The organism is Calyptranema fuscum S582 (assembly GCF_055793305.1).
This window is the reverse complement of record NZ_JBSLYH010000012.1, coordinates 115,344-158,081: the sequence shown is the minus strand read 5'-3', so window position 1 is coordinate 158,081 and position 42,738 is coordinate 115,344. Positions and strand designations below refer to the sequence as shown.

The 42,738-nt window shown below is 48.7% G+C and carries 27 protein-coding genes and 1 pseudogene (1 of these 28 cut by a window edge); 12 read left to right on the top strand and 16 right to left on the bottom strand.

Annotation, left to right across the window (positions count from 1 at the left end; genetic code table 11):
- Window positions 1–246: 246 nt before the first annotated feature.
- From ntrB to ACR6Z4_RS10900, 5 genes are all read right to left on the bottom strand, one after another.
- Window positions 247–1,047, bottom strand: coding sequence for a nitrate ABC transporter permease (ntrB, locus tag ACR6Z4_RS10920; RefSeq protein ID WP_479717296.1), 801 nt, complete (start codon window positions 1,045–1,047; stop codon window positions 247–249).
- A 92-nt stretch (window positions 1,048–1,139) separates the two neighbouring features.
- A complete protein-coding gene (locus ACR6Z4_RS10915; RefSeq protein WP_479717290.1) occupies window positions 1,140–2,501 on the bottom strand; it encodes a CmpA/NrtA family ABC transporter substrate-binding protein in 1,362 nt (453 codons plus the stop codon).
- Between the two features lie 692 nt (window positions 2,502–3,193).
- The gene (locus ACR6Z4_RS10910) at window positions 3,194–4,261 is read right to left on the bottom strand and encodes a 1-acyl-sn-glycerol-3-phosphate acyltransferase (RefSeq protein ID WP_479717289.1); all 1,068 of its coding nucleotides are present in this window, start codon (window positions 4,259–4,261) and stop codon (window positions 3,194–3,196) included.
- Between the two features lie 320 nt (window positions 4,262–4,581).
- A complete protein-coding gene (locus ACR6Z4_RS10905) occupies window positions 4,582–5,187 on the bottom strand; it encodes a DUF4439 domain-containing protein (RefSeq protein ID WP_479717295.1) in 606 nt (201 codons plus the stop codon).
- Between the two features lie 259 nt (window positions 5,188–5,446).
- Window positions 5,447–6,106, bottom strand: a complete 660-nt coding sequence (locus tag ACR6Z4_RS10900; protein ID WP_479717288.1) for a PEP-CTERM sorting domain-containing protein — start codon at window positions 6,104–6,106, stop codon at window positions 5,447–5,449.
- A 1,502-nt stretch (window positions 6,107–7,608) separates the two neighbouring features.
- Between ACR6Z4_RS10900 and ACR6Z4_RS10895 the strand changes: the two genes are divergently transcribed.
- Complete coding sequence (locus ACR6Z4_RS10895) at window positions 7,609–11,121, top strand: DUF4347 domain-containing protein (RefSeq protein WP_479717287.1); 3,513 nt, start codon at window positions 7,609–7,611, stop codon at window positions 11,119–11,121.
- A 266-nt stretch (window positions 11,122–11,387) separates the two neighbouring features.
- Here ACR6Z4_RS10895 and ACR6Z4_RS10890 read toward each other — a convergent pair whose 3' ends face one another.
- Window positions 11,388–11,693 (bottom strand): YggT family protein, encoded by a 306-nt coding sequence (locus ACR6Z4_RS10890; protein WP_479717286.1) that lies wholly within the window; start codon window positions 11,691–11,693, stop codon window positions 11,388–11,390.
- 176 nt (window positions 11,694–11,869) lie between these two features.
- On the opposite strand from ACR6Z4_RS10890, the gene psbX reads away from it, so the two are divergent.
- From psbX to ACR6Z4_RS10870, 4 genes are all read left to right on the top strand, one after another.
- The gene (psbX, locus tag ACR6Z4_RS10885) at window positions 11,870–11,989 is read left to right on the top strand and encodes a photosystem II reaction center protein PsbX (protein ID WP_479717285.1); all 120 of its coding nucleotides are present in this window, start codon (window positions 11,870–11,872) and stop codon (window positions 11,987–11,989) included.
- Between the two features lie 232 nt (window positions 11,990–12,221).
- Window positions 12,222–13,196 carry a Ycf66 family protein gene (locus ACR6Z4_RS10880; protein ID WP_479717284.1) on the top strand — a complete coding sequence of 325 codons (975 nt, stop codon included), beginning with the start codon at window positions 12,222–12,224 and terminating at the stop codon, window positions 13,194–13,196.
- Between the two features lie 231 nt (window positions 13,197–13,427).
- Window positions 13,428–13,976 (top strand): DnaJ domain-containing protein, encoded by a 549-nt coding sequence (locus ACR6Z4_RS10875; protein WP_479717283.1) that lies wholly within the window; start codon window positions 13,428–13,430, stop codon window positions 13,974–13,976.
- A gap of 2 nt (window positions 13,977–13,978) precedes the next feature.
- Complete coding sequence (locus ACR6Z4_RS10870; protein WP_479717282.1) at window positions 13,979–15,013, top strand: hypothetical protein; 1,035 nt, start codon at window positions 13,979–13,981, stop codon at window positions 15,011–15,013.
- Window positions 15,014–15,133: 120 nt separating this feature from the next.
- Here ACR6Z4_RS10870 and nrdJ read toward each other — a convergent pair whose 3' ends face one another.
- A complete protein-coding gene (gene nrdJ / locus ACR6Z4_RS10865) occupies window positions 15,134–17,314 on the bottom strand; it encodes a ribonucleoside-triphosphate reductase, adenosylcobalamin-dependent (protein ID WP_479717281.1) in 2,181 nt (726 codons plus the stop codon).
- A gap of 501 nt (window positions 17,315–17,815) precedes the next feature.
- Here nrdJ and ACR6Z4_RS10860 point away from each other — a divergent pair.
- Complete coding sequence (locus ACR6Z4_RS10860; RefSeq protein ID WP_479717280.1) at window positions 17,816–18,952, top strand: tetratricopeptide repeat protein; 1,137 nt, start codon at window positions 17,816–17,818, stop codon at window positions 18,950–18,952.
- Window positions 18,953–19,022: 70 nt separating this feature from the next.
- Here ACR6Z4_RS10860 and ACR6Z4_RS10855 read toward each other — a convergent pair whose 3' ends face one another.
- Together ACR6Z4_RS10855 and ACR6Z4_RS10850 are read right to left on the bottom strand one after the other, a co-directional pair.
- A complete protein-coding gene (locus ACR6Z4_RS10855; protein WP_479717279.1) occupies window positions 19,023–21,218 on the bottom strand; it encodes a tetratricopeptide repeat protein in 2,196 nt (731 codons plus the stop codon).
- Between the two features lie 163 nt (window positions 21,219–21,381).
- Window positions 21,382–21,567, bottom strand: a pseudogene (locus tag ACR6Z4_RS10850) (response regulator transcription factor); the annotation flags it as partial.
- 1,770 nt (window positions 21,568–23,337) lie between these two features.
- Here ACR6Z4_RS10850 and ACR6Z4_RS10845 point away from each other — a divergent pair.
- Both ACR6Z4_RS10845 and ACR6Z4_RS10840 read left to right on the top strand, forming a co-directional pair.
- Complete coding sequence (locus ACR6Z4_RS10845; protein ID WP_479717278.1) at window positions 23,338–26,034, top strand: response regulator; 2,697 nt, start codon at window positions 23,338–23,340, stop codon at window positions 26,032–26,034.
- 102 nt (window positions 26,035–26,136) lie between these two features.
- Window positions 26,137–27,192: a M42 family metallopeptidase gene (locus ACR6Z4_RS10840; protein WP_479717277.1), complete on the top strand. Its 1,056-nt coding sequence runs from the start codon at window positions 26,137–26,139 to the stop codon at window positions 27,190–27,192.
- A gap of 112 nt (window positions 27,193–27,304) precedes the next feature.
- On the opposite strand, the gene ACR6Z4_RS10835 is transcribed toward ACR6Z4_RS10840, so the two are convergent.
- Both ACR6Z4_RS10835 and ACR6Z4_RS10830 read right to left on the bottom strand, forming a co-directional pair.
- On the bottom strand, window positions 27,305–28,480 hold the full coding sequence (locus ACR6Z4_RS10835; protein ID WP_479717294.1) for a DUF4912 domain-containing protein: 1,176 nt from the start codon (window positions 28,478–28,480) through the stop codon (window positions 27,305–27,307).
- A 980-nt stretch (window positions 28,481–29,460) separates the two neighbouring features.
- On the bottom strand, window positions 29,461–30,726 hold the full coding sequence (locus tag ACR6Z4_RS10830; RefSeq protein WP_479717276.1) for a DUF3747 domain-containing protein: 1,266 nt from the start codon (window positions 30,724–30,726) through the stop codon (window positions 29,461–29,463).
- A 688-nt stretch (window positions 30,727–31,414) separates the two neighbouring features.
- Between ACR6Z4_RS10830 and ACR6Z4_RS10825 the strand changes: the two genes are divergently transcribed.
- A complete protein-coding gene (locus ACR6Z4_RS10825; RefSeq protein ID WP_479717275.1) occupies window positions 31,415–32,332 on the top strand; it encodes an alpha/beta hydrolase in 918 nt (305 codons plus the stop codon).
- Here ACR6Z4_RS10825 and ACR6Z4_RS10820 read toward each other — a convergent pair.
- From ACR6Z4_RS10820 to ACR6Z4_RS10810, 3 genes are all read right to left on the bottom strand, one after another.
- On the bottom strand, window positions 32,281–32,574 hold the full coding sequence (locus ACR6Z4_RS10820; protein ID WP_479717293.1) for a hypothetical protein: 294 nt from the start codon (window positions 32,572–32,574) through the stop codon (window positions 32,281–32,283). The genes ACR6Z4_RS10825 and ACR6Z4_RS10820 overlap by 52 nt on opposite strands.
- Window positions 32,575–32,713: 139 nt before the next feature.
- On the bottom strand, window positions 32,714–33,310 hold the full coding sequence (locus ACR6Z4_RS10815; RefSeq protein WP_479717274.1) for a GDSL-type esterase/lipase family protein: 597 nt from the start codon (window positions 33,308–33,310) through the stop codon (window positions 32,714–32,716).
- Window positions 33,311–33,313: 3 nt separating this feature from the next.
- Entirely contained in the window at window positions 33,314–34,687 is a 1,374-nt protein-coding gene (locus ACR6Z4_RS10810; RefSeq protein WP_479717273.1) for an HlyD family type I secretion periplasmic adaptor subunit, read from the bottom strand.
- Between the two features lie 274 nt (window positions 34,688–34,961).
- Between ACR6Z4_RS10810 and ACR6Z4_RS10805 the strand changes: the two genes are divergently transcribed.
- Both ACR6Z4_RS10805 and ACR6Z4_RS10800 read left to right on the top strand, forming a co-directional pair.
- The gene (locus ACR6Z4_RS10805) at window positions 34,962–36,539 is read left to right on the top strand and encodes a dolichyl-phosphate-mannose--protein mannosyltransferase (protein ID WP_479717272.1); all 1,578 of its coding nucleotides are present in this window, start codon (window positions 34,962–34,964) and stop codon (window positions 36,537–36,539) included.
- Between the two features lies 1 nt (window position 36,540).
- Window positions 36,541–38,538 carry a hypothetical protein gene (locus ACR6Z4_RS10800; protein WP_479717271.1) on the top strand — a complete coding sequence of 666 codons (1,998 nt, stop codon included), beginning with the start codon at window positions 36,541–36,543 and terminating at the stop codon, window positions 38,536–38,538.
- Here ACR6Z4_RS10800 and ACR6Z4_RS10795 read toward each other — a convergent pair.
- Both ACR6Z4_RS10795 and ACR6Z4_RS10790 read right to left on the bottom strand, forming a co-directional pair.
- Window positions 38,535–40,325: a sensor domain-containing diguanylate cyclase gene (locus tag ACR6Z4_RS10795; protein WP_479717270.1), complete on the bottom strand. Its 1,791-nt coding sequence runs from the start codon at window positions 40,323–40,325 to the stop codon at window positions 38,535–38,537. The two genes, ACR6Z4_RS10800 and ACR6Z4_RS10795, sit on opposite strands and share 4 nt — an antisense overlap.
- Window positions 40,326–40,961: 636 nt before the next feature.
- On the bottom strand, window positions 40,962–42,167 hold the full coding sequence (locus tag ACR6Z4_RS10790) for an MFS transporter (RefSeq protein ID WP_479717269.1): 1,206 nt from the start codon (window positions 42,165–42,167) through the stop codon (window positions 40,962–40,964).
- Between the two features lie 436 nt (window positions 42,168–42,603).
- Between ACR6Z4_RS10790 and ACR6Z4_RS10785 the strand changes: the two genes are divergently transcribed.
- Window positions 42,604–42,738, top strand: the beginning of a protein-coding gene (locus ACR6Z4_RS10785; protein WP_479717268.1) for a TRAP transporter substrate-binding protein. The gene runs 996 nt beyond the window's last position; only the first 135 of its 1,131 coding nucleotides appear in the window; its start codon is at window positions 42,604–42,606; its stop codon lies beyond the right edge, outside the window.

Here is a 42,738-nt window from a genome sequence, read left to right as displayed (position 1 = left end):
GGAGATGGGATTTGCCGTGAGCGTAGCCGAACGGGAGATATTTTTTTTACAGAGGTTGTAGGGGCGAAGCATTCGGTAGTGAAACTCTGGAAATGAATCAGCAAGTCATTGTCCGAATGCTTCGCCGAATCGTGGATTCAATAAAATCGGCGACTTCAGCTTTGTACTGGGATGGGTACGGCATCTTAAACATCCGTGTAAGTTGCTGAATTTAAGCTTCAAGCCTGCCTGAACCTCTCATGTGTATTACCGCTGCTCGGTGGGAAGGACGAGACGTTGAATGTAGGAGATCAATTTGTCTAGGAGTAGGCCAACAGCCCCGATGTAGACGACTGCCAGAATGATGTCGCTGACGTAGTTTTGTTGATAGGCATCCCAGATAAAGAAGCCAATACCGACGATGCCAGACATAACGATTTCTGCGGCAATAATTGCTAACCATGCCAACCCGATCGCAATTCGGAGTCCGGTGAAGATGTAGGGCAGGGCAGAGGGCATGAGGATTTTGAAGAAGTACTTCCAGCGAGAAATCCGCAAGACTCTAGCGACGTTGATGTAGTCTTGGGGAACCTGGCGAACCCCCTCTGCGGTGTTAATCAGGATGGGCCACAGGGACGTAATGAAGATCACGAAAATGGCAGCGGGCTGGTTTTTTTGCAGCGCAACCAGAGCGATCGGAACCCAGGCGAGGGGTGCCACCATTCGTAAAAATTGGAAAATGGGATCCAGGGCACGGTTTAAGATCGCGTTAGTTCCCACAAGTACGCCAAGGGCAATACCCACAACAGCGGCAGCAGAATAGCCTTGGGCAACCCGTCCCAGACTGGCAAGGGTTTGCCAGAATAAGCCTTTATCTAACCCACCCAGGTCATAAAAGGGATAGAGCAAGAGGATGCGGGTGCGTTCTTCCGTCCAAACGCTGAGAGGACCCGGTAGGCGAGTGATACCCAAAGACGAAAGTAGTTGCCAGACTGCCAGAAAAGCAAGCACACCCATCAGGGGTAAAGCCATATTTTGTCCTTGCTTTTTCCAGAATTCCCGCATCATATCCGTCCAGTTGATGCTTGAGGATGGTCGTTTTGTAGAAGTAACCATGAGTAGCTCCTGTAATGGTGAATGATGTGAAGTAGGGAAAAAGATTAAATACGCTTGATAGTCAAGCTGTTCAAGTAGGCTTCTGGATTGGCAGGATCAAACTTGATGCCATCAAAGAAGGTTTCCACACCGCGTGAGGTATCCGTAGGGATATCGCTAAAGCCAGCTTCCTGGGCTGCTTCGCGCCAAATATCTTCGCGGTTAACACGATCAATCAATTGCTTAGCCGTATCAATATCTGCGATCGCACCATTATGAAAATTCCAGCGAATGGTTTCGGTTAAAAACCATAGGTCATGGCTCTTGTAAGGGTAGGAGACATTGCCAATATCATCTTTCCAATACAAGGGTCCTTCTTTGAAGCTATCAATAGCGGCTTTACCATCACCCATGGTGTACTTCCCAGCATAGGGTGCTTCTAATACTTCCTTGGGCACATTGAAGTAGTTGCGACCCGAAACAATGCTGATCAACTCCGTCCGGTTTTCCGGTTGGTCACACCATTGCTGTGCCTCCATCACAGCTTTAAGCATCGCTTTGGTGGCTTTAGGATGTTGATCGACCCAATCAGCCCGCATGGCTAAATATTCTTCGGGATGGAATTTCCAAATTTGTGCCGTTAGTGCTGCCATGAAACCAATATCATCGGTAACAATCCGATACGGCCAGGGGTCACCTGTGCTAAAAGCATCCATCGTGCCATTGCGCATCCCTTGCACTGTTTCAGCTGGCGGCACGGCTAACAAGTCAATATCACTATCGGGGTCAACTCCACCTGCCGCAAACCAATAGCGAATCCAAAAATCTTGATTCACATTGGGGAATGTATGCGCTGCTTTGAATTTACGTCCATTGCTGGCTTGAAAGTTTTTGATATAGTCAGCCGCACTGGAAATATCTAGCCCCAACCCTTTTCCGGCATGGGAACTGGCGATCGCTACCCCATTTCCCTGAGTGATTAACTGAGCCAGCACATACATGGGTACCTTGTTACCATTGGTGATAATCCCTTCGGTAATCAAGTGCGGCATCGGCATTTGCCACTGCCCCCCGTCAATGCCGCCCCCTTGCGAACCAATCGTGACATTATCTCTGGCAGATGCCCAGTTTGCTTGCTTTGAGACTTCAACCTCGGTTATCCCATATTTCGCAAAGAAGCCCTTTTCCTTGGCAACAATCAAAGGTGCTGCCTCCAGGATGGGAATAAAGCCCAATTTAGCAGCAGGGGTTTCTGGGGTTTCAGTAGAACCAACCGGGGCAGGTAAGGGGGTCTGGGTAGCCGCACTACCTCCAGTGGTTGCAGTCGGTGGATTGCCGACACATCCCTTGAGGAAAACGGCTCCAGCTGCCGAGGCACTGGCTGTTGCCAAAAACTTACGTCGAGTCAATCTAGAAAAATTGGACATAAAACCTCCCCGCAGCCTTTTTATCTGAAAAAAGGCTGACAATAAACGGCTAATTTGAGTAGTGAAAGATTTGGTTTATCGATCGGAAAACCTGACTTGAAATGGTTTCAATCGTCAGGCATATACCTTTCCGGGGTGGCTTCACTCGGATTGAGTGAAGTCACATTTGTAATCTCTGTAACCTTAAAAGTAAGCTTACCGTGTTTAAGAAAAAATGATGAATGTTTCAGAGCGAATTTGGAAATAATTATTAAATACAATCGATAAGGTTTTTTATAATTAATCACTACATACAAGGTGAAACCTATGTCAGCTCTTGCGTTTACGCGATACACCGTAAAAGCTTGGTATGACAGTGTCCCCAACATATTTCTATCGTATCCATTGAAGTAGTAATTGATATCGCGATCGCATCTATCAAAACAATAGAAATTTCCAATCCATTCGGTACTGTAGCCGTCGAGGGGTTGATGAGGACAAGGTTCTCGGCTGATTGACTGACAAAAGTGCCAGAAGGCGCATTCCAACGTAGGGGCAGGTTTTGCCGAAACGCTGACTGTAAGCCGATCTAGAATTTGCTAAACCTGCCCTTACAAAGATTCGATGTGAGTGCCGCGTACACTGAATCTCATAGCTGAATTAAACATGCCAACGTGACATGCTCCTTGTATAGAAGGCTGAGGTTGCCCAACTTAACGTTTGCCCATCAAATGATGCATGATGCTTTGTAAGCGCGATCGCAATGCTTGAGCTTGCCGATAGGTAGCGGTATGGTCAAATCCTGGTTTTCCTTGCACGTTATCCTCTTTCCAGGGTTTCTCGACAGGTTGGATGAAGTAGTGCAAACGAGTCCGATTTGCCCATATACCCATAGACGGAAACAGGATAAAAACCAAGCTTAATACCGATAAGGGAAACATTGGTAAGCCCAGCCATCGTGCTAGCTTTTTGAGATTGATTGTCCAGGGATGTAATAATTCATTCCCTATACAAATTACGGGCAAGATGGGAACTTGATAGCGATCGCTCAATCGCATAAAACTTGGGTCAAAGGTTTGCAGTTGATAACGTTTACCCCATCCTTTGGCTAAGCCACGCCATCCTTCAGGAGCGTATAACAAAATGGTTTGGCTATCTTGATCTTTAACCGCAGCTTCAAAACTAGGAGCATCCGCTCGAATCCCCCCTAATACTTGCGACCACCCTGCGGGTAACCACCATCGTAGCCAGGGATGATCAAAGAAAATAGTATGGGCAATGGGTCGGCTCAACCATCCTCTTGTCTGACTTAAGAGCATTCCTAGTCCCACAAGATCCCAGGGAAAACACATCCCCGCATGATTAGTTGCCACAATCAGGGGTGCAGTAGTGGGTAGCTGTTCCAGGTGCTGAAGCTCTGCCCGAAAGTAGTCGTTCATAATGGGGCTGAGTAATTCATCCCGGAAGGCTTTCTGGTAGGTCGGTTCCATCTGGGTAGGCAAGCGTTGAGGCGATCGGCAACCCAACCGCAGCCAGCGGCTTAACAGTGCTATGTAAAACCCACCCGGTACTAAAAACAACCCATATTCAAACCAGCGCCAACCTTCTGGATCCGCATGATAGTGTTGCCAATGCCGATTAAATAGGATCAACCATCCGGGCGGGTACCATAGACAAAACCAATCAAACCAGCTAAATCGATAGGGTCGAGCCACATCGGTTGAAGCAGGGCGATCGCTAACGGGATCTGAATGGTCAGAGTCATGGGATGAGAGATTCATGACACAGAAGGGGCAATTGAGGTTAATTCATCGGTAACCCCTAGCATATAGATTATGGAGGCGGATTGTGTCTGCCAAATAACCGATATTTTGGTGTAGGGGCAAAGCCTTTGCTAAACGCTATCCGTCACCGTTGAGAACTCTGAGTGCAAATGCTTTGCCCTTACAGATACGCATCCCTTTACGTTGGTAGGTGAATAGGACGTGTGCCCGCAGGTGCACGTCCTAAAAAGGGTATGTCGTTATGGCTATTTATTGATGTATGTGGCGATCAGGTAAAATCCAGCCGTAGATACCAGTTGTGGATGAAAAGACAACAGCTATACTTTCAAGATCCACTGTTCGCGGGTGTCAGCACTGAGAAATGAAGCAGGAACATAGTCGATCGCCACACCCAATGAAACAAAGGCTGCTCGAATTGCCGTTGCATGGGCTGATTCATCTGTGCCAATGCTAGCTCCGGCAGTAATCAATGCAGGAGTTTTGAGTCGAGCAATTTCGGTGGTATAAGCGATCGCCGCATCGGTTTCAAGCGCCAGCGCCAGTTTGGCGATATTCACATCCGAATCTAAGTTACCTTCACCCCGTTGAATGTAAGCCGATAGATCGTAGCTTGCCGCTGCGGTGACCGGAGTTGCACCCAAACTCTGTACCGCTGCCATTAAGGCATCGCGATGTGCCATGTGATCGGCTTGATTTCTCAAAGCTAAGGCTTTGACCGCTTGCCCGACATTGGTATCACTTAGCTGACTGGCAGCGGTGTTATATGCCCAAATTGCTTGATGTTCGTAATACAGCGCATTGTTGAGAATCGCCGCATCCGCTGCTCTATCAGAATCCATATCTGCTGCCGGAGTAGCTTGCCCTGGACGAGCGATCGCCGACAGCCCCAAAGCCGTTGACAAACCTGCGATCGCCCCACCCATAACCACATGACGCCGAGAAACAGACCGAGCAGACAAAAAACGAGAGCCATATTGTAAACTCCTGGTTCAATTAAGTGAACTACAGGGGTATACGCTAAAGGGTTAGCGATTGGATGTATTCGCTACTGATCTGACGTAAAAATGGCACTGTCGTATTCTGGGGCGGCGCTGATGTGCTCGATGAAATTGAGTGTGGGTGCTGCGCTTCGCGCAGCACCCACACTCAATTTCATCGCTGGATTAAGCAAAACTGAGAGATCTAGACCAACGCTCTCTTCCTCTTAGAGCGTTCTTTTTGGAACAGTGCACCAAACCCAAGAGCCACACCCGATCCCAACAGGGTTAAGGGTTCAGGCACATTTTGGCTCTCCGTCACAAAACTGTCGCTTTGACCTTGAGGGAGGCTTTGGACATGAATTCCGACCTTCAAACTCCCTGCGTTCAAAGCACTGATGACCTGGTTGTAGTTTCCAGCAAAGGACACACCTAGCGTTTCACCACCATTCACCCCATTGCTGGCAGCTCCAGATTTCGCGGCTGAGAAAGTATTGACAAACCCCTCTACCTTATTGCCCTGCGGAAAGTTGCCATTGCTGTGACTAAAAGCAACCGTTCCCACATTACCTGTATTTAAATTCATGCTAGACAACAATCCAGCCTGATCGCTAAACGAAATACCGCCAATGAAGTGGCTGGCTGTGGTTGTTTTGTTGAGGAACTTAAACACAATATTGCCACTGCTTTCAGTGACATCTAACTCAAAATCATTGATGAATGGATCGCCCGACAGCTCACTTCCACTATTAGTGGGGAAGATGTTATCAAATCCAAACGTAATAGCGGCGGCAGGTTTTACGGTCGTAGTCAGGATCAAACCAGTCGCAGCTAACAGAGATGACAAAAATGCTACTTTCTTCATGCCCAAAAACACCCGTGGATTCTTTAAGGTTGTAACGATCGTGATTTTTTTGATCGAATTTGGATCAAACTTTCGCAATCCAGCGTGAGATCACTATCAAACTAGACATTCAAACCGCATGAATGTGAATACTTCGGAAAAGTTGTTGTTGAAAAACTGGATGTACGTAGCTCTATTTGTTAACTGTAGCAAAACTGACAAGTGCTTGGGTGTACAACACCGTAACTTCATTCTTGGAAAGTTAAATTAGATACAATCTTTACTGATGAATTGATAAACTTACGTACACCTACAAATTTCAACGCAGTGAAACTGTGTAATCGGGATGACTACTGACCGCACAATGGATGAATTTTACTTCTCCTTACGCTTAACGTTTTGGGATTGCGTTATAGAGAATTGTGGTATTTACTCAACAATTTTTTGTTACGCGGGCAATGTCAGCTCAACAAAAAATTGATCTTAATTAAGACATTGATGTCCTTCAGTATTTTCTCTGTCCATCTATTAAAGAGAGGCTCTGAGCGCCTCCCCAGGTTTGTCACATTTTTTAATTAGCTTGGAAAATGTGGGGATATAAACACAATAGTCTGACAGTTCTATACTGTCGGTGTCGCAGGTTATTAATAACGCCACCGCTCAGAAGCTTGATTGACTACGAAAATTCTTGCTGAAAGGCTACGTTCTGACAGAATTTGATAGCTCCGACACCAAATCCGCCAATGTCAATACTTTATTGAAGTTGAGTAGAATCAGAGAACCTGGAGGACACAGCCTTTCCAGGGTCTTCGTCGGTTGGTCTTTAGCTTTATTTCCCACTGATATAATATCCATCCGACATCAGGTTCGAAGATTTTACCTATCTCCATGGCACGCAATATAGGTTTTGGAAGCGGGCTTTATCCATGTCCGGATCCTTAAAATCAATAAATAATGTTGCTATAACAATAGCTTTGATGTCTATTTTTTACGATTTATGGTTATTTATTATGAAGATCTTAAATCAGGCATTCAAAAAGCAAGGTGAGGTATGAGAATTCTGTTATCAAGACAAGTGCTTGATTTGTTTCAGTTTAGGAATACTAAATAGTTGTGATTACTCTTAAACCAAATTTAATTAATCAGATGGAGTTTTGCACTGTGAGAATGCTCCATTTCCTAAATTGGGTAACCGTTTGATCCTTTGCTATTGTTTGGTTTTCTACTAAAGTCAATAGGTTACTTTTGCTGTAGACGGCATCAGCCGCTATTCAATCATCGTGTGTTCCTCTCATCACTGAGGCATCGGTCTTCAGTATTCTTAAATTGTCCAATTATTATCGTGATCTTCATCAATCCAACTCATGTGGGGAACTTAAGTTTTTCGCAGGGAAAACTTAAGTTCCCCACATGAACACGGTGCATCCACTAGAGAGTATGAGTCGTTGTCGGCTTTCGCTTAGTTTCAATCAGTCCAATTCTTACCTCGTTTTTCGCTGTTTCAAGGTTAGGTGTAAATGTTTATGACAGACTTGTATGCATCTACCGTTGTGGTGATCGATCCGACGGTTAGTGACTATCTAGAATTAGTTCAAGGACTTAACTTGGACGCCGATGTGCTTGTCCTTAACCCTGAGCGAGATGGGGTTGAACAAATTACGGAGATACTTGCCAACCGTCCTAACACTGGGCATCTCCATATCGTTTCCCATGGCAGTCCGGGTGAAATCTATATCGGTTCAACCCGTCTTGGTTTAAATACCTTAAGCCTCTACACCAATCAGCTACAAAATTGGTCAAAAAAACTAGCTCAAAATGCTGAGATTTTGCTCTATGGATGCACAGTTGCTGCCGAACGGATAGGGCAGCGTTTTGTAGAGCAATTGGCACATCTGACCGGAGCAGCGATCGCCGCTTCTAGTACCTTAACGGGGAACGGTGCCCTCGGAGGTAACTGGGATTTAGATGTTACAACCGCAACCATTCAAGCGTTGCCGCTTCTGCGACCAGAGACGATGGCAGCGTATCGCCACGTCCTCGCTGTTTTAGATTGGAGCACGGTTGACTGGACGCAAACGGCTGGAGCCTTTCCCCGAACTCAAACGTTCACCATTGGCACCGTCAATATCACCATTACCGTGACGGCAGATCCAGGGGTTACGGTCAGCACCTTAGACGATGACAATTTCTTTGCAGGGGGGTATGACTTTGCCTCTAAGCCCGAATCGTTGCGGATGCAGATTGACCCTACAACCGCAGGCACCGGGGTTACGGCTACTGTTACCTTTACAGATTCCGTCAGTGGGCTACCTGTAACGGTCAGCAATGCCAGCTTTGAAATGTTTGATGTAGACGATTCCAGTCCGGGGTGGAATGACCAGGTTGTCATTACCGGGACAAACTCCATTACATCGGGGTCTGTTTCACCGACCTTTACCCCATCTGGCAATCCGTCTTACACGATTTTAGGGAATACACTGACGGGAAATGGTAACTCCCCCAACGGCGACGTTGTTGGGACTGTGCCAAACTCAGGGCGAGGAACCGCCAGGGTGACATTCACTAATGACATTACCGGATTTACCCTGATCTTCCGCGATGGTCCAACAGCACAAGCGAACCCTGGTAGCCACGGGGTCGCATTTCTCAGCAATATTACCTTTGATAACACCCCACCGACCACGGCTGATGCGACGGTGTCCCTAAACCCCAGCACCAGCGTTACCCTGCCTGTATTGCCAACCGTGAATGGGTTGGGTGGAAGTGATGCCGATGGTTCCATCACGTTTTACAAAATTATTTCACTTCCCAGTGCTGCCGATGGCGTCCTTTATTTGGGTTCGGTAGCCGTCGGTAACGAAATTACGGCTGGACAGGTTATTTCTGAGGCTAACCTGTCAAATCTGGTGTTTAATGCCACGGCTGGTTTTGATGGTGGCAGTTTTACCTATGCGGCAATTGATAACGATAGCGGGATTGATCCGTCTCCTGCCATCGTTACCCTCAACTCCAACACGGCACCCAACACACCACCAACCACCAGCGATGGGGCTGTCACAATCACTGCCGGGACAACCACCAATCTGACGATTCCGGCTGGGGCAGATACCGATGGAACGGTGACGGGGTACCGAATTGAGACGTTGCCTGCGGCAGCGGACGGAGCATTATATCTCTCTGATCCGGCGAGTGGGGGTACGTTAATTGTTGCCGGACAGATTCTTTCGGTTACCGAGATCAGTCAGGTCTTTTTCCAGGCTACCGCAGGGTTTAACGGCGGCAGCTTTACCTATGCAGCCCTCGATAATAATGGGGCGATCGATGCAACGCCTGCAACGTTCAACCTGAATTCTACGGCTGACACCACAGCTCCTGTCGTCACGGTTAACTTTTTGACCACTGCCGACAAAAATCCACAACTGACAGGTACGGTGGATGACACAACGGCAACCGTCCAGGTGACAGTTAACGGAAAAACGTACACGGCAACGAATAATGGAAACGGCACCTGGACGTTAGCGAATGATACGATCAGCCCGCTGCTGCCTGTCAATACGTATAGTGTGACGGCGATCGCCACCGATACAGCCGGTAATAAGGGCACGGATGGCACCACCAACGAACTGAAAATCATCAGTGGCACGACTCCCGATACCACTCCTCCGGTGATCACGGTCAATCGGCTGGTGACGACAGACCGGACCCCTCAATTGACAGGCACCGTCGATGATGTCACGGCAACCGTCAGAATTACCGTTAACGGTAAGGTATATCGAGCCAATAATAACGGAGACGGCACCTGGACATTGTTAAATAACACCATCACGCCAGGGTTGCCGATCAATACCTACAGTGTTACGGGTAGGGCAATTGATACCTCTGGCAACGTCGGGGTTGATAGCACTCGTGACGAGTTGGTGATTAGGGGCATCGTCACCCCCACAGATGACGATTGCAATTGTTCTGATGAGCCAGGATTGGTGTTGAACGGCAATGCGAAACCCAATGTCCTGAAAGGATCGGGTGGTGCAGATCGATTAGCCGGTCGCCAGGGCAATGATGTCTTACGAGGCTTGGGCTGTGAAGATTCCTTGAGCGGGGGGCGGGGTAACGATCGCCTGTATGGCTACGGTTGTAATGATCTGCTGCGCGGCAACGAAGGCGATGATGTCTTGAGCGGGGGTAAAAATCGCGATCGCCTTAATGGTGGTGATGGCAAGGATCGGTTGCTCGGCGGTCGAGGCAATGATGTCTTGGCAGGTCGCCGCGATGATGACCGCATGTTTGGTGAACGTGGCAACGACACCTTAAAAGGAGGGCGTGGCAATGACACCATGGGCGGTGGTTATGGCAACGATCTGCTCATTGGCAACAGTGGCAATGATCTGATGCGCGGATATCGAGGAAATGATGTGTTGAAAGGAGGGCGTGGAGACGACACCATGGGCGGTGGAGCCGGTCGCGATCGCCTCAGTGGCAACAGCGGAAACGATCGCCTCCGAGGAAATCGGGGAGATGACCGAGTTTTAGGACGGCAGGGTAACGATCGCCTGGGTGGAGGTCGAGATAATGACCTGCTCGTAGGCGGACGCGGCGAAGACTTATTGATCGGGGCGACCGGGATTGATGCCCTGCGCGGTCAGCAAGGAAATGATGTCTTATTTGGAGGAGACGGTAACGATCGCTTGATTGGCAACCTTGGCAATGATGTGTTGGTGGGCGGTGCAGGCAAAGATCTCTTACGCGGCGGTGCGGGTAAAGATCGCATTGTGTATCAAACCACAGCCGAAGGTGGCGATCGCATCGTTGGCTTTAATGCAAGGCAAGATGTGATTGACTTGCGACAAGTCTTTGCAAAACCCGGATATGCGGATCCTCAACGCTTTAAGCGCTATGTTCGGTTAGCCCAAATTGGTTCTAACACCGTTTTGCGAGTAGATAGCAACGGGGATGCAGCCGGTGGTTTTGTTGCCCTGGCAACGATAGCCAATGTTTCGGCGAACGCCTTGAGTGCCAACAACTTCCTGGTGAGGTAAGCACCTCAGCCTGATTAAACCAAAACCCCTGTACCGCCCGCTCAGCGGGCGGTACAGGGGTTTCATGTTGGGACGGCTGCTGGTTTAAAATCGCTGCGGTTCAACCCAGCAGATTTTTGCTTCTAAGAGTTGTGGATTGCATCAGATCAACGATTGAATCGTTTGCAGGGGCGAACGGCCGTTCGCCCGTACGACATATCATCGAAGCTATTGAATGCCTCTTCCTGAGCGCTACGCGCTATTAGACCATTCACCCCGGTCAAAGGTTATGAGGCAGGGAAGCCTGTCCGCGCCACAATGGTTAGCAACCCTTGCTGCCCCAGCAACACTTCTCGGAGCAAGCTAAAGATACCGACCCAAATAATTGGCGTAATATCGACCCCTCCCAGAGGTGGCACAATTTTTCTCAGCGGGATCAAAAATGGCTCTGTGGGCAGAATGACTAGGCTGAAAGGAAACTTGCTGATGTCAACTTGGGGATACCAGGTCAAGACAATTCGAAAGATGAAGAGTAAGACCATCAAGCCAATCAGGGGAGCCAAAATCCAAGAGGCGATCGCGACAGATGTCATAATGAGTAGATCTTTAAACTTTGTAACCCGTACTTCCCACATTCTACCTTGACGCAGGATTACAGCTAAATCTTCACCAATTTCTAGAAACTTCTGGTCTATCCCCTTCTCAAGCGAGTAACAGATCGATAAGATTATTAGAGAATTAGTTGCCCAAATTTAAGGATTAGAGATCCATGACACCATCTTTAGTAAATTTCCTATACAGCTTGCTTGCCGGGTTACTGGTTGTCGTTATTCCTGTTGTGGTTGGTTTAGTTTTCATCAGCCAAAAAGACAAAATTCAACGGGGTTAATTTCGTCTCAACCTGAAAAACTTTCTGGGGACACCCGCTACTGGTGTGTCCCCTTAGTTTGTAGGGCGGCTTTTTAGCTATAGTGGATATTCAAGTTGGTCGTGTTTCAAATCCGGTGTGAATTTTTTGTTGCATGGAATAAGACGTATGCAATCCCAAATCATTCCTGCAATACCACGACCAAGTTCTACTTTAGGCGTTAATATTAGGACGTTATTCACGGAGACGAGCAATGATCGACCTTGGACTCGGCTGGAGTAATGCATTGGGTCTGATGCTGCCATCCACTCAGCCAGTCTTGGCTCAGGTGAACCTGGGAAGCAACCCTGCCACATTTTTGGGTATTGTTCTGGTGTTTGGCGGGTTGGGGCTATATTTCTTAAGAAATTTCCGTCCTCAACTGGCTCGTGATTATGACATCGCTTTCTCGGCGATCGCCCTTCTCTGTGGTGCCATTCTATTTTTCCAGGGTTGGCGCTTAGATCCATTGCTGACCTTTGGCTATTATATGTTGGCAATTTCAACTGGCTTTTTTGCCTACCAAAGTATTCGCCTCCGGGAAGTCACAACCGAGCAAGCCAAGCGATTTACGCCGATTGTGGACGATGAACGTCCGGTCAGTCGGGTGTATCGGGCTGAATTAGACGAAATTCCACCCGTTGATGAACGACCGATTACCCGGCGGATTCGGGGCAGTCGAGATACTCGCTCTACCCAGGATGAGTATGAAGATGTGCGGCGACGTCCATCCAGTGGTCGCAGTGCCAGCGATCGCTCTGCCTCTAGCGATCGCGTTCGGCGGAAGCGCCCTACCGATGCAGGGGGTCGTTCGTCTAGTAAGCGTCCATCTGATTCATATTCTTCTGACCCTTACGAATCTCGTAGTGTTTGGGATGATGACTATCAAGGTCGGTCGGCATCGGGTCGTTCCAGCCGGTCGGGGTATGATCCTACCGATGATGGGGGTCGCTCTGGCTACGATGCACCTGACTACTCCAGCCCTTCAGATTACGATTCCGGAGAGTACGGCAGCAGTTCGTCTACCTACAACAGTTCGTCTGCCTATCGGTCTTCAGAGTCTACGTCTCGTCCCAAGCGACCCCGATCGACTCGGCGGGGTGGGGAAGGTACATCTGCCGATTATGTAGACTATCAGCCGATTGACTACGGCGATCGCGATCCCGATAACACATCGGATTACACCTAAACATCTAATTGTTGTTTTCAAACTAAAAGGAGCAGCGCATATGTGCGCTGCTCCTTTTAGTTTGAAAATTTATTCACAGCCTTAGCTCAAAGCATTTTTACCTGGAATTGCTGCTTCTTGTCTCAAACTTCACTTAAACATACTGTGAATGTTTACTGATCGTCGGGAACAATGAGAAGGAAACGTGCATCTCAATGAAATTTCATCAACCCCCGATGGAGATAGCCAATTATGGCAACAAAGAAGCTTACTAAAAGAGTTGAATCTGAAATCCAGCGGATAGTTACAGAGTATGGATACAGCGAGTCAGTTTTAACAGAATTTGCACACTTTGTACTTCAGAAAGAAGCAACAACAACACGAAAAAATAAACCCTTGACTGCCACTCAGTTAAAACAGGCAGTCTATCAGTATTTCTCCGTTAAAGACACAACAACTCTACGAAAATCAGGCGCTTTCCAACTTGCAACCAGTGGCATGGGCAAACTTAATCTCAGCAAAAAGGATGGCTGGGAGTTGCTTTATCGGAAACTGATTGGCATTCTTCCAGAAGAAGAAAATCAGCAGGGATATGGATGCATTAATGGGATAAACATATTTAAGTACGATATGCCCTGGAAAGCATTTGGACTCGACCCAAAAACTGCAACAACAGAAGATATTAAGTCCACCTATCGAAATCTGAGTAAGCTTTATCATCCAGACAACCAAGATACGGGAGATGCCCAAATCTTCGATCGCTTGACTGTGTTTTACAAGAGCCTTACGGAGAAGTTTTAGAAATGGCTGAAACTTATATCACTTGCCAAGATCTGATTAAAGAATTACAAATCAGTTCTCAAAAACTGATAGATATTGAGAAGTTTTTTGACTCAATTACAGATGATGAGTGGGAACTAACTGAAGGGAAAGATTACAAAATTGTTAATAAAGCTACAGGTCTGCGAGAGTATGCTCAATCGGGGGCATACACTATTGCTCGTTATATGGAAGCAACCGAAAAGCAAAACTTCTGGCAAAGACTACTTGATTGGTTTCTGCACACCAAAACTAAAATTCGACAAAGTTTTGTTAGGAGAAAAATTTTAGATAATTGTCCATCTCTAGTCAGACGTAGAGATCAATTTTGGATTTCAAAGGCTGATGCTGTAGCTATTTTTGGGACAAAGTCACATTATTTAGTCAAAATGGCTGATTATACTCAGCGCACTCAATATCCTCTTATCAAAGGTCAAGATTATGAAGATTTTCTTGATGCAGGAGGACAATATTTTTCTTTAGATGGCATTCGTAAACTTGCTCAAGCTTTTGCAGAATGCCATTCGAAAAAGAATCGTAGAGAAGAATGTAAAGATGTGGGCGAAGTAATTAAACCTCAAATTGAAGACATCGTCACCCAAATTTTGCAGCGTGAGAAAAATGTCCAAATTGCAATGGACAAAGTTAAGAAAGACCGTGATAAAAATACGTGCAAAGTCACAGGAGAAAAAAAGAACAAAGTTAATCAGTTGCTATTAGCAACCCATCACCTCTACTCACGAAACGATTATCCGTATTTAGCTGATGTGCAGAGTAATCTTATTACTTTAAGTTGTAAGGTTCATGAACAGTTCCACCAAAATTACATGGGAGGAACTCAAAAGTCATGTACAATTGACGATTTTATTAACTTTGTCCACAGCTACTATCCTGACAAAACAGAGGTTGTAATTTGGTTAGAGCAACAGAAACTTGTATTGGGCAATCCACAACCCATAGATGCACGTAAGCCACATGTGCTGTTCCTTCCAGCAAGCAGAGTGGGTACAGCAAAGTGAAGCAACACATTTTGCTGTAAAAACTAAAAAAGGTGGAATACTCCACCTTTTGTGCCTATAGCTTTAAGATAAAGCCCTAGCGGTGAATGGTTTGGGGTGCCTAGCACCCCAAACCATTCACTATTTTTGTTCGGGCATCATGCACTTATCACTATCGCAACCTGCGGGCCCCTCTACAACCATTTCTCCAGAGTCGTAGCGAGACAGCGATCGATAAAAATCGGTCGTTTGCTGTCGGGCAGCAACCTCTTGCTGAAGCTTCAGGTAAGTTTCCCGATCGATCTTTTCGAACGGCAAACGGGGGAACGGTGCATCAAATCGTGCCAGCAATGCTGCGCTGATATACCCTTCATTATTGGCGATCGCCTGATGAATGCGAGTGGCTAAGGGGTCGATTTCGTCTTCGCGCAACTCAATCGTGGCACTTGTATTGTGGGCAGTGTAATGCTTTTGCACTTGCATATAGAAATCAAACTGCGCCAAGGCTGAGAATTGCTCGATGGCAATCTCATCGGCTCCGGGTAGATTTGCCCAGGAAACTTCGACCGGAATTTCGACCAACCATTCGGTGCAACGCGAATCAAACGGATCGTTTAATAAATTGCCGTTGTCATCTTTGTCAGACTGTGACGGCACGATGGTATAGCCATAGTCCATGCACGCCAGTGCCACGGGATCATTCTTGCGGAACGTAATCCGGCGGATGAAGCGCTGGGCTTTGGGCGGATGCCAACCCGGACTGGCACCTGTGAGCAACGATTTAGTTCCGGCAGGTTGAACGGTCGTACAACGGTTGGGACGCTTGATCTGATGGCGATCGCAATACTCCCACACTGCGCGATGGACTGTATCCTTCCAGCGACTCAGATAGGCTTGCTCTTGTTGCCTGAACTCCAAGCCAGTAATTGTATCTGGGCGACCCTGTGCCCACCACCGCAACCATTCCACCCCAAATGCCTGAACAAAGAAATCAAACAACCCTGTGAATGAAACGCCCACAATGGGATCGGTTTCCCGCGAGTCTTGATAGCGAGGTTCGTTAAACCGATGGTTGAGCAACGCCGCAACCGACAGGGCAGCCGCCGTAAAAGCGTCTTCCTGATCTTTGAAATTTTTGGGATCAAGTTGCGTCAGATGTACTTCCGATAGGTTACAGTGGAAGTTTTGTCCTAAAATTTCCCCGCAAGGATTCAGACCATAGCGACCTTCGCCACCGGCACGCCGTTCTGCTTCACCCGCCCACTGAATTGCACCCTCACCCGAGTAGTACTGCTTACGAACGGCTTCGGTACATTCTTCTAACGTGGGTTTGCGGTGGAAGACGCGGGTATGGTTTGCCATCCGCAGCGCATCCCGTTCTGGATCGATCCGCCAATTGCCTTCTGCATCTTGCATCCAGAGATTTTCTTTGGCTCCGGCAGCTACCCCATCTTCGCTGTCAAACTGACGCATCCCGGCTGATCTTCGGATATTTCCGGCGACGACACAAGCCGCTGCTTCATCAATCAGCAGGCAGCACTCGATCGAGTTGAGTTGCCGACCTACTGCCTTATTGAGCAATGTGGCACAGCGTTCATACAGGCTGGGTAGGCGAATCGGGTTGGCAACGCCACCAAAGCCCTTTAACCGTTCACCAGCAGGACGGACATCGCTGAGGTCGATCGTGACGTGAACATCGTCGGAAAAGCGTTCATCGCTCGAAAGTTCCAAAATGCTTTGGTAAGACTTAACCCATCCCTGGCGGCTATCGCCAACGCGCAGATAAACCTGGTTGCCATCGATGCTTAGCTCAGTCGTTTCGTGGCGATCGCCAACTGGGGTAGCCCCAATTTCTCCTTGCATCGTAATCACCAGACGATTACGAATCGCAGGCAACTGGTTGATGTACTTGGGTTCTAGCACCGCACCCGTGCCACAGCCCATCATGGCTAGATCCATCATCAAGCCAAATGCGCGCCAATCGATGACATTGGTGCTGGTGCAGTTATACGCGCCCGAAAAATTTTCAGGTTTTTCAATCCAGGGGGTTCCCCCGACCCAAAGCCAGCGTCCCGAAGGAAGCGCCTTCAGTTGACGTTGCATTTTGCCGACCAGGGCAGTTTCTTCGGGGGTTAACTTGCCCAGTTGAGTGATGCCCTGCAACGTGCGATCGCAAACCTCACTCCAGGTTTCACGTAAATGTCCAGTTTTTTCACCCCGACGACTATAGGTTCGGTAAAACACGGGGTTCGCAGCGGGAGCGGTCGCTGGAAACTGACTGGATTGGAAGGAGGGGGAGGTACGTTCAATGTCCTGAACCATAAGGAGTTAATACCTCAGATATGGTGTTTAAGTGGTTAAATCAACATTCACAAGCTGTGCGTCATAGAAAAGAAGTTCATTAGTATTACTCAACATGCAATGCAAAGTTCAAGCTAATTACATCTTCTGAAATGTGCCACCTGCTTCTTCAACACCACAGGTGGCGTTGAAAGGTACAGCAAAGTAACCACTATACTAAATCTGGGCATAAAAATGAAATAAGAAACGTATGGTAGATCCAAATTGAGGGGTAAGAGCAGTTGGATTCTAATCGCCTGACGAACATTCTGATGTCGCTTGGTGTTAAACCAAATAACTTTTTGGGAGCGCGCGGCGAAGCCGCGCGCTCCCAAAAAGTTGTGAGTTTTAATGGTGCCAGGACGTAATTTCCACAAATCAAAACCAAGTCTTCAATAAACTTCTGTAAAGCTTTGCATAACCCTGCTAAATCCGAGAGATAGATCTCCATAGCAACCCCAACCTGTTGATGGAGAACGACATATGATGGTGCTCCCCCTATTTCGCCATATTCAATTTCTAGTCAACGCTCCCCTTGCTCTGTTGGCTTTTCTCATGACTCCAGCGGCACAATCTGAGGCAACGGCGATCGCCTCTGAGACCTCTCAACAGGGTGATATTGAACACTTGCAAAAATTGGGCTGGCAGTACTATTCGCAACAACATTTTGCCGAAGCGATCGCCACCTTCGAAACCTTACTGCAAACCTATTCTGAAAAATTGACAGACACCGCCCGCATCGATACACGCAATCGCCTGGGGTTAGCCTATTGCGGTCTGGAACAGTTTCCTGATGCCGTGAGCCACTGTGAAACGGCGCTGACATGGGCAATAGAAGCTGACTATGCCGCAGGCATTGCCAATAGCCTCTGCAACCTGGGATTGATCTATCGCCATATGGAACAACCCACCCAAGCCCTGCAATTTTACAAAGAATCGCTGGAAGCTTTCCTGGATGCCAAAGATATGGCGGGTCTGGGGTTTGCCATGAACAATATGGGCATTCTGCACACGCAACTGGGTGACTATGAACGGGCACAGCAACTTTGCCTGGTCGCAACCGGAATTTTAGAAGATACGCCCGAACAAGAAGGGCAAGCGACCACCCACTACAACACAGGTCTGCTCTATTGCAAGCTGAATCAACCCAAGCCAGCCATGAAGCATCTCAAACGAGCATTGGCAATTTGGATTGCGTTAGGAGATTTTGCTGGAGAAGCAACTGCCCTGACGGCAATGGGTCGCGCCTATGAAACCATCGACCAACCATTCCATGCGATTTCTTGCTACCACGAAGCCTTAGAACTGCGCCGGGGCACCGCAGATTGGCGGCGAGAAGGGTATTTGTTGCGGCAAATTTCTCTGGTGTATGACCAGGAAGGCATGCCGCTCTCGTCTATGGAATATTTGCGGCAGGCAATTGATGTGTACCAGTTTCTCGGCAACAAGGCAGAGGTGGAAAGTATGCTGTGCCGCTTAGGCAAGTTGCACGAAAGTTTGAACCAGGTGGAGTCTGCGTTGGAGTGCTACCAGCAAGTGTTAGGAGAGGAACCGTCAAAAAAAATCAAAGACGACCCGCTGGACATGAGTGTGTCACACACCAGTCTGTGTTTTACGTAAGGATTGTGAATTAAATCCGATCGCCGATGGCATCGTGTGCAGGGGCGAACGGCTGTTCGTCCGTATAACACTAGACACCCGATCCGCTGATAGCCTGATTGCCTCTGGATGGTTTTGTTTCGCCAGGAGAGGGAGCGATCGCAGGCGGCGGCGGTGGAACGGCGATCGCTGTGGGTGCAGGGGCAGGGGTAAGAGCCGGAGTAGGGGCTGTGGTGGTGGGTCGTGCCGACGGCACCGCTTCGACAGCCGCAGGCGATGAGTGCTGGGGTGAACGATCGTCTCGGGCGGGTGCGGTGGTGCGGGGTGCAGTGAGTTGAGGACTGGGCGGAGATGTGGTGTTGAGACGGGAGTTGTTGGGCTGAGGTGCGGTCTGGAGGTTTACCGATGCAGAAGAGGAGACGGGTTTGGCAGTGGGGTGAGGGGTGACAGGACGACTTGGTTCAGGCTGCTCGGTCGTCAATGGTGCCGAGTAATCTGGCTGTGAAGGCGTAGCAGGTAGGGATTGAGTGGGGGCTTGAGCCGTTTGGTCAGACGGGGGTTGCGTACGTCGCAGTTCTGTCTGCCAATCTTGGATGGCAGCCTGGGCTTGGGCATGAAGCACCCGACCCGGACGAATTCGATTGGCAGTTTGAATTGCCTTCGCTAAATTTCCCTGCCGTGCCCGTGACCGTGCCAGTAACAGAAATGGGCGATCTTCCAGTACCTGAATCTGTCGATTCCAGCGATAAATTAGTCCCTGAGCTTCGCCTCTCAGAACTCGTCCCAAGGCGATTTCACTGGCTTCTGCGATCGCCATTTGTAGAGAGGTGACATTGCCAATTTCTGCCCACTGCTGTGCCCGCACCAGGTGAGGTGAATCTTCCACGCGTTGCAATTCTCGTTGCCAATAGGCAATTAAGGTTTGTGCCTGGAGTCTGCGAGGATGGCTGGGAGTTACTGTTTGTGCCAGGGCGATCGCCGCTTCCAGTAACTGTTCTTGTCCTGAGCCAGCCGCTAGCTGTGCCAGTTGCAATTGGTTCAAATCTTCGAGTTGTGCGTCCCAACTATCTAGTGTGGTCTGTGCCTGTTGATAAAACCGACTGTCGGGTTGGATTTGGCGGGCAGCGGCGATCGCCTCCATCAAATTCCAGAGATGGCTGGGATCCACTTTCCAATGGCTACCACTGGCAAATGCCAGCTTTCGGGCTTGACTTAGTTTCTCTAGATCATGGGCATCGTTGGCTAAGTCGGGATTGAGCGCTACGCGTCGTGCCAGGGCGATCGCCTGATCCAACTGTCCTGCTTGCCACTTTTGTCCGCCGAGGGTGAGTAAGGCATCGCCCCATTGCTGCAACAAAGCATGCGCATCCGCACTGGCATAAGACTCTGGCGAAATCTGACTCAGCAAAGTAACGGCAGCACTCAACTGTTCTGAATTGCCGGATTGCCCCCATTTTTTCGCCTGTTCTAAAGATCGTCTGGCTTGCTTTTCCACCATCAGTTGTTGCGACAACGCACTCACCTGTTGCGTATTCCAGTAGGGATCTTCCAGGGCGCTCAATGCCAAAATGTGTTGAGAAACCTGATCCCAATCTTGACTTTTTAGGGCTGTTTGAGCCTGGGCATAAATCGCCGCCCCTGCATTGCGTTGGCTTTCCCACTGGGCGATCGCCGCTTTTGCGTCAGCGTACCGGGGACTCGATAACGGAATTTGGATAGCAATGGCGATCGCCCCTCGCAGATCGCTCTCGGCAGCTTTCTGACGGGCAATATCTAAAATGATCTCCGACCAGCTTGCCATCGACTGTTGAGCTTCGTAATACAGCGGATGGTCAGGAGTCCAGGTCTTGACCATATTCATCGCTGCCACTAACTCGGGTAACGTTCCCGATTGGGCTGCTGATTGCGCACACGAAAGCCGCTGGCGATCGGGCGATCGCAACGAAATAGTTTGACAGTCGGTTGCTGGCGGCACTGATGCCATCCACAAAAACGCGAATGTTGCGACACCACTCAACGTTCCTGAAAGACTCAAGCCAGCCGATAACCAGCGCCACGACTTTGGGAATCGCCGGGGTAACAACGCCGCCGGGAGTTGTAACGTTGCCTCAGTATCCGATGGTAGAGTGGGGTCTAAATCAAGGGGCAATGCATCAGCCGATAAAGCAAGATTGTCAGCCCCACTCGCTTGCATAGATGGCACTTGCCTGGGTGAAGGGAGCAGAGTGCGGTCAAGACCATCGGGAGGTTCATTTGCCTTAAATGGGTCTGGATGCCGTCCCACCATAACTATTCACTGGTATCCGTTGATGTAGCGCTGAGAGTAAAGGTCTGGGGTACAAAACTGCTCGTGCTTGATAGACAGTTCCCCTTATTCCTTACTCGTCACTTCTAATGGCAATCCGGATAAACAGCAGCGTTGATAGAGGGTAGGTTGTGCTTGTCAATACTCAGCACAATCCATGTCGTAAGGCGATAACCGCGACCTGGAGACGATGATCGACGCCAAACTTATTAAAAATATTGCGGACATGGGTTTTAACGGTGCTGGTGCTGAGGTAGAGTGCCGCTGCAATTTCTGCATTGCTGTGCCCTTCTACTAACAGTTTGACCACTTCCATTTCGCGAGACGAAAGACAATGGTAAGACTTCTGAGCCGGTGGAACGGATGCTTCAATACTCTTAGACATCACTCAAATCTCCTGTTTTACGGTTGACTAGTTAGGGGCAAACTCCCTGCCCTGCATCGATCTAAGATCGGGTGGGGTCTGGGAATAGATTCACGGCGATCGCAGACTCAGTCAGATAGCGCTGGATAGAATCGTCACAACATCATCATGAGCCTGGTCATGTGTGATTTAGCTTCATTTAGTTCTCCGGTGATGACTGATTCAGACACTACAGAGTTAGCTCATTGACTTTGAACCAAACTATTAAGTTTTCGCGTTACATCCAGGCTCCAATCGACTTGAGTATTGACAATGAGTCTTAGTAAAATTGAGACAGGTATAGCGATCTTATTGGATTGGTGAATCTGATCAGTTGTGAAAGCGCCCGCCCGAAGGGCGGGCGCTTTCACAACTAATTTAGGATTGCTATAAAACAGTTTTTTTTATAAAACAACCCGTGTTTTAGGGCGCTACCCCTGTTGAACGAGATGACGGTTTGTATCAGGTTTTACAATCTACTTCACAACACTCAAGGATTTATAGACTATTGGTTTTAGAGTCATATACGTTATCCATGAAAGTCGTCTCATTAACGTATCGGGTTATTGAGAATTGCTCCACTCAAGATAACCTAGATAAGAGAATTCTTGCCCCAATTTAAACGCAAGGTAAGCATGAGGGGGTTGAATAAAGCCCAATTCCTTTCAAGCCAGATGGAGCGGAGCCGTCGTTTTCTCAAAAAGTGATCCTAAGGATCGTGAATTAAATAATTCCTATGAGTCAAGTGCTCTGTAGGGGCGCACAGCGGTGCGCCCTTACCCAAGAATTACAGGTTATTAAATCCATGATCATAAGGATCGTGGATTTAATAAAACCGAAGGTTTATTTTTGGAAGCGCGGCTCTGCCGCGCTTCCAAAAATAAACGTCCGAGTTTTAATTAATTTGTGAGCCTAAAGATTACAAATTAATTAAAAACTTGAGGTTTATTAAATCCATGATCCTAAGTCATTGATTGGGTCTAGATGCTGATTTAAACTCGGGCGATTTTTCTTTTCAGGCTTTTCAGTATGGCGTCAATTTGTGATTCAACAGATTCACGGTTTACTTTCTATCCACAATGGTAAAAATAAATTTACAAAAACGAGAGAAAAATCAGGATTTTTAGTTGAATGCACTGTTTAAATAAGGTAGAGATTTATATTAACGTTAAGTGGATTATTAAAACTTGTTTCAGACTGTTTGAGGCTTAGGAATACAAAATAATTCTTAATATCTTTTGTCAAACTAAGTACAGTTCGTCCCAAATAAAAGGTTGAAAACAAGAGGGCACTAGCTCCACCCTCCTTGTTTTCAAACCCTACGTGTGAAGAGCCGTACTCAGGATCACAAAATAAATAAACCCTGAAGATTTATAGTGATCAGCACGGCATCACCGTGCCGACAACTATAAATCTTCGGGTTTACTAAATCCCTGATCCTAAACGAACTGAAAGCATGGTTATGAGAGAGCCACCGTTTTATAAAAACTCTCTTCAAGCCTCTAACCCTGCTTAGGAATGGGAATTAAATAACGTCGATGAGGTGTTGTACGGGCGAACGACCGTTCGCCCCTTCGCGATTCAATCGTCGATCTGATTTAATCCACGATCCTTATGTCCACAGATCAATGAGCAATTGCTGGATAACAGTCTGGATATCAAGCCTTTAGCTACGACAGAGTTTGGTTAGATTTTGTTATGATGCGCCTTCTTGAACCCCCTGCTGACCCAGTCCATTCTTTTAGCATCTTATTGGTCGATGACTGCGCCGAAGATCGAATGACTTGTCGTCGGTTTCTACAAAAGGATGAGGGTTATCTTTATCACATTACAGAATGTAGTACAGCAGCCGAGGCATTAGCATGGTGCCAGCGGCAAGTGCCAGACCTAATTTTGCTGGATTTGCGGCTACCTGATAGTGATGGCATCGAGTGCCTTCAGAGCATTCGGCAATTGTTGAGTGAGACACAGTCGGCAATCGTTGTGTTAACAGGGCAGTCAGCCATCGACTTAGCCATCGGGGCAATGAAAAGTGGGGCACAAGATTATCTACTCAAAAACAGGCTCACCCCCGAACTGTTTCACCATACAATTCATAGCCTGTTTGAACGAACTCATTTAGCCCGTCAGGTTGTGCAGGCACAAGAGCAACAGCAACTCCTGGCAGCGATCGCCCTTCGCATCCGCCAATCTTTGCATCTCAGCCAAATCTCCAACATCACGGTAACTGAGGTACGCCAGTTTCTCAAAGCCGATCGGGTGTTGATCTACCAGTTTCAACCCGATATGAGTGGCTCAGTTGTGGCAGAGTCGGTGTTAGCTGGTTGGACAGTGGCATTGGGGCAGGTGATAGAAGATACCTGTTTTCAACAAGGAGCTGGAACTGAGTATCGACAAGGAAAAAAACGGGCGATCGATAATATTTATCAAGCCGGTTTAAGCGACTGTCATATTCAATTGTTAGAGCAGTTTGAGGTCAAAGCCAATCTGGTCGTGCCGATTTTGGTAAACGCCCAACTCTGGGGATTGTTGATTGCTCATCAATGCGCTGCGCCCCGGCACTGGCACTCGATGGATTTAGATCTGTTAGACCAGCTAGCCGTACAAATTGCGATCGCCATTCAACAAGCCAGCGCCTATGAGCAATTGCAGACCGAACTTGCCGAACGTCAACGGGCAGAACGGGCTTTACAATACCTCAACCAAGATCTAGAAGCTCGGGTAGAACAACGCACCCTTGAGTTGAGTGAGAGTGAAGAACGCTGGCACCTGGCATTGCAAGGCAGTAATGATGGTATCTATGATTGGAACCTGGTTACCCATCACGTATTTCGTTCGGCTCGGTGGTACGAAATGTGGGGATATGTAGAGGGCGAAGTGGGTACGGGTGTAGAAAATTGGTCGAGCTGTATTCATCCGGATGATCGCGATCGCGTCTTAGCTGCACTGGATGCCCATTTCTCCCAACAAACGCCATTTTTTAAAGAAGAATATCGGATTCGCCATAAAGATGGTTCTTACTTATGGGTGTTAGATCGGGGGCAGGCGTTATGGAATGAAGCAAACAAGCCGATTCGTATATCCGGTTCTGTAACAGATATTAGCGATCGCAAACAAGCCGAAGCCCAATTGCAGGAAATCAATGAACAATTGATGCACATGAATATCGAACTGGCGCGTGCAACTCGACTTAAAGATGAATTTTTAGCCAGTATGAGTCACGAACTGCGAACTCCACTCAATGCCATTTTGGGGTTGTCAGAAGGGTTTCAAGATGAGGTCTTTGGTACGCTCAACGATGGTCAACGCAAGGCGATCGCGACGATCGAACGCAGTGGCACGCATTTATTAGAACTGATCAACGACATTCTCGATTTGTCTAAAATTGAGTCGGGCAAATTAGAACTCGACGTTAGCAACGTTTCGATTCGCAGCCTCTGCGATACCAGTCTTACCTTTGTGCGCCAGATGGCAATGAAAAAGCAGATTAATCTGAGCAGCGTCATTGCAGAACACATTGGCAACACACAAGCCGATGAACGTCGTTTGCGTCAGGCGTTGATCAACCTCCTCAGTAATGCCATCAAGTTCACGCCAGACGGAGGTTCGATTACATTGTCCGTCAGCCGTCAACCCTTTACGACTGCTGCTCAGCGGGGGTCAAGCGAACCAGAACACCTGGGATTTGGAAGCTGGTTATTGTTTTCCATTACAGATACGGGCATTGGTATTGCGTCAGAAAATCTGGATAAGTTGTTTCAACCCTTTATGCAGATCGACAGTAAACTCAATCGTCAATATGCTGGCACTGGCTTAGGGCTGGCGTTGGTGCGGCGGATTGCCGAATTGCACGGAGGTCGGGTTACAGTTGACAGTGTGTTAGGGCAAGGCAGCTGTTTTACCATCGCCATTCCCGATCAATTTCAGCCATGTCATCCCGATAGTCTACCGGCTGCATTTACGTCTGCTGCCTCATCTTCCAAGGGCGTTGCCGCACCTACTGAATCTGTGCGATCGCCTTTGATTTTGTTAGCAGAAGACCATATCGAAAATATCATGACGTTTTCTGCGTATCTGGAAGGGCGAGGATATCGCTTAATTGTGGCGAATAATGGAGAAGAGGCGATCGCACTGACGAAAGCCCGTCACCCTGACTTAATTTTGATGGATATCCAGATGCCAGTTGTGGATGGGTTAGAAGCCATTTATCAAATTCGATCTGACCCAGAGTTTGCCCATTTGCCGATTATTGCGCTGACGGCATTGGCAATGTCAGGCGATCGCGAAAAATGTTTGCAGGCGGGTGCAACCGATTATTTAACCAAGCCCATCATTTTGAAACAACTGGCTGAACGAATCCATCATCTTCTGAGTTCGTCTTGTTTGAAGCAGTGATTGTAGGGGGCGCAGGCGTTGTCTGTGCACCTCACAATTAAATCTGCGAAAGATGATTGGCTAAACGCCTCATTCCAACTCCTATATGCATGAATCATCACTATGCCGTTACCCGACTATGATGCTCTGTTTGATCGGATTGAAACTCTCGTGATGCACCATTCTCCCAGCGGCGTAGAGGCAGAGATCGATCAGTTTTTAATGCAGCAGTTTCACGATCTGGGCGTTGAAGCTTGGCAAGATGAGGCAGGCAATGCGATCGCCAAAATTCCGGGACGAACATCGGGTCGTGGCATTGCCATTACTGCCCACAAAGATGAAATTGGTGGCATTGTTAAAACGGTCGAAGCAGATGGACGGGTGCAGGTGCGGCGCTTGGGCGGTGCTTTCCCCTGGGTCTATGGAGAAGGGGTGGTAGATTTATTGGGCGATCGCCAGACCCTGAGCGGCATTTTGAGTTTTGGGTCGCGCCATGTTTCCCATGAATCGCCTCAAAAAGTACAACAAGACGAACAACCTGTGCGCTGGGAAGATGCCTGGATCGAAACCAAAGCCACGTTGTCAGACCTGGCGGCAGCAGGGATTCGTCCAGGAACACGTATGGTCGTAGGTAAACACCGTAAGCGTCCGTTTCGGCTGAATGATCACATCGCCAGTTATACCCTGGATAATAAAGCATCGGTCGCTATTCTATTGACGTTAGCCGAAACGCTTAAAGATCCCATAATGGATACTTATTTAATTGCGTCCGCAAAAGAAGAAGTTGGCGCATTGGGTGCGCTTTATTTTACTAATCGCCATCGTTTGGACGCACTAATTGCGCTAGAAATTTGTCCGTTATCTCAGGAGTATGTCATCCACGATGGCTCAGCCCCGGTTTTACTCTCCCAAGATGGCTATGGCATTTACGATGAAGGGTTAAATCAAGAGATTCGGCAAGCGGCAGATCGGCTGGAAGTGCCGTTGCAATTGGCAGTAATTACAGGGTTTGGCAGCGATGCCTCGATCGCCATGAAGATGGGGCATGTGGGGCGGGCGGCTTGTTTGTCGTTTCCAACGCAAAATACCCATGGCTATGAAATTGCTCATCTAGGAGCGATCGCCAATTGCATTACGATTCTGCAATCGTATTGTCAGGGCACATCAATCTTCGATTAGGACACAGGTTGTGTGAGAACCCGCGCCCCGCGCGGGTTCTCACACAACCTCCTGATTTAACCGTCTCGACGGTTGCTGTCTTGGCAAGCTAATCTGTTCAGCGATCGCTGATTTAAGGCAACCACTCGTCTTCTGCGTCTGCTTTGGTATTCGTATGTTGCTCTGGCGTTTCCCGGAGAAACGTCATGTGGATCCAGCGATTTTGTTCGCCATCGGTATCCACTGCCATGACGGGATAATCGAAATTGCCATCGGGGAAATGGATCTGGAAGCGGAAGGTGCCATCGGGGCTAAGGCGGATGGGTTGACCTGCGATCGTCACGGTGGCATCGGGTTCTGTGGCTCCGTAAACAATCAGTTCGGCATCGGCAACCAACCAAAACTGACGCGGACGGATCGGTGGCATAGATGCTGCCCAGCCTACCCCAGACATCATGCCGATGCCCGACATCCCCATCCCCGACCCCATGCCAATGCCCGATGGAAAGACATACGAACTGATCGGTTGAACATCGACCCGATGCATCGAACCCAACGCCAAACCTGGGACTTGATGCATCGAACCAAATAGAGAACCTGCCACCCGTTGGGCGGCATTAGGCTGCGCCAGATCAAACAGTTGGTCGTAGATCGTCGGGTTGCCGGATGACGGGCGTTGACCAGGGGGTGTCAGGGTAATCAACATCTGGTTGCGCAAGTCTTGTTCCCATTCCACGTTGAGAAACTGGTCTTCAAACCAATCGGTGGGATAGATTGGCGGTGTATGAATGGGGGCAGATCGGGCGAGCAACAGCCAGCGTCCGTCGGCGGCGATGTACCCGATTTCTGCTACATAATCGCGATCGCTGACGGGTACAGGAATGTGCCAATCTCTCGCCATCTCATCGCATTCATATTGCTGTAAGCTGTGGGGATTTTGCTGGCTGAGGTCAACATCCGTAACATCGCAAAAACGTAGTGCCAAGCGTTCGCCACCCTGCTGACGCAGCTCAACTTTATGTTCATTGGAGATATCCCAGTAAGCATATGCCCATTGGGCGTCGCGCGGTAGCAACACAATCCGACTTTCACCGTAGCCATCGGGCAAATCTGCCAATCCCTCATCTACAGATGCCAGGGATTCACTACTCAGATCGGTTTGTCCCACATCAAATTTAGAGGCTTCAACGCCCGACTGGTCGTCTAGCTGGCGATCGCTTGCTTGAGATGCCCGTGCAGCGGCAGCAGCAGTAGCAGCAGCAGCAGCAGCAGCAGCAGCAGCAGTTGTCGTTGTGGTGACGGTTCGAATTAAACCCGTGGCGGCGATCGCAGCTCGGTCGGATGAAATCACGGACTCTGTCCGACTAGCCAATGTGCTCTCAGCAGGCGGGGTTGGAGACGATGAGACAGGGGACTGTGGTTCGCCCGGTGGAACGGTTGCCGCTGATGGGGGGACAACTCCAGGGCGATCGCCTCCGACCGTTGTCGTTTCAGTTTGACGGTGCTTCAGCCATGCCAGCAACAACGCCAAAGCTGAGACAGGGAAGATAACCCAGAGCCAGGGTGAAATTTTACCCTGTGTAGGAGTTGCCTTAGCGTCTTCGCTATCTACACCCGCACCTGTGGGTGTGCTAGCACCCTCGCCATTGACCGTCGATTCTGACGGCACAGCGCTGGGTGAGGGAGAGGCGGCGGGAGTCGTTGGAGATTGTGCCACCAACACGGTTGTTGTTAATGACGCAGCAACCGTTTTAGAGGTGGCTAGGGTGACCAACAGGACTAAAACGAAAGCTGGCGCATTTTTCATTTTCAAAATCATGGTGAAAATGGATAGTAGTCTCAGGTGCAGAAGTGATTTAGCGAAGACGAGCCAATTATAGATCTCTCTTAAACCCAATCTATTTTGAGCGGTGGAGTTTTTCCGCAGAAAAAACTCTACTTCTTGCGTTGAACAAGGCATCCAGAGATTTCGAATACCCCTTGAATATGAAGCTGCAACTGTTGAAAGGGGTATGGGGATGTCACCCACACAACGGGGCAACGCCCCTTCGCTTTCTCTGGGAGTCAGCGCACTATAGTTTTGCAGTGCGCGCCGAAGGTGCGCACTGCAAAAAGGAAAGGACTAACTGAGTCAGATCTCCGACTCCCTTAGCCCTCATCACAGAATCAAATTTTTATGTAAGAAAATTCCCCAGTCCTTTTGCAGATTTGATCGTCAGGGTTGAGGATGCCTTGGCAGGTGAACCCTTCGGGTTCACCTTCAAAGGCGTATCAAGCTTTAGCGATACCCTATTCCGCTACGGCGGCTGCCGAGAGGGGTGCTTCGCTAATGCAGTCCAGCATCCGTAACGTTGCGGCAGCGGCATAGTTGCGTTGGGCGGCGCGATCGGGATAGAAGGCGTTACCTTGCTCGTTCAACGGTGAAGCAACTTCGCAGAAGCTAGACATTTGGTCAATACCCTGGCGTGCCCAATGGGTGCTGATATCAGAAAAGGCGATCGCTGCTTGAGAGGGTTCCAGTTGAGCGCTTTCGCCTTGCAACTGTTGACCGTAGATAGCGGCATTGCGCAATACCGAGATTAACTCAGCACGGGTAACGGGTTGGGCCGGACGGAAAGAGCCATCTTGATAGCCGCTGACAATGCCCACCTGGCGAGCAAACGCGATCTTGGCGGCACTCCAACGAGAGGTATTGACATCTGTATACGGATTGCTCGTTGCCTGAGTTGGAATCGTCAAATCGACGTCAGGTAAGCGATCGAGACCTTCCAGCACCATCGAAACCAATTGTTCACGGGTAAGCGATTCTAAAGGACGGAACGTATTGTCTTCATAGAACCCAGACACAAACCCAACCGTTACCGCCTGCTCAATTTCACTCAGATAAATATCATTGGCAGTGTCGCGGAATCGGATCGGTGCGGGAGTGGGAACAGGGGTAGGTGTGGGAGTGGGGACGGGGGTAGGTGTGGGGTTTGGAGTACCCGGATTCGCTGCCAGATCGCCTTCATAAGTAAGATAAACATGACCCAACACACTATCGCCATAGACTCGCTTGGTAAAGCGCCAGCCATCTTCCAGGTCAATTTTGGCAAAGTCACTGGTCACGCCATGGGTGCGACCAATCGTTAGTTCATCGCCATTGCGGTTGTTAGGTGCGCCAATCAGCACCATATCGCCATCTCGTTCTACCACCCGCAGACTATAGCGCAACCCCAGGTCTTCGCCATTGACCCGAATTGAGTAGCCGTTGCTATCGGTACTGCGACCGCAAATACCGGAAAAGTCAAAATTAACCAGTAGTGGGTCGATCTGGACAGGTGCAGCCCCTGTTTCACTCCAGCACGGGCGTGTGTTCGCCACCTGTTCCAGCACCAGCAGTTGATGAGCCGCCCCGCCTCGGATCGGTGCAGCAACGGCAACAAATTTATTTTGATCCACTTCACGTTGCCCAAACTGAGCGGCGATCGCAGGTGCAAATGTGCTGAATGCCCCCATAGCAGCGGTTGTAGAAGCGACAGCAAGAGCAGCGATGCGACGAATGGTAGATTTCATGATCAATCCTCGAAGATTCTGTGACGTTGGCTAGAGAGATCTTGCAAACTCAGGAACTCGTGTGTTTGCTATGAATTCATCCTCTTTGAGAAATCCCTATCTATGAGGTGTGACAGTTAGAGTTTAATAACTGTGCCAGTTGCCCCCAAGTTTTTCTGGATTCGAACAGTTTCGCGTGCAACCTGATGCTGAGCTGATTTCAGAGATTTCATCTCGGGTCAGGAACACCTCTTTAACGGGCTTAACCTTAGTCCGATTTTCAATCTGTCCTTATCGCTATGACCTGACACTAATTGGATGAGAAGCCGTGATTGCATTGAACCGATACGCTCTGCGCATCGGTTCAACACAACCATCCCCTTGGTTCTGAACGTGACAGTAATAATATGGCGATCGCCAATTGCTAAGGATTCTAGTTTTAATAAAGAAGATTTACGTTTGGCAGCGCGGCATCGCCGCGCTGCCAAACGCAAACCTCCGGATTTTACGTAATTTGTGTTCCTGAAGATTTGCCCACCTTTTAAAGGGGGTGAGGATGATCACACGTTCAGGTCTGGAATTTTGGGGCAAATGCTGTAGCTGAGATTAATTCCAGAGGATTGCGGCATAAATGGGGACAAACTTGAGTGCAGGTGCGTCTATCTCGTCAGACCGCATGAATTTCGCAACTCAGTTTTAATGGTTAACTATGGCAAAAATTTGGCTTCTGCTCTTGCGTAACACGTTTGGGGTCGTACTGGGTGTCGTGGCGATCGCCTATGTCTCTGCCTGTTTATTACTGTATGTTCGGCAGACACGAATGATCTTCCTGCCCACTGCCACGATTGAAACAACCCCCAAAGACTTTGGACTGCCGTACGAAGACATTTGGCTACCGATCAGTTCTACTGATCTGAAGAGTCATATTCACGGATGGTGGATTCCAGCTCAAGGGCAAGCCAAAGGAGTCGTCCTTTATCTGCATGGGAATGGCGTTAATATTGGTGCCAATGCAGAGCATGCCAGCCGCTTTCATCGCCTGGGATTTTCGGTTTTAATTATCGACTATCGCGGTTACGGGCAAAGTCTGGGTGGCTTTCCCAGTGAAGCCAAGGTGTATGAAGATGCTGAAATCACCTGGAATTATCTCGTCCGCGATCGCCAGATTTCACCCGATCAGATTGTGATTTATGGGCATTCCTTAGGTGGAGCGATCGCTATTGATTTGGCAGCACGGCATCCAGAGGCGAGTGGATTAATTGTGCAAAGTTCCTTCACGTCCATGCAAGCGATGGTCAATCTCAATGCCCATCTGCGCATTTTCCCGATCCATCTGATTCTGACGCAGCACTTTGATTCCATTGATAAAATGTCTGATATCCGGATACCGACTCTATTTATTCACGGTTTAGCGGATACTAAAGTGCCTGCCTGGATGAGTGAACGGCTACATGCAACGGCAAGGCAACCCAAACAGCTCTGGCTGGTCCCCCATGCCGACCACAACGATGTGGCACAGATCGCAGGCGACGAATATTTTCGGGTTGTGGGACAATTTTTAGACCCACTATCAACTCATTCGCGAACTGCTACCGAACGAAAAACGGAAGGGATTTCTTCCTGGTAAGGAAATTCGAGAATCGTTTCTTTTAACCCCAAATAACCCGACTCGCTAAAGGATAATAGAACTCGCTGTAGGGCTAACCAAACTTCTTCTTCATACTCCCAATCTTTATGGCGATTGGCATGACCGGCGATCGCCTTGAGTGCCCAAAAATAGGTATTGCGAACCACAGACCCCTGTTTTTTGTAGTCCGGCACATCGTCTCTGTGCAGGTATAAGACCCCATCCTCAATTCTGACTCTCACGATTGTCGCCATCCCATAAAAGCAGTAAACCTGTACTATTTTACAAGATTTGCCGGGAACTTGTCATCACCCTCCTTTCGGGCAATGCTGCATTCCGCTAGATAGAGCGATGGCGTCGCCATCGCTCTATCTAAACGCGTTACCGGAAAAGGTCGTGCCAGGCTTGCCAGTGCTGAACCCAGTCAGCCCACAGTTGGTACCCGGCGGCACGGGGATGTGCGCCATCGTTTTGAGAAACTTCAGTCATCCACACTGTCGAAGCGTGTAGGGGCGTGAAGATGTCTAGATAGGGAATGGTTAACGGTTGACACATCTGCGCGAAGGCTTCAACCAGTTGGATCGTTCTCAGGTTTTGATCGGCGTCTGCGATCGGGGGTGGGCTGACCATTAAAACCGGGTAATGCTGACGTGCTGTATTTAGTATTTGGTGTGCATAATTCACGGATTCATGCAGGGCAAGCTGAGCGACGCCATTCTCTAAGGTTGTGTCATTGGTGCCGAAACAAAAAACGACACCTGTACGACAATCACCAGGTAACCGACAAGACACTTCAGCGTACCAGCGAGCGGCAATATCTGCGCTCGTATCTCGTCTTACCCCAAGATTGTAATAGGTAATATCATGCCCTTGATGATTGCAAACCTGGCAGATCCGACCTGTCCAACCCAGGCAATCTGGATCGCCTGTGCCATTGACAAAGGAATCTCCAACAAAACACAGCCGTAGGGTTGCCATTCCCTATCTCACCGAAAACGCTTCATCAAAGCGCCGAGTAATCGGTTCTAGCAAAAAGGTGAAGACCGACCGCTGGCGGGTGACAATTTCTGCGGTTGCCACCATACCGGGCGAGAGTTGGACATCTTGGCCATAAACAGGCACCGTATCGCGGTTGAGTTGGACGGTCGCATTGAAAACCAGACCCAAATCTTTATCGACGGTAGCATTGGGGCTAATTTGGGTGACAACGCCATCAATGGTGCCAAATTCTTGAAACGGAAATGTTGCCAGTTTCACTTTTGCCCGCATTCCGGTTTCCACAAAGCCAATATCGCGATTGAGAATTTTGACATTAAGTGACAAATTTCCACCATCGGGCAGAATCGAGAGCAATTCTTCACCCGGTTCAATCGTGCCTTCGCTTAAAGTTGCCTGAATATTATAGATTCTGCCGGAAATGGGGGCACGAATCACCTCTCGTTCTTGTTGCCGAGTCGCTTGATTGAGTTGCCCTTGGACATTGGCTAATTCTTCGCGGCGTTGGTTGAGCTGGGTCAAAATTTCGCTCTGCCGCTGAGACGACAGGCTATTTACCGTTTCTCTGGCAGACTGGTATGCCTGCTCTGCTTGCCGGATGGCTTGATCTTGCGCCCGAATGGCTTCTTCTAACGAACCCACCTCATTTTCTGCCTGGGTTAGCCGATCTTTTGCCTCAAGATAGTCGAATCGAGGAATGGCTCCATCAATCAAACCCCGTAAACTACGTTCTCGTTCCTGGGCATTGACGAGCACCGCTCTGGCACCCGTCAGATTTTCCTGGAGTTGGGCAAGACGTGCCCTGGACTCGGCGATCGCCGCATCATAGCGATTAGCATCCGCGATCGCCGCTGCCCGACGGGTGTCAAAATCCCGCAGCCGAGCTGCGATGAGTTCATCCTGTCGTGCCACACCCGTTGCTGTTTCACCTTTGCTCTCGGCGTCTAGTCGAGCAATATCTTGTTGAATCAGTAGCGCGGCTTCTTGTAACCGTTGCACCTCGGCATCGGATATTGCCGGATCTTGTTCGATCAACACTTGCCCTTGTTCAACGCGATCGCCTTCCTTAATCTTAATATCGCGCAGGATCCCCCCTTCCAATGCCCGTACCGGACGTACCTGCTGCGTGGGGACTAATTCACCCTGTGCTACAGCAACCTCATCCACCAGGCTGAAATAAGCCCAGGTAATGGAGCCGACCACTAACGCCGTAATCGTACCTGCCAACAGCCGGGTGTAGAGAGGGGGTAGTTCTCGCACTGCCTTACCCAGCTCATAGGACAGGTAGTCTTCGGGGGTAACAAACTGTTGGCGGGTTTGACGGGCTTGAGCCGCAGAAGGATTTCGGGCAGTTTCCATAGGTTAGAGAGAAGGCTTACGATTTCATGATAATGACTGAGTGCCAAATTGGGCAGATGGGAGGCTATCACAATTCTCAATGGCGCGACGTCCAAGGTGTTGAGGGAGAGCCGCGCTCCGCGCGGCTCTCCCTCAACATCCGTCATCTATCCAGGTGTATAGCGTTATCGATGAATTGCATCTTGGATGTGGCTGGTTTTGGGTCGATCACTTTCTCACGTTTTAACGTGCCACCGTTTACCATGCAAAGGAGACGCTTTTTTCCAAACTGCCTATGTCCTTGCTTTCTAAACGCATCGCCCATGCATTTCCCTGGTTTGGGATAGGCATTTGGGGTCTTTTTCTCTGCTCAGCCGCATTGAGATTTTGGGGACTGGGTCGCTTCGATACCCTCGTGTTTGATGAAGTCTATTATGCCAATTTCGCCCGAGGGTTTCTCAATGGCGTCCAGGAATTTGGTGGGCACCCTCCCCTCAGCACTTACATTATCGCAGGTGGCATTTGGCTGGCAAAGCAGACTCCCTGGGGCACAGAAGGGGTGCAAAATGGGTTGACGGGCATGATGTTGACGACCCTTAGCTATCGCTGGCTGAATGCATTAGTCGGCTCATTTATTCCCTTAATCGTCGTGGCGATCGCCTATCAACTCAGTCATCGCCGCAGTTATGCGCTAATTGCGGGACTATTCATGGCTCTGGATGGTCTATTTCTGGTCGAATCTCGCTATGCCCTCAACAACATTTATCTGGATACCTTTGGGCTATTGGGCAGTGTTTTTGTGTTATTGGCGATCGGGGATCAGGGGATCAAGGATCAGAGTCAGACGTTAAAGAGTGGAGGGCAGAGGAACTGGGCAAAGAGTGTCGGGTTAATCTTGAATTCGCCACGATTTAATATTTATTTGCTGCTATCGGGGCTGTGTTTTGGGGCAGCGTTTGCCGTCAAATGGAATGGACTGTGGTTTCTGTTTGGCATGTATGTGTTGTGGGTTGCAGCCTGGATGCTGCGGTTGCTGAATCGAGTACGTCCAGGTTTATTGCCCACTCAGGTTCGAGAAGGACAGTTTCGCAACCCGCTACAAAATTTGACCCAGATCAATCCGTTACACGGGATAGTGTATTGGGCGATCGCCCCGGCACTGGTCTATTACGTCAGTTGGATTCCCTACATTCAGCTTGACCCGACCACTAATTTTTGGGGCTGGCAAAACAAAATTTTAGACTATCACCATCGCGTGGGTGGCATGGATGTCCATCCTTATTGTTCCTCATGGTTTAGCTGGTTTGTCATGTGGCGACCTGTGGCATACCTGTATAAAACCGCGCATGGCTGGAATGACCCTGTCCCCGTCATCGGACCACCCTTACCCCAGGATTCGGCAACTGTCATCTACGACGTTCATGCCATGGGCAATCCGATTCTCTGGTGGTTATCGACATCGGCAATGCTGCTTTTGGTAGCGATGATCATTTATCGGCTATGGCAATGGGCGATCGCTCGTCCGACTTCAGGATTGCAGGCTGTCAGTCCACCCCAACCCGTGTTCAACGGCTATACCTGGACGGCATTATATTTGGTGGTCAATTGGATGGCGAATTGGTTACCCTGGGTTGAAGTCAGTCGTTGCACCTTTATCTATCACTACATGGGGTCACTGGTGTTTGCCATCATGGCGATCGCTTTGTTAGTAGACCGCTGGTTACAGAGTCCTGAGCAATGGCACCGGGTGACGGGGTTAACCTTGATATTTCTGATTGTTCTGGCATTTATCTTCTGGCTACCGTTTTATCTGGGGTTACCCTTGTCGCCTACGGGGGTCAATATTCGCCGCTGGTTAGTGTCCTGGATCTAAAATGGCTTTGTTCTCGCTAATTCGCTATGGATTGATGGCTGGTTTGGTCGCGTTGCTGGTTTGGGGCTGCCAAGCTGCCGATCGCTCGTTCGACTCTCCGGTTGCAGATCAACGATCGCCTGCGATCGCCGTTGAACAACCTGGGGCGATCGCTGACTCAACTGATTTGCCCAACATTACCACTGATGCTGATGGACAGATTCGGATTGAACCGCTACCGATTGATCCAGCCCTGCGCAATGAATGGACTCCCGAACTGGAAGCAGCATTTTGGCAACGGGCAAATGCTGCCATTCGCTATTACGCCGGACAGGATTATGGCAATACCAGCCAGGAAAATGAAAAGCGATCGTACCCCTACGCCATGTTTGATTTTTTGGCAGGCGATCGCCAGAAGGCATTAGAGTTTCTTCAAAGTGAAGATGCCGACGCGAGTGACCAGGCGCAAACGGATGGCATCGATTATTACTATGCCTTCACCCTCAAAGGGCAGATGCGCAAGTACTTTTTCTTGGGCAAATGGCTCGACCCAGCTTACCGACAGCGGATGTACGACGGTGCAAAACGCTGGACAGAGGAAGATCCGGCTGAACGTCCCCATCCTCGCTATGGCAATGGTGAGGGTACCGGCGACGACTGGAGTATGTCGCGACGGGGCAGATGGGTGGATATTCGCGGCACCGATAACCTTAGAGCGATGCGCGAAACTTCGGTTTACTTGATGGCAGAAACCACGGGCAATGAAGCAGTCCGCCAACTCTATAAACAAAAAATCCAGCGCTATGTGTGGGCACTTTACAACATTGGCATGGGGGAATGGGATTCATCCAACTACCACGGACATACCTTTGCTCCCTACCTCAATCTCTACGACTTTGCCCAAGATCCTGACGTCAAACACCTGGCTAAATCTGCGTTAGATTGGCTGGCAGCGACGGCGGCTGTGAAATACTACCACGGCAGTTGGGGGGGACCCGTCAAACGCGATCATGGTGCCAGCAATGTAGTGTTTGCATCGGCATCGGCAAAGTTTTTTTGGCAATATTTTGGCGATACGATTCAACCAAACCCTGAACCCGAACGAGATGTGATTCATGCGATCACCAGTAGCTATCGTCCGCCGCTTGCCGTGGTAGAACTGGCGCACAAACACTTTGATAAGCCTGTAGAACTGCTCAACACCAAACCGATTTACGAAAACTGGAAACCCGGTGGTGAAGATCAACCGGCCTACTGGGAAACTAACTTTTTGGCGCAGACGTATCAAATGGGGAGTGTTGTCTCAGCCTTTCCGGATGGTGATGTCGCGCCCTTTAAGCTGATGGCAGAAAACAGTCAGCGAGGGGTTGATTTTTTTGTTGCCAATACGGGCGGAAACTGGGTTGAAATAGGTAAAAAATCAGGCGATCAAATCGGACAATATCGTAATTTACTGCTGTGGCTACGTCCAGTCTCATCGGATGACACAGACTCTGCATTTTTCTTTCAAGCCCCTAAAACGGCTGAGATAGAGCATGAATCTGGGATCTGGTTTTTGCGGTTAGACCAGACCTGGCTTGCCCTTCATCCCATTCATCTGAGCGATCTAGAAGCCGTTGCAATTCCTGATGAAGAAACGGCTACTGCTTATCAAGACGAACAAACATTTAAAGCGATGCCTCAAGGCAACGACTATGCTGGGTTTGCTCTTGAAGTCGGAGAAGCCAATTCGCACGGTCGCTATGATCAGTTCAAGCAAGCTGTGATTACTCAGGGAAAATTAGACGTAGCAGCGATCGCTCAGGGCACTGTGCAATTGACCAGTAGCACTGGCGAAACCCTCAAACTCCGCCACAATTCTGAAAATGAACTGCCCATCGTCACCCGTAACGGTGAAACATATGATTGGTTAAATCAATTTGAGCTATACCGCCCTGTCACGGGCGACGTGCCCATTTCATTGGGCTGGAAACAAGGCAAACTGAAAGTGGTAGCTGGCGGAAAACGGTTTGAATCTTAACTGGCACAGACCCAGCGATCGCGACCTTGTTTTTTGGCTTCATACAGTGCCTGATCGGTTTCAACAAACAGATCTTGAGGGGTTTTATTGAGAGCAGGAATTTGACTTGCAATCCCTAAACTCACCGTTACTATTTTTTGACCCGTAGGCACGGTGGGATGGGGAATTGCCAGATCTCTGACGGCTACTTGAATCTGTCTTGCAACTTCAATAGCATTGGGTTGATCAATATTCGGCAAAATCACCACAAATTCTTCTCCCCCGTAGCGAGCTACCAAATCTGTTGAACGTTTTAATACTCTGCGAGCGGCATGGGCTATTTGTCTTAAACAATCATCCCCTGCTTGATGCCCATACGAATCGTTGTAGAGCTTGAAATAGTCGATATCAAACAAAATCAGCGACAGAATTTGTTCTTCCCGTCTCAAGCGTTGCCACTCTTTATCCAAGACTTCATCAAAATAGCGACGATTAGGAATTTGAGTCAATGCATCAATTCGAGCTAACTCTTCTAGCTGAAAATTTGCTTGTTGCAAAGCCTTCAAGGTTTGGGTTAATTGCTTAGATTGAGAACGAGTCTGCGCCAACAGGTCAGAATGCCCCAGCGCCACACTAAACTGAGCGGCAAGCTGTTTGACAAACTGAATTTCAGCGATTGTCCATTGCCGAGGTTCGCTACATTGATGAATGCAGAGCAAGCCCCATAAGGTTTCTCCATTCATCAACGGAACGATAATTTGTGCCTTAATTTGAAACTGTTCCAGTAATGCGATATGACAATCCTTTAGCCCTGAATTATAAATGTTATTTAAAATTTGCATCCGCCCATTGTGGTAGTTTTCAGCGTAACTTTCGCCAAAACAATGGTCATGAATAACAATATCCATCGTTGAGGTGTAAGCGGGCAAAACACTTTCAGAGACAAATAAACCAGAGCAATAATCAGAATTTGGCTCAAACCGAAATATGCCCACCCGATCGACACGCAAGGCTTTACGAGCTTCTCTTGCCGTAGTTTTGAACAAGGTATCGAGGTCAAGCGATTCGCGAATCTCAACAATTAAACGCAACAAGATCTTCTGCTGCTCACTTGCTTCATGCAGATCTCTGGCTCTTTGTTGGGTTTTGGCTAACAGTTCGGCTTGTTGCACGGCAAACCCCAACTGAAGCGCAACTTGAGCTAAAAATTCGACTTCTGATGCTTCCCAGTCACGGGTTTGGGAGTGTTGGTAGGCAGCCAGAATGCCCCACAATTTTTGCCCAATAAAAATAGGCGCTGTGGCATAAGCCCGAATATAAAACTGTTCTAATACATCGATATGGCATTGAGACAAATTTGCCAGGTAAATATCCGAAACGACCAGAGTTTCATTGTTGCGATATCGCCCTCCCTGGTGCTGTTGAAGATAGGAGTCATTCCAGACCGTATTTTTTCCTAAAACTTCTGCTTCTTGCCAGCCTGCTTCGGCAAATTCAAAATCTCCAACAAATTCGCCACCCCAATCTTCATAAAAGCGATAGACTGCAACCCGTTCTGCATTCAGAAGTTTACATGTTTCTTTAGTAGTTGTTCGAAAAATAGTCTCCAGGTCTAAAGATGCCCGAATTTTACTAATGACCCGATACAGCGTTTTCTGTTGCCTAATAATTTGTTGAAGCTTTACTCTTTCTTTCTCTAACTGCGTTTCTAAATCACTAATGCTGGGCAAGCCAAACAAGCGGCAACTCAGATCTGCGAGAAAACGAATGCCAGAGAGACGACTCAATTTGGCGAATTGATGGGACATTTCAGGGGTCTGGGATTTGAGCTGTTTAAATCTTAATAATGCCCAAAATCCTTGTAATATAAATTACAATCATACTCCAGGAAGCACTTATTGACCGGGTAATATTTAATCTGTCAGAAAATAACTAAGGATCGTGGATTTAATAAACCCGAAGATTTATGTTTGAAAGCGCGGCGGAGCGCGCTTCCAAACATAAACTTCCGGGTTTAATTAATTGGTGATCCTACAGCCATTTTCAATTGATTAAGCCACAGATTTTTTGTTGTGTGCCGTGCGGAGCGCGGCACACAACAAAAAATCTAAACATATTCAAGCGCGAAGCGCTGTAAGACTATGAAAGTTTTTCTAAGAAGGTGCTTTCATGTTCTCTAAGAGACTGGTTTTGGGTAAGGGATGTTCAGATGAATTGCCTGGGTGCGAACAATTAGACCAATCGTTGCCTCCACCATTGCATTCATAATAGTTTCTTTTGTCAGCGCTATACTCTGCACCGCGCTAACAAACCCCGGTGTGATTCATTTAATTGGTTGAATTCCTTCAAGATCGTGGATTTAATAGAATCGTCGTTTATGTTGGGACGCGCGGCGACGCTGCGCGTCCCAACATAAACGGCTGGGTTTGATTAAATCTACGCTCCTAAGTCCCTTTGGGGGCGTAGGTAAATCGTCGAAATGCGACCAAGCTCATGCTACAGCCAATTCCACCCAATAATGTGAACAAAGCACTCAACGAAACCAGCATGGTTAAAGGTTGCACACCTGCTCCTCCCAAGGTCATACCGGCATCAAACCCTGCCAGGAAAAAACTATAAACTCGACCCCGCACTTCTACAGGAGCTGCCAGGGAAACGATCGCCGATAGTACCGGGAATAAGGTGCCAAAACCCAGTCCATAGATCATCGACCACAGAATTAGATAGCGGGGAAACTGGGAAAGTCCTATCAACCCAACACCCGAGCATAAAAGCGCCAGACTTACAATCCAACGGTGCGAAACCAGGTGCCCCCACCGACCCAAGCCAAAGCGCACCAAAACGGCAACCAAAGCATTGACACTATAAAACAGGGCTGAGTGGCTCACCAGTAGGGGTAAAAAAGTTACTACGCCGCCATGCAAAAAGGAGCCAATGAAAAAGAAGAAGGTGGCATCGCGGACTGGAAACTTAACGATGTAATGCCAGGGAAAGCCTTTAAGTGGGTCGATCGCCGTTTGTGGTGAAGTAGATGGCGATCGCAAACTGCTCATGAACCAGGGCAACGGCACACTCATCAAAAATCCTAAAGCGGTTATCGCACCCATGACCCACAACACTGCTTCAAACCCACCCCTGGCAAAGGCGATCGAACCCAGCAATGGTCCCAGTGAAAAGCCGATGGTATTCGACATCGCCAAATAGCCCATCATGGCAGTCCGTCGTTCGGCAGGCACTAAGTCTGCCAGTAATGTTTGGGAGGCAGTTGCTACTGCTGCCTGACTGATGCCATGCAGCACCCGCGCTCCCATTAACCATGTGGGATTGGGTGCCTTCGCGTACCACCCCAAAATTCCGACCATTAACAGCAGCCCCAGCCACAAAATGGGTTTGCGACCCCAGCGATCGATCAACACGCCAATCCAGGGACGAAAAAATAGGAGTCCGGCTGCCATTGCCCCGACGACCAGCCCTACCGGGGCATTATCTCCCCACCGTTGCGTTAGATAAATAGGCAACACCGGGAATAAAATCGTCACCTGGGTAAAAAACAACAACATTCCACCACAAATGCAGATCAGCCATAAGCGATATTGAGCCGACGAAACAAACTCAGCAGACATCGCAGTGCGATCGCTTGGCAAAGGCATAGACGGGACACCGTTTTATAACCATTCGTTACAGCTTAAACGTAGCAGTTATTGTAGAAATCCTCGTTTATGTACAATTCAGCGATAGGTGTGATCTGGTTTAAATGTAGGGGTCATTTTTTGAAAAGCTCACTCAGTGAGCTTTTCAAAAAATGACCCCTGCATCCAGTACACCCACTTAAAAGTTTTAGAGGGGGTGGAGGGGGTTTCACCCCCTCTTGGGTGCGCAGCCCCCAAACCCCCATGTTGCAAAATTTCGTGTTTGCAACAACTAGTACACCCACTTAAAAGTTTTAGAGGGGGTGGAGGGGGTTTCACCCCCTCTTGGGTGCGCAGCCCCCAAACCCCCATGTTGCAAAATTTCGTGTTTGCAACACTAGAGCATTACTCAATAGGTGCAAATCTATAAGTTTGAGACAGCAAAAAGAGGCTTTATATGAAACGGCGGAAGCTTTTGAGAGCGGCAACATACGGAACCATCAGTGCCACTGCGGTTGGGGTCGTTGGCTGTGCATCTGGATCAGGGTCATCGACCAATACTGCCACGACTGATTCATCGTTACCAGACATT

What these genes read in the sequence shown, in the direction of transcription:
- ACR6Z4_RS10795 (WP_479717270.1), bottom strand. Translation starts at nt 40,325, where the DNA reads ATGTCCCATCAATTCGCCAAATTGAGTCGTCTCTCTGGCATTCGTTTT.
- nrdJ (WP_479717281.1), bottom strand. Translation starts at nt 17,314, where the DNA reads ATGGTTCAGGACATTGAACGTACCTCCCCCTCCTTCCAATCCAGTCAG.
- ntrB (WP_479717296.1), bottom strand. Translation starts at nt 1,047, where the DNA reads ATGATGCGGGAATTCTGGAAAAAGCAAGGACAAAATATGGCTTTACCC.
- ACR6Z4_RS10805 (WP_479717272.1), top strand. Translation starts at nt 34,962, where the DNA reads ATGTCCTTGCTTTCTAAACGCATCGCCCATGCATTTCCCTGGTTTGGG.
- ACR6Z4_RS10905 (WP_479717295.1), bottom strand. Translation starts at nt 5,187, where the DNA reads ATGGGTGGGGCGATCGCAGGTTTGTCAACGGCTTTGGGGCTGTCGGCG.
- ACR6Z4_RS10915 (WP_479717290.1), bottom strand. Translation starts at nt 2,501, where the DNA reads ATGTCCAATTTTTCTAGATTGACTCGACGTAAGTTTTTGGCAACAGCC.
- ACR6Z4_RS10825 (WP_479717275.1), top strand. Translation starts at nt 31,415, where the DNA reads ATGGCAAAAATTTGGCTTCTGCTCTTGCGTAACACGTTTGGGGTCGTA.
- ACR6Z4_RS10870 (WP_479717282.1), top strand. Translation starts at nt 13,979, where the DNA reads ATGGCTGAAACTTATATCACTTGCCAAGATCTGATTAAAGAATTACAA.
- ACR6Z4_RS10860 (WP_479717280.1), top strand. Translation starts at nt 17,816, where the DNA reads ATGATGGTGCTCCCCCTATTTCGCCATATTCAATTTCTAGTCAACGCT.
- ACR6Z4_RS10890 (WP_479717286.1), bottom strand. Translation starts at nt 11,693, where the DNA reads ATGACATCTGTCGCGATCGCCTCTTGGATTTTGGCTCCCCTGATTGGC.
- ACR6Z4_RS10830 (WP_479717276.1), bottom strand. Translation starts at nt 30,726, where the DNA reads ATGAAATCTACCATTCGTCGCATCGCTGCTCTTGCTGTCGCTTCTACA.
- ACR6Z4_RS10895 (WP_479717287.1), top strand. Translation starts at nt 7,609, where the DNA reads ATGACAGACTTGTATGCATCTACCGTTGTGGTGATCGATCCGACGGTT.
- ACR6Z4_RS10855 (WP_479717279.1), bottom strand. Translation starts at nt 21,218, where the DNA reads ATGGTGGGACGGCATCCAGACCCATTTAAGGCAAATGAACCTCCCGAT.
- ACR6Z4_RS10845 (WP_479717278.1), top strand. Translation starts at nt 23,338, where the DNA reads ATGATGCGCCTTCTTGAACCCCCTGCTGACCCAGTCCATTCTTTTAGC.
- ACR6Z4_RS10900 (WP_479717288.1), bottom strand. Translation starts at nt 6,106, where the DNA reads ATGAAGAAAGTAGCATTTTTGTCATCTCTGTTAGCTGCGACTGGTTTG.
- ACR6Z4_RS10815 (WP_479717274.1), bottom strand. Translation starts at nt 33,310, where the DNA reads ATGGCAACCCTACGGCTGTGTTTTGTTGGAGATTCCTTTGTCAATGGC.
- ACR6Z4_RS10880 (WP_479717284.1), top strand. Translation starts at nt 12,222, where the DNA reads ATGATCGACCTTGGACTCGGCTGGAGTAATGCATTGGGTCTGATGCTG.
- ACR6Z4_RS10910 (WP_479717289.1), bottom strand. Translation starts at nt 4,261, where the DNA reads ATGAATCTCTCATCCCATGACTCTGACCATTCAGATCCCGTTAGCGAT.
- ACR6Z4_RS10810 (WP_479717273.1), bottom strand. Translation starts at nt 34,687, where the DNA reads ATGGAAACTGCCCGAAATCCTTCTGCGGCTCAAGCCCGTCAAACCCGC.
- ACR6Z4_RS10800 (WP_479717271.1), top strand. Translation starts at nt 36,541, where the DNA reads ATGGCTTTGTTCTCGCTAATTCGCTATGGATTGATGGCTGGTTTGGTC.
- ACR6Z4_RS10840 (WP_479717277.1), top strand. Translation starts at nt 26,137, where the DNA reads ATGCCGTTACCCGACTATGATGCTCTGTTTGATCGGATTGAAACTCTC.
- ACR6Z4_RS10875 (WP_479717283.1), top strand. Translation starts at nt 13,428, where the DNA reads ATGGCAACAAAGAAGCTTACTAAAAGAGTTGAATCTGAAATCCAGCGG.
- ACR6Z4_RS10790 (WP_479717269.1), bottom strand. Translation starts at nt 42,167, where the DNA reads ATGCCTTTGCCAAGCGATCGCACTGCGATGTCTGCTGAGTTTGTTTCG.
- psbX (WP_479717285.1), top strand. Translation starts at nt 11,870, where the DNA reads ATGACACCATCTTTAGTAAATTTCCTATACAGCTTGCTTGCCGGGTTA.